The 53,229-nt window shown below is 70.9% G+C and carries 47 protein-coding genes and 9 tRNA genes (1 of these 56 cut by a window edge); 27 read left to right on the top strand and 29 right to left on the bottom strand.

Annotation, left to right across the window (positions count from 1 at the left end):
• Positions 1–74: 74 nt before the first annotated feature.
• On the bottom strand, positions 75–1,745 hold the full coding sequence (locus tag O3W51_RS07105; RefSeq protein WP_198358598.1) for a serine/threonine-protein kinase: 1,671 nt from the start codon (positions 1,743–1,745) through the stop codon (positions 75–77).
• A 260-nt stretch (positions 1,746–2,005) separates the two neighbouring features.
• Between O3W51_RS07105 and O3W51_RS07100 the strand changes: the two genes are divergently transcribed.
• The 3 genes from O3W51_RS07100 (at position 2,006) to O3W51_RS07090 (ending at position 5,027) form a co-directional block, all read left to right on the top strand.
• The gene (locus O3W51_RS07100; RefSeq protein WP_138355840.1) at positions 2,006–3,376 is read left to right on the top strand and encodes an aspartate aminotransferase family protein; all 1,371 of its coding nucleotides are present in this window, start codon (positions 2,006–2,008) and stop codon (positions 3,374–3,376) included.
• 203 nt (positions 3,377–3,579) lie between these two features.
• The gene (locus tag O3W51_RS07095) at positions 3,580–4,257 is read left to right on the top strand and encodes a GntR family transcriptional regulator (RefSeq protein ID WP_138355839.1); all 678 of its coding nucleotides are present in this window, start codon (positions 3,580–3,582) and stop codon (positions 4,255–4,257) included.
• A 119-nt stretch (positions 4,258–4,376) separates the two neighbouring features.
• Positions 4,377–5,027, top strand: a complete 651-nt coding sequence (locus O3W51_RS07090) for a hypothetical protein (RefSeq protein WP_269284685.1) — start codon at positions 4,377–4,379, stop codon at positions 5,025–5,027.
• 63 nt (positions 5,028–5,090) lie between these two features.
• Here O3W51_RS07090 and O3W51_RS07085 read toward each other — a convergent pair whose 3' ends face one another.
• Positions 5,091–5,834 (bottom strand): SLATT domain-containing protein, encoded by a 744-nt coding sequence (locus tag O3W51_RS07085; RefSeq protein ID WP_244809256.1) that lies wholly within the window; start codon positions 5,832–5,834, stop codon positions 5,091–5,093.
• A gap of 208 nt (positions 5,835–6,042) precedes the next feature.
• Here O3W51_RS07085 and purD point away from each other — a divergent pair, with 208 nt between their 5' ends.
• The 4 genes from purD (at position 6,043) to O3W51_RS07065 (ending at position 12,151) form a co-directional block, all read left to right on the top strand.
• Positions 6,043–7,302, top strand: a complete 1,260-nt coding sequence (gene purD / locus O3W51_RS07080) for a phosphoribosylamine--glycine ligase (RefSeq protein ID WP_269284683.1) — start codon at positions 6,043–6,045, stop codon at positions 7,300–7,302.
• Positions 7,303–7,719: 417 nt separating this feature from the next.
• On the top strand, positions 7,720–9,444 hold the full coding sequence (locus tag O3W51_RS07075) for a hypothetical protein (protein ID WP_138355836.1): 1,725 nt from the start codon (positions 7,720–7,722) through the stop codon (positions 9,442–9,444).
• Positions 9,445–9,610: 166 nt separating this feature from the next.
• Positions 9,611–11,149 (top strand): N,N-dimethylformamidase beta subunit family domain-containing protein, encoded by a 1,539-nt coding sequence (locus tag O3W51_RS07070; RefSeq protein ID WP_138355835.1) that lies wholly within the window; start codon positions 9,611–9,613, stop codon positions 11,147–11,149.
• A 102-nt stretch (positions 11,150–11,251) separates the two neighbouring features.
• Positions 11,252–12,151, top strand: a complete 900-nt coding sequence (locus tag O3W51_RS07065) for a phosphoribosylaminoimidazolesuccinocarboxamide synthase (RefSeq protein ID WP_138355834.1) — start codon at positions 11,252–11,254, stop codon at positions 12,149–12,151.
• A gap of 125 nt (positions 12,152–12,276) precedes the next feature.
• Here O3W51_RS07065 and O3W51_RS07060 read toward each other — a convergent pair.
• From O3W51_RS07060 to O3W51_RS07025, 8 genes are all read right to left on the bottom strand, one after another.
• Positions 12,277–12,349, bottom strand: a tRNA-Gly gene (locus O3W51_RS07060).
• Positions 12,350–12,382: 33 nt separating this feature from the next.
• Positions 12,383–13,027 (bottom strand): response regulator transcription factor, encoded by a 645-nt coding sequence (locus O3W51_RS07055; protein WP_138355833.1) that lies wholly within the window; start codon positions 13,025–13,027, stop codon positions 12,383–12,385.
• Complete coding sequence (locus tag O3W51_RS07050; RefSeq protein WP_138355832.1) at positions 13,024–14,304, bottom strand: sensor histidine kinase; 1,281 nt, start codon at positions 14,302–14,304, stop codon at positions 13,024–13,026. The genes O3W51_RS07055 and O3W51_RS07050 overlap by 4 nt, the downstream gene beginning before the upstream one ends.
• A gap of 20 nt (positions 14,305–14,324) precedes the next feature.
• The gene (locus O3W51_RS07045; protein ID WP_269284678.1) at positions 14,325–15,149 is read right to left on the bottom strand and encodes an ABC transporter permease; all 825 of its coding nucleotides are present in this window, start codon (positions 15,147–15,149) and stop codon (positions 14,325–14,327) included.
• Positions 15,146–16,072, bottom strand: coding sequence for an ABC transporter ATP-binding protein (locus O3W51_RS07040; RefSeq protein ID WP_269284676.1), 927 nt, complete (start codon positions 16,070–16,072; stop codon positions 15,146–15,148). Before O3W51_RS07040 ends, O3W51_RS07045 begins: the two co-directional genes overlap by 4 nt.
• Positions 16,073–16,226: 154 nt before the next feature.
• Positions 16,227–16,299, bottom strand: a tRNA-Gly gene (locus O3W51_RS07035).
• Positions 16,300–16,357: 58 nt separating this feature from the next.
• Positions 16,358–16,429 (bottom strand) — tRNA-Gly (locus O3W51_RS07030).
• Between the two features lie 119 nt (positions 16,430–16,548).
• Positions 16,549–16,866, bottom strand: coding sequence for a histone-like nucleoid-structuring protein Lsr2 (locus O3W51_RS07025; RefSeq protein ID WP_138355829.1), 318 nt, complete (start codon positions 16,864–16,866; stop codon positions 16,549–16,551).
• Between the two features lie 355 nt (positions 16,867–17,221).
• Between O3W51_RS07025 and purS the strand changes: the two genes are divergently transcribed.
• The 4 genes from purS to O3W51_RS07005 all read left to right on the top strand — a co-directional run bounded on the left by purS (position 17,222) and on the right by O3W51_RS07005 (position 21,291).
• Positions 17,222–17,467 carry a phosphoribosylformylglycinamidine synthase subunit PurS gene (gene purS / locus O3W51_RS07020; RefSeq protein ID WP_138355828.1) on the top strand — a complete coding sequence of 82 codons (246 nt, stop codon included), beginning with the start codon at positions 17,222–17,224 and terminating at the stop codon, positions 17,465–17,467.
• Positions 17,464–18,144 (top strand): phosphoribosylformylglycinamidine synthase subunit PurQ, encoded by a 681-nt coding sequence (purQ, locus tag O3W51_RS07015; protein ID WP_138355827.1) that lies wholly within the window; start codon positions 17,464–17,466, stop codon positions 18,142–18,144. Before purS ends, purQ begins: the two co-directional genes overlap by 4 nt.
• Positions 18,141–20,390 (top strand): phosphoribosylformylglycinamidine synthase subunit PurL, encoded by a 2,250-nt coding sequence (gene purL / locus O3W51_RS07010; RefSeq protein WP_138355826.1) that lies wholly within the window; start codon positions 18,141–18,143, stop codon positions 20,388–20,390. Before purQ ends, purL begins: the two co-directional genes overlap by 4 nt.
• 100 nt (positions 20,391–20,490) lie before the next feature.
• Positions 20,491–21,291: a PIG-L deacetylase family protein gene (locus O3W51_RS07005; RefSeq protein WP_138355825.1), complete on the top strand. Its 801-nt coding sequence runs from the start codon at positions 20,491–20,493 to the stop codon at positions 21,289–21,291.
• Between the two features lie 100 nt (positions 21,292–21,391).
• Here the strand turns inward: O3W51_RS07005 and O3W51_RS07000 are convergent, their stop codons facing one another.
• Entirely contained in the window at positions 21,392–21,748 is a 357-nt protein-coding gene (locus O3W51_RS07000) for a hypothetical protein (RefSeq protein ID WP_138355824.1), read from the bottom strand.
• 1,047 nt (positions 21,749–22,795) lie between these two features.
• Positions 22,796–23,257 carry an ATP-binding protein gene (locus O3W51_RS06995; RefSeq protein ID WP_269284668.1) on the bottom strand — a complete coding sequence of 154 codons (462 nt, stop codon included), beginning with the start codon at positions 23,255–23,257 and terminating at the stop codon, positions 22,796–22,798.
• A 245-nt stretch (positions 23,258–23,502) separates the two neighbouring features.
• Here O3W51_RS06995 and O3W51_RS06990 point away from each other — a divergent pair, with 245 nt between their 5' ends.
• From O3W51_RS06990 to purM, 6 genes are all read left to right on the top strand, one after another.
• Positions 23,503–24,363: a helix-turn-helix domain-containing protein gene (locus O3W51_RS06990; RefSeq protein ID WP_164607335.1), complete on the top strand. Its 861-nt coding sequence runs from the start codon at positions 23,503–23,505 to the stop codon at positions 24,361–24,363.
• A gap of 5 nt (positions 24,364–24,368) precedes the next feature.
• The gene (locus tag O3W51_RS06985) at positions 24,369–24,572 is read left to right on the top strand and encodes a DUF397 domain-containing protein (RefSeq protein WP_164607337.1); all 204 of its coding nucleotides are present in this window, start codon (positions 24,369–24,371) and stop codon (positions 24,570–24,572) included.
• A gap of 64 nt (positions 24,573–24,636) precedes the next feature.
• The gene (locus O3W51_RS06980) at positions 24,637–24,840 is read left to right on the top strand and encodes a DUF4177 domain-containing protein (protein ID WP_138355820.1); all 204 of its coding nucleotides are present in this window, start codon (positions 24,637–24,639) and stop codon (positions 24,838–24,840) included.
• Positions 24,841–24,909: 69 nt separating this feature from the next.
• Positions 24,910–25,713, top strand: coding sequence for a maleylpyruvate isomerase family mycothiol-dependent enzyme (locus tag O3W51_RS06975; protein WP_269284662.1), 804 nt, complete (start codon positions 24,910–24,912; stop codon positions 25,711–25,713).
• A 242-nt stretch (positions 25,714–25,955) separates the two neighbouring features.
• Positions 25,956–27,473 (top strand): amidophosphoribosyltransferase, encoded by a 1,518-nt coding sequence (purF, locus tag O3W51_RS06970; protein ID WP_138355818.1) that lies wholly within the window; start codon positions 25,956–25,958, stop codon positions 27,471–27,473.
• 125 nt (positions 27,474–27,598) lie between these two features.
• Complete coding sequence (gene purM / locus O3W51_RS06965) at positions 27,599–28,666, top strand: phosphoribosylformylglycinamidine cyclo-ligase (RefSeq protein ID WP_138355817.1); 1,068 nt, start codon at positions 27,599–27,601, stop codon at positions 28,664–28,666.
• A gap of 109 nt (positions 28,667–28,775) precedes the next feature.
• On the opposite strand, the gene O3W51_RS06960 is transcribed toward purM, so the two are convergent.
• Both O3W51_RS06960 and O3W51_RS06955 read right to left on the bottom strand, forming a co-directional pair.
• Positions 28,776–29,033: a DUF3073 domain-containing protein gene (locus O3W51_RS06960; RefSeq protein WP_138355816.1), complete on the bottom strand. Its 258-nt coding sequence runs from the start codon at positions 29,031–29,033 to the stop codon at positions 28,776–28,778.
• A 386-nt stretch (positions 29,034–29,419) separates the two neighbouring features.
• Positions 29,420–30,532 (bottom strand): Leu/Phe/Val dehydrogenase, encoded by a 1,113-nt coding sequence (locus O3W51_RS06955; protein WP_138355815.1) that lies wholly within the window; start codon positions 30,530–30,532, stop codon positions 29,420–29,422.
• A gap of 386 nt (positions 30,533–30,918) precedes the next feature.
• Between O3W51_RS06955 and O3W51_RS06950 the strand changes: the two genes are divergently transcribed.
• Both O3W51_RS06950 and bldC read left to right on the top strand, forming a co-directional pair.
• Positions 30,919–31,764: a hypothetical protein gene (locus O3W51_RS06950; protein WP_269284655.1), complete on the top strand. Its 846-nt coding sequence runs from the start codon at positions 30,919–30,921 to the stop codon at positions 31,762–31,764.
• A gap of 480 nt (positions 31,765–32,244) precedes the next feature.
• Entirely contained in the window at positions 32,245–32,451 is a 207-nt protein-coding gene (bldC, locus tag O3W51_RS06945) for a developmental transcriptional regulator BldC (RefSeq protein WP_003949541.1), read from the top strand.
• A gap of 438 nt (positions 32,452–32,889) precedes the next feature.
• On the opposite strand, the gene O3W51_RS06940 is transcribed toward bldC, so the two are convergent.
• The 6 genes from O3W51_RS06940 to O3W51_RS06915 form a co-directional block, all read right to left on the bottom strand.
• Positions 32,890–33,072 carry a DUF6274 family protein gene (locus O3W51_RS06940; RefSeq protein WP_232485820.1) on the bottom strand — a complete coding sequence of 61 codons (183 nt, stop codon included), beginning with the start codon at positions 33,070–33,072 and terminating at the stop codon, positions 32,890–32,892.
• 140 nt (positions 33,073–33,212) lie between these two features.
• Positions 33,213–33,287, bottom strand: a tRNA-Asp gene (locus O3W51_RS06935).
• 161 nt (positions 33,288–33,448) lie between these two features.
• Complete coding sequence (gene hrpA, locus O3W51_RS06930; protein ID WP_198358594.1) at positions 33,449–37,408, bottom strand: ATP-dependent RNA helicase HrpA; 3,960 nt, start codon at positions 37,406–37,408, stop codon at positions 33,449–33,451.
• Positions 37,409–37,721: 313 nt separating this feature from the next.
• Positions 37,722–37,795, bottom strand: a tRNA-Phe gene (locus O3W51_RS06925).
• A gap of 4 nt (positions 37,796–37,799) precedes the next feature.
• A tRNA-Asp gene (locus tag O3W51_RS06920) sits at positions 37,800–37,874 on the bottom strand.
• A 38-nt stretch (positions 37,875–37,912) separates the two neighbouring features.
• Positions 37,913–37,985 (bottom strand) — tRNA-Glu (locus O3W51_RS06915).
• 231 nt (positions 37,986–38,216) lie between these two features.
• On the opposite strand from O3W51_RS06915, the gene O3W51_RS06910 reads away from it, so the two are divergent.
• The 8 genes from O3W51_RS06910 (at position 38,217) to O3W51_RS06875 (ending at position 44,816) form a co-directional block, all read left to right on the top strand.
• Positions 38,217–38,567, top strand: coding sequence for a metallopeptidase family protein (locus O3W51_RS06910; protein ID WP_187145304.1), 351 nt, complete (start codon positions 38,217–38,219; stop codon positions 38,565–38,567).
• Between the two features lie 130 nt (positions 38,568–38,697).
• Complete coding sequence (locus tag O3W51_RS06905; protein ID WP_138355810.1) at positions 38,698–39,168, top strand: hypothetical protein; 471 nt, start codon at positions 38,698–38,700, stop codon at positions 39,166–39,168.
• A gap of 349 nt (positions 39,169–39,517) precedes the next feature.
• Complete coding sequence (locus O3W51_RS06900; protein WP_443048249.1) at positions 39,518–41,620, top strand: DEAD/DEAH box helicase; 2,103 nt, start codon at positions 39,518–39,520, stop codon at positions 41,618–41,620.
• A gap of 106 nt (positions 41,621–41,726) precedes the next feature.
• Positions 41,727–43,286, top strand: a complete 1,560-nt coding sequence (locus tag O3W51_RS06895) for an amino acid permease (protein ID WP_138355808.1) — start codon at positions 41,727–41,729, stop codon at positions 43,284–43,286.
• Positions 43,287–43,369: 83 nt separating this feature from the next.
• A tRNA-Lys gene (locus tag O3W51_RS06890) sits at positions 43,370–43,442 on the top strand.
• A 190-nt stretch (positions 43,443–43,632) separates the two neighbouring features.
• A tRNA-Lys gene (locus O3W51_RS06885) sits at positions 43,633–43,705 on the top strand.
• Between the two features lie 159 nt (positions 43,706–43,864).
• Positions 43,865–44,155, top strand: coding sequence for a ribosomal protein L7/L12 (locus O3W51_RS06880; RefSeq protein WP_244809254.1), 291 nt, complete (start codon positions 43,865–43,867; stop codon positions 44,153–44,155).
• A 166-nt stretch (positions 44,156–44,321) separates the two neighbouring features.
• The gene (locus tag O3W51_RS06875; RefSeq protein ID WP_187144931.1) at positions 44,322–44,816 is read left to right on the top strand and encodes a GtrA family protein; all 495 of its coding nucleotides are present in this window, start codon (positions 44,322–44,324) and stop codon (positions 44,814–44,816) included.
• A 5-nt stretch (positions 44,817–44,821) separates the two neighbouring features.
• Here O3W51_RS06875 and O3W51_RS06870 read toward each other — a convergent pair whose 3' ends face one another.
• The 9 genes from O3W51_RS06870 to O3W51_RS06830 all read right to left on the bottom strand — a co-directional run.
• Positions 44,822–46,309, bottom strand: coding sequence for an MFS transporter (locus O3W51_RS06870; RefSeq protein ID WP_443048247.1), 1,488 nt, complete (start codon positions 46,307–46,309; stop codon positions 44,822–44,824).
• A gap of 112 nt (positions 46,310–46,421) precedes the next feature.
• A complete protein-coding gene (locus O3W51_RS06865; protein ID WP_138355806.1) occupies positions 46,422–46,937 on the bottom strand; it encodes a MarR family winged helix-turn-helix transcriptional regulator in 516 nt (171 codons plus the stop codon).
• Positions 46,938–47,085: 148 nt separating this feature from the next.
• Positions 47,086–47,985 (bottom strand): endo alpha-1,4 polygalactosaminidase, encoded by a 900-nt coding sequence (locus O3W51_RS06860; RefSeq protein WP_138355805.1) that lies wholly within the window; start codon positions 47,983–47,985, stop codon positions 47,086–47,088.
• Positions 47,982–48,746, bottom strand: a complete 765-nt coding sequence (locus tag O3W51_RS06855) for a spherulation-specific family 4 protein (RefSeq protein WP_138355804.1) — start codon at positions 48,744–48,746, stop codon at positions 47,982–47,984. Before O3W51_RS06855 ends, O3W51_RS06860 begins: the two co-directional genes overlap by 4 nt.
• Entirely contained in the window at positions 48,743–49,741 is a 999-nt protein-coding gene (locus O3W51_RS06850; RefSeq protein ID WP_269284636.1) for an NAD-dependent epimerase/dehydratase family protein, read from the bottom strand. The genes O3W51_RS06855 and O3W51_RS06850 overlap by 4 nt, the downstream gene beginning before the upstream one ends.
• A gap of 9 nt (positions 49,742–49,750) precedes the next feature.
• Positions 49,751–50,464 carry a nucleotidyltransferase family protein gene (locus O3W51_RS06845; protein WP_138355802.1) on the bottom strand — a complete coding sequence of 238 codons (714 nt, stop codon included), beginning with the start codon at positions 50,462–50,464 and terminating at the stop codon, positions 49,751–49,753.
• 104 nt (positions 50,465–50,568) lie between these two features.
• A complete protein-coding gene (locus O3W51_RS06840) occupies positions 50,569–51,561 on the bottom strand; it encodes an SDR family NAD(P)-dependent oxidoreductase (protein ID WP_138355801.1) in 993 nt (330 codons plus the stop codon).
• Between the two features lie 62 nt (positions 51,562–51,623).
• On the bottom strand, positions 51,624–53,045 hold the full coding sequence (locus tag O3W51_RS06835) for a hypothetical protein (RefSeq protein ID WP_269284630.1): 1,422 nt from the start codon (positions 53,043–53,045) through the stop codon (positions 51,624–51,626).
• Positions 53,042–53,229: the 3' portion of a DUF3492 domain-containing protein gene (locus tag O3W51_RS06830; RefSeq protein ID WP_138355799.1), read on the bottom strand. The gene runs 1,336 nt beyond the window's last position; the window shows 188 of its 1,524 coding nt (coding positions 1,337–1,524); the start codon falls outside the window, past its right edge; the stop codon is at positions 53,042–53,044. Before O3W51_RS06830 ends, O3W51_RS06835 begins: the two co-directional genes overlap by 4 nt.

The following is a 53,229-nucleotide window of genomic DNA, read 5'->3' as shown; positions in this document are numbered from 1 at the left end:
TCGTCCAGGACGAGGACCACCGGGGCGCGCCGCGTTCTGCCGTCCGCGGACCAGCTGTCCGTCGTTCCGCGCCGTCAGTCGATCTTCGTGTAGGTGAGCGGGGCCTTGCCCGGCTCACGGGAGTCGCGCAGCAGATGGGAGTCGTCGATCGCCGTGAGCGTCGAGGACAGCCCCGGGTTGCAGGAGGTGGCGGGCACCGCGCTGGTCAGGAGCGAAGGGCTCAGCGCCAGCGGCGGACCGGCCGACGTCATGTGCATCGTCCACTCGCACTGATAGGTGCTTCCGGTGCCGGCCAGCGTGACGGTGCCGTTCCGCCGGATCGTCAGCGTGCGGGTGTTGGTGCCGTTGCTGTCGAACCCCGCCTGCCAGGTGCCGACGAGCCGGTCGGGTACCTCACCGGGCGGGGTGGAGGCGGTCTCCGACGTGGACGGCGAGTTCTGCGGCGTACCGGAGCCGGACGGGGTTCCCGTCCCGGGACCGCCGCCGAGGCCCTGGTTGCCCGTGCTGTCGCCCTTGCCCTTGCCGAGGTCGAGTGCGACGACGGCCGCACCGGCGCCCGCGAGCACCGCGACCGCCACCGCGACGGCGATCAGCACACCCTGCCGCCGCCGGCGCGGCGGCGGATCCGCGTACTCCGGCGGGTGTCCGTATCCGGGGTGCGGGTAGCCGTAGCCGCCGGGCGCGTACGGGGACGGGGCCGGTGGGGCCGGGTCGACCGCGGTCGGCCGGGCGGGCAGCGACGGCGCGGAGGCGGGGGCCGGGGTCGGGAGGGGAGCGGAGCCGGATTCCGGCTCGGGTGCGGGCCGCGCGGCCGGGGGCGTCGGGGTGGCACCTCCGTCGTGCGGGTTCTCGGCCTCCAGCAGCCGCACGGCGTGCCGGCCGAGCTGCGCGACGATCGCGCTGGGCAGCCAGGTCCTGCCGTCCTCCGGCGGGTGGGCGGCGATCCGCTCCAGCACCGCGTCCAGGTCCGGCCGCTGGTCGGCCACCTTGACCAGACACTCCGCGACCAGCTCGCGCAACGCGCCGGGCAGCTCGTCCAGGTCCGGCGGCTCCTGCGCGATCCGGAACATCTGGGCGTGCACCCCGCTGCTCGCGGCGCCGAACGGCTGTTTCCCGGTCGCCGCGTACGCCAGCACCGAGCCCAGGCAGAAGACGTCGCAGGCCGGGGTGACCCGGTCGCCGCGCACCTGCTCCGGCGACATGAAGCCCGGCGAGCCGACCAGTGCGCCGGTGCTCGTCACCCCGCCGGTGACGGTCTCCAGGGCGCGGGCGATGCCGAAGTCGATGACCCGTGGGCCATCGATCGTGATCATGACATTCGAGGGCTTCAGATCGCGGTGGACGAGCCCGGCGGCGTGGATGTCCTTGAGCGCGTGGGCCAGCCCGGCCGCCAACACCCACACCGAGCGCTCCGGCAGCGGGCCGTACTCCTTGGCGATGACGTGCTGCAGCGTCGGCCCGGCGATGTAGCCGGTGGCGACCCAGGGGATCTCGGTCTCGGTGTCGGCGTCGAGGACCGGCGCCGTCCATGCGCCGCCGACCCGGCGGGCCGCCTGGACCTCCTGCCGGAAGCGGGCCCTGAACTCGTCCTGGGCGGCCAGTTCGGCCCGCACCAGCTTCACCGCGACGGTCCGGCCGCGTTCCGAACGGGCCAGGAAGACCCGCCCCATACCGCCGGTGCCGAGCCGGCCCAGCAGCCGGTACGCGCCGATCCACTGCGGATCGCCGGCCCTGAGTTCTTCCATGCCCCCCGTGCCTCCTCCCGGCCTTCCGGCCGACCCGTAGCCGAAGAATAGTCTGACCGTTCGAGCGGGCCCCCGGGGCGGGTGGCCCGGGCCTGAAAGGCGCCCGCACCGGGTCCACGTAAGGTCCCGCGCCGGATTCCCGGGACCCCGTTCCGGGAGCTCCGTGGGACCGGATCCCATGACAGCCTGTCGGGGAACGTGGCGTGTGCCATACAAGGTGACCGTGTCCCTGACCGGCGGGGATCCTTAGCCTGGAGCGCATGACCCCTCCTTTCGCCGTCGCCGATCCCGAGACCGGAGCCGCCGTCAAGGCCGCCGACCGGGCGCACGTCTTCCACTCGTGGTCCGCGCAGGCGGTCATCGATCCGCTGGCCGTGGCCGGGGCCGAGGGCTCGTACTTCTGGGACTACGACGGCAACCGCTATCTGGACTTCTCGTCCCAGCTGGTGAACACCAACATCGGGCACCAGCACCCGAAGGTCGTCGCCGCGATCCAGGAGCAGGCCGCCAAGCTCTGCACCATCGCGCCGGGCTTCGCCGTCGACGTCCGGTCCGAGGCGGCCCGGCTGATCGCCGAGGTCACCCCCGGCGATCTGAACCAGGTCTTCTTCACCAACGGCGGCGCCGAGGCGGTCGAGAACGCCGTCCGCATGGCCCGGCTGCACACCGGCCGGCACAAGGTGTTCAGCGCCTACCGCTCGTACCACGGCGCCACCTCCACCGCGATCAACCTCACCGGCGACCCGCGCCGCTGGCCGTCGGACACCGCCTCGGCGGGCGTCGTGCACTTCTGGGGCCCGTACCTGTACCGCTCGCAGTTCCACGCGACGAGCGAGGAGCAGGAGTGCGAGCGCGCGCTGGAGCACCTGGAGCAGCTCGTCGCGTTCGAGGGCCCGCAGTCCGTCGCCGCGATCATCCTGGAGTCGGTGGTCGGCACCGCGGGCATCCTGGTGCCGCCGGCCGGCTACCTCGCCGGCGTGCGGGAGATCTGCGACCGGTACGGGATCGTCTTCATCCTCGACGAGGTCATGTCCGGCTTCGGCCGCACCGGCGCGTGGTTCGCCGCCGACCACTGGGGCGTCGTCCCGGACCTGCTGACCTTCGCCAAGGGCGTCAACTCCGGCTACGTGCCGCTCGGCGGCGTCGCCATCTCCCCGGAGATCGCCGCGACCTTCGCCACCCGCGCCTACCCGGGCGGTCTCACCTACTCCGGCCACCCGCTGGCCTGCGCCTCCGCCGTCGCGACCATCAACGCGATGCGCGAGGAGCGGATCGTGGAGAACGCCGCCGACATCGGTGAACGGGTCATCGGCCCGGCGCTGCGCGACATCGCCGCCCGGCACGCCTCGGTCGGCGAGGTGCGCGGCCTCGGTGTCTTCTGGGCCCTCGACCTCGTCAAGGACAAGGCGACGCACGAGCCGCTCGTGCCGTACAACGCGGCCGGCGCCGACAACGCGCCGATGGCCGAGTTCGCGGCGGCGTGCAAGAAGGGCGGTCTGTGGCCCTTCGTCAACATGAACCGCACGCATGTCGTCCCGCCGTGCACGGTGACCGAGGCCGAGGCCAAGGAGGGCCTGGCGGCACTGGACGAGGCGCTCGCGGTGACCGACCGGTACGCCGTCAACGGATAGCGCTTGCCCCCGGCGACCGCCCGGCAACGGCCCGCCGACCCCCGGTAGCGGCCTCCGCCGGCCGTCAACACCGCGTGGCTCATCGCGAAATGCACATAACCCCCACACGCTTCCCTCCCCGGACGTGCGGTTGATTTCCGAACCTTCGCCTATCGTGTGCGGAGTAATCGGAGTGAAACGTACGTTCGGGCGAGGAGGCGGCAGTGCTTGCGGACACCACACCGGTGAAGCGCAACAGCCTGCGGCAGCAGATCGCCGACGCACTCCGTGACGAGGTGCTCACCGGCCGGCTCCCGGCCGGGCGGGACTTCACCGTCAAGGAGATCGCGGAGCTGTACGGCGTCTCCGCCACGCCCGTCCGTGAGGCGCTGGTCGACCTGGCCGCGCAGGGCCTGCTCGACGTCGAGCAGCACCGCGGCTTCCAGGTCCGGCGGTTCGGCCCCGACGACTTCGTCTCCATGGTCGAGGCCCGCAACCTGGTGACCGAGGGGATCTTCCGGCGCATCGAGGGCGACCAACTGCGGGAAGTGCCGGCCGATGTCCTCGCGTCGGTGCGCCGCCGTGGCGAGGCCGCGGCGCGGGCCGCGCGGTCCGGCATGCTCGACGTACTCATCGGCTGTGACATCCGCTTCTGGCGCGAAGTCGCGGCATTGTCGGGCAATCCACACATTTGCGAATTCCTCGACCGGATCCGCACCCAGACCTGGATGTACTCGATCCCGTATCTGCGCGCCCATCCGATGCTCGCGGGCGTCTGCTGGTCGGACCACGTCGAACTCGTCGACGCCGTCCGGGACCGCGATCTGGCCGCGGCACGCCGTATCGTCGCCGACTACAACGAGCACGCCCTCGCCCTCATGGCGAAGCTGGCCCCCCGATAACGAGGGCGGGCGACCGCGCGAACGACCCTTCAGGACAGCCGGAAGGGTTCCACCTCCTGACGCCGACCGCGCCTCGCACTACGCTGGCCCGACGATCGCATAGACGACTTGGAGCGCCTGTGGCCTGCGACTTGTGGCTGGTTCCCCTTGTGGACGTGCTCTGCCACAGCCCCGAAAACCCTTTCTCCGAGGAACTGGCCCGCTACGACAAGGCCTTGAACGACGCGGGCCTGCCGCCGGTGCCCGTCCACACCTATATGCCGGGGCTGTCCGGCGACGTCGGCCCGGTCGCCGGCTTCGACTACGACGCCCTGCATTTCCTGCGCCGGGCCTTCCTGTTGAACCTGCAGGGCCTGGAGGTCACCCCCGTCGACGCGCTCGGCGGCGACTACGAGCAACTGCTGGAGATGTTCGAGGCGACCGCCCAGCAGTCGCACCTCGTCTGGCACTACGACCACGCCGGCGCGTACGTGCCGCTGGACTTCCCGCACCCGGTCGTCAACGACGAACTGCTCGAAGGCGGCGGCCCGCTGGGTTCGAGCCACGGACTGCTGCGCGATCTCGCGTCCGTCGCTGCGGCGATCGGCATCGACGCGGCCAACCCGCCGCAGGCCCCGGACCCGCCGGACCGGCCCACCGGACTGGAGGAGCCGGCCGCCCCGCCGTCGTACGATCCCAGCCCGTTCGCCCGCGAACGGCATGTCTGGCTCGGCCTGCACGCGGCGGCGACCCGCTCGCTGGCGCAGGGCTCGATGGTGGTCTTCAGCTGAGGCGGCCTCCGGTCGAGGCGACGTTCGAGGCGGCCCTCAGCTGACGGAGGGGCCGCCGGCCGCTCAGCGGGCCGGCCCCTCCGGGGGCCGCTGGCGCGGCATGTTCGGACGGCCGCCGGGTGCCATCGGGAAGCGGCCGGCGGGGACCCCCTCGGTGCGCGCGGCCCACGGCACGGTGGCCTGCGCGCGCAGCGGCGCGGTCCGCGTCCCGAACTCCGTCATCCAGTCCGCCGTCTCCATCCTGACCAGGTCCGAGACGTCCTCGCAGAACCGGCGCAGCACCGCCAGACAGCGTTCGGCCGCCTCGGCCGCCGTGCCCTCGGTGGGGCCCAGCACCTCGCGGACGCTCTCCGACGCCCAGTCGAAGCGCAGCGCCTCCAGCCGCCGCTGCACCGCCTGCGCGGTGGCGACGTCCCGCATCCAGCCGGACGTCAGCCCGAAGCAGCGGTCGATGCCGACACAGGCCGCGGCGAGGAGCAGTGCCACATAACCCCAGCGCGCGGCGCCGGCCGCGGCCCCGGTCAGCTCGATCAGCGGCAGCCCCACGCCCACGGTGCCGAAGAACGCGGCGGCCAGCCGCAGCCCGCGCGCCCCGTGCCGCTTCCAGACCCGGTCGGCGAGGTACCAGTCGGTGGTGTTGAGCGCCCCGGACTCGGCCCAGCGGTAGAGCTCCTCCAGGCGTTCGGCGGGCTCGCCCCAGTCGCCGAGCGGAAAAGGCAGCGCCCGCAGGTCCTCCTGGCTATGCAGAGCCCGTTGAACGGGCTCCTCCCGGGGAGCCTCCTCGGGATACATGTCCGGCTGGCTCACTGCGCGCTCCCTCGCATTCCGGCGCTCGTCTTCCGACACGACGAAGCTCCCTTCTTACCGCCGAACGGCTGACCATGGGGGAAGGATTTTTGGATTTCATCCCTTAAAGGCCGCGTGGTCAGGTATGGGCCGAACATCCGTCCCACTCGAAAGAGTGAGCCGCCGCGCGCGGCACGGGGCTCCGCACGGGGCCACTACCCTTGGGCACGTGAAGGTCCTTGTCATCGGCGGCGGCGCCCGCGAACACGCCCTGTGCCGCTCACTGTCCCTCGACCCCGATGTCACCTCGCTGCACTGCGCCCCCGGCAACGCCGGGATCGCGGAGGTCGCCGAGCTGCACCCGGTCGTCGCCCTCGACGGCGCCGCCGTCGCCGACCTCGCCGTCTCGATCGGCGCGGACTTCGTGATCGTCGGTCCGGAGGCCCCGCTGGTGGCGGGCGTCGCCGACGCGGTCCGGGCCCGCGGTGTCGACTGCTTCGGCCCGTCCGCGGAAGCCGCGCAGCTGGAAGGCTCCAAGGCGTTCGCCAAGGAGATCATGGCCGGCGCGGGGGTGCCCACCGCCCGCTCCTACGTCTGCACCACCGCCGAGCAGATCGACGTGGCGCTGGACGCCTTCGGCGCCCCGTACGTCGTCAAGGACGACGGACTGGCCGCGGGCAAGGGCGTCGTCGTCACCGATGACCTCGCCACCGCCCGCGCGCACGCGCTGGCCTGCGACCGCGTCGTCATCGAGGAGTTCCTCGACGGCCCCGAGGTCTCGCTGTTCGCCGTCACCGACGGTGTGACGGTCGTCCCGCTGCAGCCCGCCCAGGACTTCAAGCGCGCGCTGGACGCCGACGAGGGCCCCAACACCGGCGGTATGGGCGCGTACTCGCCGCTCCCGTGGGCCGACCCCAAGCTGGTCGACGAGGTCGAGCGGACCGTTCTGCAGCCCACCGTGGACGAGCTGCGCCGCCGCGGCACCCCGTTCGCCGGGCTGCTCTACGCGGGTCTGGCGATGACCTCGCGCGGGGTGCGCGTGATCGAGTTCAACGCGCGCTTCGGCGACCCCGAGACCCAGGTCGTCCTCGCCCGTCTCAAGACCCCGCTGGCCGGTCTGCTGCGGGCCGCCGCGACGGGCCGCCTCTCCGAGGTGGAGCCGCTGCGCTGGAGCGAGGGCGCGGCCGTGACCGTCGTCATCGCCTCGTACAACTATCCGGACACCCCGCGCACCGGCGACCCGATCACCGGTCTGGCGGAGGTCGTGGAGCAGGACGAGCACGCGTACGTGCTGCACGCAGGCACCAGGATCGACGACGAGGGCCGCGTGGTGAGCGCGGGCGGCCGGGTGCTGTCCGTCACCGCCACCGGCGCTGACCTGGCCAAGGCCCGGGAACGGGCGTACCGCGCGGTCGCCCGGGTGCGGCTCGACGGCTCGCACCACCGGACCGACATCGCGGCCAAGGCGGCGGGAACCGGCCAGTCCTGAATCAGCCCTTGGGGTGGCTCACGACCTGCCCCGCGGTACGGAGCGGGCTCGCGGCGCCCTGCGACTCCGCTTGCGGCGTTGTCGTCGGTCGCCGATGGCCCCCAGCTACCGCTGGGAGGTGCCCCACCGCATGGACTCCCTCCTCCGCCTTGCAATCGAAGCCACAGGGCGCCGCTGCCTGATCCACTCCATACCGCGGGGCAGGTCGTTACCCAAAGCCACCCCAAGGAGTGATGGCTTCCCCATCCGGCTGACGTGGCAGCGGTCCCCAACTACTGTGCCCCGGAAGCGCACTGCCGGACGGCGTGGTGCTGTGCGGCAAGTAGCCGTACAGACATTGCGATGTCCGTGGGCGGTGCGACAGTGGGATAAGCCGCCGACGGCGGTCCTGACAGTGAGACGGGGGTGAGCCGCCCGATGGCTGGAGAAACAGGTGAGGGAGTCGCACGCTCCCGTGCGCTGGCGGTGCTGCGGATCCGCAGCACCGCGCTCGCCGTGGCGCTGCTGCCCGCCGCCGCCGCCGTCGTCCTGCTCGTGGGCGGCGCCACCGGGCGGATCGGCGACAGTTGGGACGCGCTGCGGTGGTCGGTGGTCGGCGGAGCGCTGGTGGTGCTGGTGCTCGCGGGCGCCGTCGCCGCCGTCGTCGTCCGGGCCCGCCCCGCGGTCAGCCCGACGGTCCCGGTCGCCGAATCGTCGGCCCCCGACCTGTACCGGATGGTCCATGACCTCGCGGTCCGCCTCCAGGTCCCCACGCCCTCCTCGATAGAGCTCACCCCGGACTGCGACAGCTGGCTGGAGGACCGCCGCCCGGACGGAGCGGGCGCGGGCCGCTGGGGCCGCCGCCGGGAGCCGGCCGCGCCGGTGCTGGTGATCGGCTCGCCCTTCATGTGGTGGATGCGGGTCGCCGAGCTGCGTGCCCTGCTCGCCCCCGTCGTGGCCGGCACCGGACCGTCCGCCGACCCGGACATAGCCGCGGCCCGGCGCTTCATCCGGGGTCTGGACGCCGCAGCCGGCGTCGCCTCGGCGCGTTCACGCGGTCTCGTGTGGCCCGCGTACGCCTTCCTCGGCTGGGTCGCGCGGCTGCTGCTGCGCGGCTGCCGGGCGCATGCCGCCGAGATGGAGCGCGGAGTGGCCGCGTCCGCCTCGGAGCGCGCCCAGGCGGTGGACTACGGGCTGCGGATCGTCGCCCAGGAGCAGGTCGGCCTCGCCTACGCGGGCTGGGACCGGCTGCTGACGAGGGTCGCGCTGCCCGCCTGGCGGATGGGCCGCTGGCCGTCCCGGCTCGACGCCGGAGTGGTGGCCGCGCTCACCGATCTGTCCCGCCGCGACCGGCTGGCCGAGGGCTTCGAGTCACGGCTGGGCGAGCGCCCCGCCTGCGATCTGCTCGAAGAGCCCGGCACCGTCGACGAGGCGGCCTCCCTGCTGGCGGCCCGGCTCTTCCACGGCGGCCCCGAGGGCCACGGCCCGGACTGGTCGCCGGTCGACTGGGACTCGTACCCCGAGGAGGTCGTGGACCGCATATGGCGTTCCGAGGCCGCCCTGCTGATCAGGGTGCTGGACGAGCCGGGCAGCGCCGTACCGCGCCCCGAGCGCGACCGGCCCGCGGTCATCACCGTGCAGACCGCCGAGCACACCGCGGAGAGCCGCGCCGGTGCCGGGCTGCTGATGGGCGCCCAGGCCGCCCGCCAGGCGGCCGTGGCCGGCTCCGTGGACTTTCCCGACGAGCCCGGCCGGGCCACCATCGCCCGGGTGATCGACCGGCTCTCCCGGGGCGGCAGCGAGGAGCTGGCGGCCCGGATCACCGGCCATGTCGCCCGCGAGGAAGCGGCCCGCGACGCCAACCGGACCCCCGCCACCGGCACCTCCCTCGCCCCGGTCTACCAACTGCTCCCGCCCCGCACCGGCCGCGAGCTGCTCACCGAACACGTCACCGCGATGGTCTGCTGCGCCGCCGTCGACACCGCGGGCGCCACGGCCGGTCTCGACTGGCTGGACGGGCCCGCCCTGCTCGTCAACGGCTCCCGTCGGGCGGACCTCGCGTGGCCGGTGCTGCGCCTCGTGGAGAACGGTGACGCGGCTCCGCTGCGCTCCTGGCTCACCGCGGTCGGCGTCCGGCTGGAGAAGCCCGTCCGCCTCGTCTGACACAGGGGCCACGCCGCACCCGCCGGATGACAGTTTCTGCCCCACTCGGAGCGAAACTGTTCCGATTATTCGCCACGAACAGTAACCAGGGGAGTGCGTTATGTGATGTGCTGGGTTCGGACGCGTGGGACTCGACCCGGGGGCGTGGCGAAGAAGGGGGGCACACGTGGGGACGGAGCAGATCCGGCGCTGGCAGTCGGGAGCGCTCGCGCATGGGGTGACCGACCCGTTCGGACAGGGCCCGTTACCGTGGCTGCGCGGCGCCGAGCAGTATCTGGACGACGAGGGGAACGTGGTCCCCTGGTACGTCGACCTCTCCGTGAGCCGTGGCGAGGCACCGGCCCGCCCGCAGGTACCGGGCCCGCGCACCGCCGATGACGTGCGCTGCCAGGTCAAGGGCTTCGCCTCGGCCGGCGCGGTCGCCCCGGGCGCGGCCATCGACTTCCGGGTGACCGTGGACCCGCCCCAGCAGTTCACCGTCGACATCTACCGCATCGGCCACTACGGCGGTGACGGCGCGTGCCACATGACGGCCAGCCCGCGGCTCTCCGGCATCGTCCAGTCGGCCCCGCTCGCCGCCGGCCGCACCGTCTCCTGCCATCACTGGTGGCAGTCCTGGCGGCTGCAGGTGCCGGGGTACTGGAAGACCGGCGCCTATGTGGCGGTGCTCACCACCGCCGACGGGTACCGCAGCCATATCCCGTTCACCGTCCGTGACGCACGCCCGCCGACCCCGCGCCGGTACCCGACCCAGGAGCCGCCGCACGCCCCCGCGCTCGACGCGGACCTGCTGCTGGTGATGCCCGACGTCACCTGGCAGGCGTACAACCTGTACCCGGAGGACGGCAGGACCGGCGCCAGCCTCTATCACGCGTGGGACGCCGAAGGCCGGCTGCTCGGCGAGGAGGAGGCGCCCGCCACGGTCTCCTTCGACCGTCCCTACGCGGGCGCGGGGCTGCCGCTGCACGTCGGCCACGCCTACGACTTCATCCGCTGGGCGGAGCGGTACGGCTACGACCTGGCCTACGCGGACGCCCGCGATCTGCACGCCGGCCGCGTCGACCCCTCCCGGTACCGCGGCCTGGTCTTCCCCGGGCACGACGAGTACTGGTCGGTCCCGATGCGCCGCGCCGCCGAGGCCGCCAGGGACGGCGGCACCTCGCTGGTGTTCCTCTCCGCCAACTCCATGTACTGGCAGGTCGAACTGGGCCCCTCGCCGGCCGGTGAGCCCGACCGGCTGCTGACCTGCCGCAAGCGCCGCGGCGACGCCCGCGGCCGCAGCGCCCTGTGGCGGGACCTGGGCGAGCCGGAACAGCTGCTGCTGGGCGTGCAGTACGCCGGCCGCGTCCCCGAACCCGCCCCGCTCGTCGTCCGCAACGCCGACCACTGGCTGTGGGAGGCCACCGGCGCGGCCGAGGGGGACGAGATCGAGGGCCTGGTCGCGGGTGAGGCGGACCGCTACTTCCCGCGCACCGCGCTGCCCGAGTCCACCGACCGGATCCTGCTCGCGCACTCGCCGTACGAGGACGCCGACGGCCGCCGCCGCCATCAGGAGACGTCGCTGTACCGGGCACCGAGCGGCGCCTATGTCTTCGCCTCCGGCACCTTCGCCTGGTCCCCGGCGCTGGACCGTCCGCACTATGTGGACCCCCGGATCCAGCGCGCCACGGCCAACCTCCTGGACCGGATCTGCAAGCACGATTAGGTTCCGATGGGTTCCGACCTGCCCGCTCGGCCGGACCCTGTCGGGTTGCACCCTCCCTCGTGCGGGAGAATCGGGAGCTGAGCCGCCGAGTGGGGAGGACCCATGTCCGGATTCGTTGAGAAACCCGTACCCGTCCAGGTGCCGGGACTGGTGCACCTGCACACCGGTAAGGTCCGCGACCTGTACCGGAACGCGGCCGGTGAACTGGTGATGGTGGCCAGCGACCGTACGTCCGTGTACGACTGGGTGGTGCCCACCGAGGTCCCCGACAAGGGCCGGATCCTCACCCAGCTGTCGCTGTGGTGGTTCGACCAGCTCGCCGACCTGGTCCCCAACCACGTCATCTCCACCGACGTCCCGGCCGGCGCCCCCGCCGACTGGGCCGGCCGCACCATGGTCTGCAAGTCGCTGCGGATGATCCCGGTCGAGTGCGTGGCCCGCGGCTACCTCACCGGCTCCGGCCTCGTCGAGTACGACGCGCACCGCACCGTCTGCGGCCTCGCGCTCCCCGAGGGCCTCGTCGACGGCTCGGAGCTGCCCGCGCCGATCTTCACGCCCGCCACCAAGGCCGAGGTCGGTGAGCACGACGAGAACGTCTCCTACGAGGAGGCGGCCCGTCAGGTCGGCGCCGAGACCGCGGCCCTGCTGCGCCAGACGACCCTCGCGGTCTACAGCCGGGCCCGCGATGTCGCCCGGGACCGCGGCATCATCCTGGCGGACACCAAGTTCGAGTTCGGCTTCGACGGTGACGAGCTCGTCATCGGCGACGAGGTGCTCACTCCGGACTCCTCGCGCTTCTGGCCGGCCGACCAGTGGAAGCCCGGCCGGACCCAGCCGTCCTTCGACAAGCAGTTCATCCGCAACTGGCTGACGTCCCCCGCCTCCGGCTGGGACAAGAACAGCGAACTGCCCCCGCCGCCGCTGCCGCCCGAGATCATCGAGCAGTCCCGCGCCAAGTACATCGAGGCCTACGAGCGCCTCACCGGCACGACCTGGTCCTAGCGGCCGGCTGCCCCAAGTGCCCGGCCGCGCACCCCGCGGCCGGGCACCCGGGCAGCCGCGTACGACGAAGGCCGCGTACGACGAAGGCCCCGGTGGATAAATCCACCGGGGCCTTCGTTCTGCTGAGCGGACGACCAGGTTCGAACTGGCGACCTCAACCTTGGCAAGGTTGCGCTCTACCAACTGAGCTACGTCCGCATCGCGCGTGCTGTGTGCTTTGCGCGAGAGCCACTAGACCCAACCGCGCTCCCGGGCGATGCGCGCGGCCTCATGACGGTTCTCCGCGGACAGTTTCGTGGCGGCCGAGGAGAGGTAGTTGCGCACCGTTCCCTGGGACAGCGCGGCCCGCCGGGCGATCTCCGCGATCGGCGCGCCGTCGGCCGCCAGATCGAGGACCTCGGCCTCGCGGACGGTCAGCGGGGAGTCCCCGGCGCTGATCGCGTCGGCCGCCAACTCCGGGTCCACGTAACGGCCCCCGGCGTGCACGGTGCGGATGATCTCGGCCAGCCGCTGCGCCGAGACGGTCTTGGGAACGAAGCCCCTGACGCCCGCCGTCAGGGCCCGCTTCAGGTGTCCTGGACGACCGTGACCGGTCACGATCATGGTCCGGCAGCCGGGCAGCTCGGCCCGCAGGGATGTGGCGACCGCCACACCGTCGGCGCCCGGCATCTCCAGATCCAGGACCGCGACATCCGGCCGGTGCGCCCGTGCCATCGCGAGTGCCTCGGGCCCGGAGGCGGCCTCGGCGACGACGAGGATGTCGTCCTCGTAGGACAGCAGCGCGGCGAGCGCGCCGCGGATGAGGTGCTCGTCGTCGGCGAGCAGAACGCGGACGCGCGCCTCGCCGGCCTCACCGGTCCCGATCGGATGCGTCATGCGGCTCCTTCCGTGCTCTGCGAACCTACGGAGGTGGTACCGGGGGCACTGGAAGCGGCTTCCCGGCGTTGCAGCGGCACGCACGCCGTCAGCCGGAACACCCCGCCCGTGTCCGGCTCCGCGGTCAGCGTGCCGCCCAGCGCGCCGACGCGCTCGCGCAGCCCGGTCAGCCCGGTCCCCGGCGTCGTCGGAGCGGCCACGGCGGGGACGGTCACCGCTCCGTCGTTCTCCATGGTCAGTACGGCCGAGCCGGCCGGCTCGACCAGCAGCCGGATGACGCAGCTGCGCGCGTCCCCGTGCCGCAGCACGTTGGTGGTGCCCTCTCGGACCACCCAGGCGATCACGGACTGGACGGCGGGCGACAGCGTCGCCCCGTCGTCGCCCTCGGCCCGGCAGTCGACGCCCGCGGCCCGCAGCACCGACAGCGCGCCCGCCAGCTCCACCTGAAGGTCCACCGACCGGTAGCCGCGGACGACCTCGCGCACGTCGCGCTGCGACTCCCGCGCGATGCGCTGCACCTCCACCATCTGGTCGATGGCCTCGGGCCGCCCCCGCTGGGCGAGTTGGACGGCGAGTTCGCTCTTGAGCGCGATCACCGAGAGATTGCGTCCCATCACATCGTGCAGATCCCGTCCGAACCGCAGCCGCTCCTCCGCGACCGCCAGCCGCGACTGCGCCTCCCGTGCCCGGTCCAGCTCCCACACGACGACCAGGATCCAGGCGGAGCCGCGGTAGGTGAACGCCATGGCGGCGCCCCCCGCCGCCACCGCGACGGCGTAGCCGGTGGTCTCACCCGTCGGCAGTCCCGCCGCCGCCGAGCACACCGCCACCAGTGCGGCCGTACCCATCACGAGCAGCACGATCCGGCGCGGTCGGCGGATGTTCAGCACCGCGGGGCCGATCGCGAAGGCGGTGAAGCCGGAGACGATCTGGACCGCCTCGCCCCCGGGGAGCAGGGTGCCGCGCGCCCGCAGGACCACGACGACCAGCACCGCGAGGGCCGTCGTGGCGCCGGCGGCGGCGAGCAGCCGGGTCGGCCGCTCGCGCCGGCCCAGCGCCCAGTCCAGCACCCGGGACACCAGCACCGCGCACAGCACGGCCTGCCCCAGCAGCGCCCACAGGACGACGCGCGCACCGATCGGACTGTCGGAGCGCTGGACCGCGCCGAGGACCAGGAACACCTCGATCAACGCGAAGGAGTACAGCGACCACCGCGTGTAGAGCTCGAAGCGGGCCGGATCGCTGCGCCGCTCCCACCATCCCGTCAGCTTCGGCACGGTCGTCCCCCTGGGCCTGGTCAGCGACGCGGTTCCCAGCGGAACCACCGGCGTACAGCAAACACCGCGAGCGCGGTCCAGGCCACCGCGAGCCCCAGCGTGCGCAGGATTTCGCCCGCCCCGGCGCCGCCCAGCCAGCCGAACCGTACGAGGTCGGTGACGGGCGTCACGGGCAGCAGCCGGCACAGATCGTGGGCCCAGCCGGGCAGCAGTTCCACCGGTACGAAGAGCCCGGATCCGATGAGCGACACCATGAACAGCGGCAGGGTGGTCAACTGCGCCACCTCCACACTCCGGGTGAAGACGGTCGAGACGGCCGCCAGCGCGGCCAGCAGCAGCACCCCCAGCAACACGCCCGCGACGAGTAGTTCCGGCCGCCGGGGAGCCGACAGGTCCAGCAGCAGCGCACCGGTGGCGATCAGCGCCGTGCACTGCGCGAGCGCCACGGCGGCCGCCGGGAGGGCCGTCCCGGCCAGGATCTCCAGATCCGACGGTTCCCCGGTCCGCAGCCGCTTGAGCACCAGCTCCTCGCGCCGCGCCACATAGGCGGTCACCAGGTTGTAGTAGACGACGAGGAGCAGGATGACGCCGATGCCGCCGCTCATCGTCTGGGCGTTGCGGGTCAGTCCGGCTTCCCTGAGGTCGTGGGTCGGGACCACGGAACGCGTCGCCCAGACCATGCCGACCGGTAGCAGCAGCGCGGTGTACATCGCCGTCCGGTTGCGCCACAGCAAGGTGAGCTCGGCCCGGCCGAGCGCCACCAGCCGCGTACGGCTCCGGGTCCGTGGGCCCGTCGCCGGCACCGTGCCCGTTCCCTTCAGCGTTCCCGTACGCGTCGTGCTCATCGTGCGTCCCCCTTCGCGATGTCCATGAACGCCTCTTCCAGCGACGCGTGCCGCGCGTCGAGTCCGAGGAGCTGTACGTCCCTGTCGCGCGCCCACGTCAGCAGTTCCAGCAGGTCCTCCTGCAGCCGTTCGGTCCGCACCGCGATCCGGCGCCCGTCGGCGGCCGACGGGACGGACAGCGGCAGCCGGTCCGGCGTCACGCCCTCCGGCAGAGTGAAGTGGATCCGGGCCGGCCGGGCCGCCGTCACCTCGGCGGGGGTGCCGGTCGCGACGATCTGTCCGCCGCGCATGATCGCCAGCCGGTCGGCGAGGCCCTCGGCCTCCTCCAGGTAGTGCGTGGTGAGCAGGACGGTCGTGCCCCGGTCCCGCAGCTCGCGCACCAGTTGCTGGGTCTCATGGCGGCCCTCCGCGTCGAGCCCGGTGGTCGGCTCGTCCAGGAAGAGCACTTCGGGACGGCCGAGCAGCGCCATCGACAGGTCCAGGCGCCGCCGTTCACCGCCCGACAGCTGTTTGACGCGCACCTTGTGGCGGGTGCCGAGGCCCACCATCTCCAGCGCCTCGCCGACCGGCCGGGCCCCGGTCGTGCAGCCGGCCCACATACGGGCGGTTTCGGCCACCGTCAGGTCGGAAGGAAACCCGCCCTCCTGGAGCATTACGCCCATCCGCGGCCGCACCAGCGCCCGCTCCCGGTAGGGATCGTGCCCCAGCACCCTGACCTGCCCGCCGCTCGGCCTGGCCAGCCCCTCCAGCACCTCGACGGTGGAGGTCTTGCCCGCCCCGTTGGTCCCCAGCAGCGCGAAGAGCTCGCCGCGCGCCACCGTGAACGTCACTCCGCGTACCGCCTCGAATTGACCGTCATATCGGCGGCGCAATCCGGCGACATCGATCACCTTCTCGTGCGTGTCCCCGCTGTACGTGTCCATATATCCAGCGTTCCGCCGGCCGGGACGTGCGGGCAGTGCGCGGTGTCATCGGCATTGATGACGAATGTCATGAAGCGCCCGTGTCGCCGACGCGAAGAAGGCCGAAACAATGAAGTCCCCGGTCGGAGATCCGACCGGGGACTTCATTGAACTGAGCGGACGACCAGGTTCGAACTGGCGACCTCAACCTTGGCAAGGTTGCGCTCTACCAACTGAGCTACGTCCGCACCGCGCTGTTGCGCAGGACTACTCTACCCGATCCATTGGACCGGTCAGAACAGTCAGAGCGGGTGACAGGGATCGCACACTGCGCCTCCCCCCTGGAAGGGGGGCGCTCTACTACTGAGCTACACCCGCGTGACTATCGACGACCTGGTCTTTCGACCCTGCCCTCGGCGTGCTCCAAACAGTAGCGGAACACAGGGGGTGCCTGTCCAGTCGGTAGGGCGCAAGATCACGGACGGACGCCCTCCGGCTCAACTCGCTTCGTTGAACGCCTCGTAGACCTTCTTCGGGATGCGGCCGCGCGGCGGCACGTCGAAGCCGTTGGACCGGGCCCACGCGCGCACCGCGGCCGGGTCGGGCGCGACGGCCGTGCGCTTGTAGACCTTTCCCGAGCGGGCGTGCTTCCGGCCGGCGCCGACATACGGCGACAGGGCGCTCCGCAGCTTGTCGGCATTGACCGCCGACAGGTCGATCTCGAAGGACTTTCCGTCGATCCCGAAAACGATCGTCTCCGCTGCCTCGCCGCCGTCGAGATCGTCGGAGAGGCTGACCACTACGCGCTGCGCCATGGGTGTCGGTCCTTTCGTGCGGAATCGGCTTCTGCCGGCCTCCTGGCTACCACTGATCAACGACTGATCTGCGGCTGAGCTGGGTCGATGCGATGAAGCCGACAAGTCGGGGACAATAAGTTTTCATTTGTACGATGCCATGCATTACGTCGGGAAGCCGGAGGATTATTCCTCCGCGTGTCCCGTCGCAATCGGGACCCTACGTTTCTTGAAACGCATCCCCTAGAGAATCGCACGGCCGATACTTAAACGTGATGAGCGTCAACCGGCGGAGAACAGGATATCTACCCGCGTAGATTTTTGCGACGGGTACGCTGAAGTCACTTCACGCACCACCACAACACCGGGAGTGCCAGTGGCACGCGTCGTAGTCGACGTCATGCTCAAGCCGGAGATCCTCGACCCCCAGGGCCAGGCGGTGCACCGTGCACTGCCGCGTCTCGGGTTCGAAGGGATCGCGGACGTCCGCCAGGGAAAGCGCTTTGAACTCGAGGTCGAGGGGCCGGTCGACGACGCCGCCCTCGCCCGCATCCGGGAGATGGCCGAAACCTTCCTTGCCAACACCGTCATCGAGGACTTCTCCGTGAAGGTGGAGTCGTGACCGCACGCGTCGGCGTCGTCACCTTCCCCGGAACGCTCGACGACCGCGACACCCAGCGCGCGATCCGCGTCGCCGGTGCCGAGCCGGTGCCGCTGTGGCACCGCGACAAGGACCTCCACCAGGTCGACGCGGTCGTCCTGCCCGGCGGTTTCTCCTACGGCGACTACCTGCGGGCCGGCGCGATCTCGCGCTTCTCCCCCGTCATGGAGTCGGTCATCGCGGGCGCCAGGGACGGTCTTCCGGTCCTCGGCATCTGCAACGGCTTCCAGGTGCTGACCGAATCGCACCTGCTGCCCGGCGCGATGCTCCGCAACAACCACCTGCACTTCATCTGCCGCGACCAGAAGCTGCGGGTGGAGAACGCGGACACCGCCTGGACCGCCGATTACTCGGCCGGCCAGGAGATCTCCATCCCGCTGAAGAACATCGACGGCCGCTATGTGGCCGACGAGCGGACGCTGGACGAACTGGAAGCCGAGGGCCGCGTGGTCTTCCGCTACCTCGACGTCAATCCCAACGGCTCGCTGCGCGACATCGCCGGCATCTCCAACGCCGCGGGAAACGTCGTCGGCCTCATGCCGCACCCCGAGCACGCCGTCGAGCCGCTGATCGGCACCGGTCGCACCGACGGTCTGGGATTCTTCACCTCGATCCTGAAGAAGCTGGTCACCGCATGACCCTCGATACCGTCACGAACGCCGAAAAGACCCCCGAGGCCGACCAGCCCTGGGCCGAACTCGGCCTCAAGCCCGACGAGTACGCGCGCATCCGCGAGATCCTCGGCCGCCGCCCGACCGGCGCCGAACTCGCGATGTACTCCGTCATGTGGTCCGAGCACTGCTCGTACAAGAGCAGCAAGGTCCACCTGAAGCAGTTCGGCGAGAAGGCCCCCGAGAACGACGCCATGCTCGTCGGCATCGGCGAGAACGCCGGCGTCGTCGACGTCGGCCAGGGCTACGCGGTCACCTTCAAGGTCGAGTCGCACAACCACCCCTCGTACATCGAGCCCCACCAGGGCGCGGCCACCGGCATCGGCGGCATCGTCCGCGACATCCTCGCGATGGGTGCCCGGCCGGTCGCGGTCATGGACCCGCTGCGCTTCGGTGCCGCGGACCACCCCGACACCAAGCGCGTACTGCCCGGCGTCGTGTCCGGCATCGGCAGCTACGGCAACTGTCTGGGCCTGCCGAACATCGGTGGCGAGGTCGTCTTCGACGCCTGCTACCAGGGCAACCCGCTCGTCAACGCGCTCTGCGTCGGCGTCATGAAGCACGAGGACATCCACCTCGCCAAGGCGTCCGGCGCCGGCAACAAGGTCATCCTCTACGGCGCCCGCACCGGCGGCGACGGCATCGGCGGCGTCTCGGTCCTCGCCTCGGAGACCTTCGACGACGCCAAGCCCAGCAAGCGCCCCGCCGTCCAGGTCGGCGACCCGTTCCAGGAGAAGCTCCTCATCGAGTGCACCCTGGAGATCTTCAAGGCCGACCTCGTCGACGGCATCCAGGACCTCGGCGGCGCGGGCCTGTCCTGCGCCACCTCCGAGCTGGCCTCGGCCGGCTCCGGCGGCATGCGCGTCGAACTCGACACCGTCCACCTGCGCGACTCCTCCCTCTCGCCCGAGGAAATCCTCATGAGTGAGTCCCAGGAGCGCATGTGCGCGATCGTCGAGCCCGGCAAGGTCGCGCGCTTCCTCGAGATCTGCGAGAAGTGGGACGTCATCGCCACCGTCATCGGTGAGGTCACCGACGGCGAGCGGCTGGAGATCTTCTGGCACGGCGAGCAGATCGTCGACGTCCCGCCGCGCACCGTCGCCCACGAGGGCCCGGTCTACGACCGCCCGTACGCCCGTCCGTCCTGGCAGGACGCCCTCCAGGCCGACGACGCGAACAAGCTCGCCCGCCCGGCGGGCGGTGACGAACTGCGCCGCCAGGTGCTGGCCCTCGTCTCGTCGCCGAACCAGGCGTCGAAGTCCTGGATCACGGACCAGTACGACCGGTTCGTGCAGGGCAACACGGTGCTGTCGCACCCCGAGGACTCGGGCATGGTCCGCATCGACGAGGACACCAACCTCGGCGTCGCCATCGCCACCGACGGCAACGGCCGCTTCACCAAGCTCGACCCGTACACCGGCGCGCAGCTCGCGCTGGCGGAGGCGTACCGCAACGTCGCCGCCACCGGCGCCAAGCCGCTCGCCATCTCGGACTGCCTCAACTTCGGTTCCCCCGAGGACCCGGACGTCATGTGGCAGTTCGCCGAGGCCACCCGCGGTCTGGCCGACGGCTGTCTGATCCTGGGCACCCCGGTCACCGGCGGCAACGTTTCGCTCTACAACCAGACCGGTGACGTCGCCATCCACCCGACCCCCGTGGTCGCGGTGCTCGGCGTCATCGACGACGTCAACCGCCGTACGCCGATGGCGTTCGCGGAAGAGGGCCAGCTCCTCTACCTCCTCGGTGACACCAAGGAAGAACTGGGCGGTTCCGCCTGGTCCGAGGTCGTCCACAGCCACCTCGGCGGCCTGCCGCCCGCGGTGGACCTGGAGCGCGAGCGGCTGCTCGGCGAGATCCTCATCGCCGGCTCCCGCGACGGCATGATCGACGCAGCGCACGACCTCTCGGACGGTGGCCTCATCCAGGCCGTCACCGAGTCGTGCCTGCGCGGCGGCAAGGGCGCCCGGATCGTCGTCCCGGACGACCTCGACCCGTTCGTCTTCCTCTTCAGCGAGTCGGCCGGCCGCGCGGTCGTCGCCGTCCCGCGCAGCGAGGAGCTCCGCTTCAACGACATGTGCGGCGCGCGAGGCCTCCCGGCCGCGCGCATCGGTGTCGTGGACGGCGAGACGATCGAGATCCAGGACCAGTTCACGATCCCGCTGAGTGAGCTGAAGCAGGCGCACGAGGCGACGATCCCGGCTCTGCTGGCCTGAGACCGCCTCTCGGCTCGGCCCCGGCTCCTCTTCCGAGGAGCCGGGGCCGAGCCGTTCGCATGCCTGCCGGCGCCTGCCAGGGCCTGTCAGGATGGCCGGGATGACGACGATTCTCGCGTTCCATGCCCATCCGGACGACGAGGTGCTGCTCACCGGCGGCACGCTGGCGCGGCTGGCCGCGGAGGGTCACCGGGTGGTCGTGGCCGTCGCCTGCGACGGGATCATGGGCGAGGCGACCCGCCCGGACGGCACCCTGCGCCTGGACGAACTGCGGGCGAGCGCCGCGCTGCTGGGCGTCGCCCGCGTGGTGCACCTCGGATACGCCGACAGCGGCCACGGCCCCCTGCTGTTCCCGGACCCACCGGACCGCGTGCGCTTCGCCCGCGCGGACGTGGACGAGGCCGCGTCGAAGCTCGCGGAGCTGTTGAGTGAGGAGCGGGCCGACGTCCTGCTCAGCTACGACGCCCAGGGCGGCTACGGCCACCGCGACCACGTCCGGGTCCACGAAGTGGGCGCGCGGGCGGCCCGGTTGACGGGCACCCGCGTCCTGGAGGCGACGCTGCCGCGCGAGCCCATCGACCGGGTGTTCCGTGCGCTGCGCCTCCTCCGGGTGCCGGTCCGCTACGACCCGGAGGTGATGCGCACGTCCTTCACCCCGCGAGCGGCGATCACCCACAGCATCAACGTCCGCCCCTACGCCCAGCAAAAGCGCGCCGCCCTCGCCGCCCACCGATCCCAAGCGGGAGAGGGCAAAGGCCGCTCGTCGGCACTGTTCCGCCTACTGATCCGCCTCCCGGCACCGATCTTCGGACTGGTGTTGGGGAGAGAGTGGTTCGTCGAGGCGGGGGCGCCGCCGGGGCCGGGGAGGAGCGGGGACCTGTTGGGGGCCGGTAGGGGCTGAGGTCAGAGCGATACCGAGTGCTTTTCCACGGCGGCAACCAGGGCGGGCGGTGCCCCACCGATGACGTGTTCTTCGTTCGGGTCGTACTCCCAGCACCAATTCATCCGGCCACTGCCGCGCGTGCCTCTTCGGTCAAGGCGACGATTTCGTCCATGGCCGCACGCCAGGCTGGATCTTCTCTGGGGAGAGTCTGAGCCGCTCGCTCCGCCTTGCGCCGCCGCTCGGAGAGGTCCGGGCGACGCTCGATTTCGACTTCGCCTGACCAGATCAGCAGCCACATCCGAATAGGGCCGAGCGCGTCGTGCTGGGCAGCCATGGAGAACGCTTCGTTCTTCTGGCGCTCCATCTCCTCCAGCCGGTGCGGTGCGATCCGGGCGAGGGCGACCCGTAGAGCGTCAGGGGTTCGCTCGGGCCTGGGGATCAGCTCTCCGCCAGGGTGCTCGGGCTGCGTACTCATGGTCGTCTCCTCGGGTCGCACGAGCCACGGTACGCCAGCCAGAATCGTCGGAGCGGGAGGAACCGTCGCCTCCGTGAGGAGCCTCGGACTCCAAGGTTGTACCGGTCACGCTCAGCTCGCCGCACGATTTTCGGCGACGTTACCCCGAAGGAAAAGCACTCCAGAGCCTGAACCCGGGCCACGAACGACTGGTTGAGACCCGGACGGCGCGGCTCGGTCTGTGCGTGGGGAGAGAACGAAGGGGTGGGGAAGGGCGTGCCTGCTGGCGACGGCAGTGCGTATTGCTCCGGCGGTTCTTCGTGGCACGGCGGGTGGGTGGCTGAGGTCAGATACGGAGTGCTCCTCTGCGGCGCTGCGCACCTTGACCGGGCGGAGGGGGAAGCCCGGCGCTGCGCGCCTGCCAGCGAGGCGGTCCGCTGCGCTCCCCTTGGCGGGTGGTGGGCCGGTCGCGGCCGGAGGTGCCCTGGGGGTGGGGCGTTTGAGGGGCCTTCGCAGGGGGCCGGGTTCGCTTCGCGCCCCGGGCATGGCGCATGGGGGCGTGGTGGATTCAGGCGCGCCGCAGTTGGCGGGCTCTCGGACGGTGCCGGGCTCGCTTCGCGCCCCGGGCGGGGTGGTGGGCCGTGCGGTGCGCCTCCGGTTGACGTTCTGATCCGCTCTTCTCCCGGCGAAGTGGGGTGGCTGTGACACATGGTGTTCCGTGGGACCTGTGAGGTGGTTTTTGAGTTGATGTGGATCACTAAGGGCGGTCAAAACTCAACATGCCGGGGCTGCGGCCACACAGTTCGTTCCCTTTGAGAGCGGCCGGAGTTCGAGAGGCGGGGTGCGCCCCAACCCGCCGGGCCGTGCTGCCTCGTCGGCCGCAGCTCCCCTCCACCCCGCCCGGAGCGCAGCGGACCGGAATCCCTCCGCCTCGCCGGGCCGCGCAACGGACCGCTTCCCTGGCAGGCGCGCAGCGCCGGGGCCTCCCCTCCGCCCGGTCAAGGTGCGCAGCGCCGCAGAAGAGCACTTCGCACTGCTCTGACCTCAGCCACCGCCCGCCCGTTCCGGTTACGCGGCAGCGGACCCCGCCGCGATGTCCGCCCACACGAGCTTCCCCGCGAGCCCGAAGGGCTCCTCCCCGAGCAGGTGGCACCCCCACGCCGCCGCGAGCCCGGTGACCAGCCACATGCCGCGCCCGTGTTCGGCCTCGTCCGTGACGGACAGGAACTCCGGCTTCGCGGGACTGGTGTCCCACACCCCGAGCCGCAGGTTTCTCTCCCGCCAGTGCAGTCGCAGACTGACCGGCCCGCTGGAGTGCTCCAGCGCGTTCGCGACGAGTTCGGCCGCGACGAGCTGCGCCACTTCGATCATCGGCGCCAGCCCGTACGCGTTGAGCACCGCTCTGAGCGTGCAGCGCGCGATGCCGGCGCCGCGCAGGTCGTGCGGGATCTGGAGCGAGTAGTCCCACTCGTCGTCGGCGCCCGCGCCCTCACCGGGCGGGGTTCGAGGGGGTTCGTCCTTCGCGTTCATGCGGCTCTCCGAACGGTTCTGGGAAACGCCCCCATGCGGTGGCCTGTCGCCCTTCCCGTGCCGGAGGCATGGGTGTAGCGATGCGCTGCCGTCTGATTGCGAGCGTGCGCCGTGTGATGGACGCATCACCGAAGGTAGGGGGCATGTATGCTCCGTGGCAAGTTTGCGGACGGGGGATCAAGTGTTCTGGTGGCAGGCCGACTTGGGCGCACGGGACACTTGGACGAGCAGGAGAGGAAGGTGCCATGCCCGCAAGGGACGTCCCCACCGCACGTCAGGTACGGCTCGGAACCGAGCTCCGAAAGATGCGCGACAGGGCAGGCAAGACCGCCCGGGAGGCCGCCGGGCTGCTCGGCAACGACCAGGCGAAGATCTCGCACATGGAATCCGGCCGGATCGGCATCAGCGAGGAGCGGATCCGCCGCTTGGCGGCGTTCTATTCGTGCGACGACGAGACGCTGATCGACGCGCTCTGTGCCATCGCCAAGGAGCAGCGCGGCCAGGGCTGGTGGGACGAGTACCGGGGCGTCCTGCCGCCCGGTTTCGTCGACATAGCGGAACTGGAACATCACGCCACGTACCTGAGGTCGCTCCAGGCGCTCACTCTGCCGGGGCTCTTCCAGACCGAGGACTACGCCCGCACGATTTTCGCCGGTGGCATTCCGCGCATGCCCGAATCAGAGGTCGCTGTCCGGGTGGAGCACCGTTTGCGACGGAGAGCGATCTTCCAGCGTGCTTCGCCGCCCTCGTACGAAGCGATCATCCACGAGGCCGCGCTGCGCATGAGGTTCGGTGGCGCGCAGATCACATCCGCGCAGCTCGAACACCTTCTGGAGGTCGCCCACTGGCCCACGGTGACGGTGCGAGTCATTCCGTTCACCAACGAGACGTTCATCGAGGCGACGCAGACCGTGCTCTATGCGGGCGGGATCGCCGCCGAGCTCGACACTGTTCAGATCGACAGTCCCTTCGGCGGGTACTTCCTGGACTCGGAGGCCCAACTCGACAAATATCGGGCCTTCTTCAACGCTGGCGAGAAGGCGTCGCTCGACCCGAAGAAGTCGATCTCGTTCATCCGACAGATTGCACGGGAACTGCGAGACTGACCGGCATGACCTCATCGTTGCAGTGGCAGAAGTCCTCCTTCTCGGGAGCCGGCGGCGAGAACTGCGTAGAGCTGGCGGCCGCCGTCAACGGAACCGTCCTCCTCCGGGAAAGCGAAGCGCCCGGCGTTGTCCTCTCCACCACCCCCGCCCGCTTCGCGGCCTTCCTCGACGTCCTCAAGGCCGGCGGATCCGCCCCCGCCGCCCCGTAATCCCGCGGGAGCGTGGTTGGGTGGCGGCGGACGGATTCCGTACGTACGCACGAGGGGCTGGGCCATGTTCGAGTACAAGGTTGTTTCGTTCCGCGAATCGCTGATCGGTGACGCGCTGGACGGCGACAAGTTGGAGAAGACGCTCAACAAGCACGCCGGTGACGGCTGGGCGCTGAAGTCGATCACCGCAGCCGACGTCAAGGGCCGCATCGGCCCCGGCGCCGTCGAGGGTCTGCTGCTGACCTTCGAGCGCCCCCGCCAGGGCTGAGTCCGGGGCCGGGCCCCGGGCGGTGAAAGCCCGGGGACAACCCGGGGGGAGCCCCATAGGCTCGGAGGCATGACGTCAGCCGGTCGCCGTGCCCGTAGTTATGACCCTGCCAGGACGCGGGCCGCGCTCGTCGCACAGGTGGGGGCGGTGCGGGCGGCGGTGCGATCGCTCACGGACGAGCAGCTGACCAGGCCCTCCGGGCTGCCCGGGTGGGATGTGCGGCTGCTGGTGGCGCACATCGTGCGGCAGATCGACGCCGTCGGGTCGCTGCTCGGTGAGCCCGTGCCGGATCCGGTGCCTCCGGTCACCGGGTTGTCGGTGTGGGCGGTGTCCACCGCCGCCATCGCGGACCGGCTGGACGCGTCGACGCGGGAGACCGCCGCCGGCATCACCGACGTCAAGGACGCGCTCGACGCGGCCGCCGAGCGGATCGAGCCCTTCCTGGACGAGGCGGTCCGGGCGGACCGGATCGTTCCGCATGTGTTCGGGGCGATGCGGGCGCTGGACATGACCGTCACCCGGCTCGTGGAGCTGGTGGTGCACGGCGACGATCTGGCGCGCGCCACCGGTGTGGAGGTGGTGCACGACCGGCAGGCCGTCGCGGCCGTCACCCGGCTGCTGGCCGACGCGCTGGCGGTCAAGGCGCCCGGGAACTCCGTCGAGGTCCGCATTCCACCGTATGCGGCCGTTCAGTGCGTGGAGGGGCCCCGGCACACCCGGGGCACGCCGCCGAACGTCGTCGAGACCGATCCCCTGACGTGGATCCGGCTCGCCACCGGCCGGACCGACTGGAAGACCGCGCTCCACGCCGCCGCCGTCTCGGCGAGCGGGGAGCGGGCCGATCTCGGTCCCTATCTCCCGGTCCTCGGCTGAGCCACCCCACCGGTCTCCCGGTCCTCGGCTGAGCCGCCATCGGCGCTCGGCTGAGCGGGTCCGCAGGACCCCCGTCCCCACCACCCCGTAGTGGGGTGCTCACACGGTGTCCGCTCAGGGCCCGTAAAGCACGTGATCCTCGCCTCACCTGCGGTGAGACACCCGTGGTCACACCCGTGATCGCGGGGTTCGCGGTCCGTCGCCCGTTCGGACGCGGGTCGAATCTGCCTTAGACTCGCTGTGTGCCTCGTGGTGATGGACGACTCAACCACGACCTGCTCCCCGGCGAGAAGGGCCCCCAGGACGCTTGCGGCGTCTTTGGTGTCTGGGCCCCCGGCGAAGAGGTCTCCAAGCTCACCTATTTCGGTCTGTACGCCCTGCAGCACCGCGGACAGGAGTCCGCGGGCATCGCTGTGAGCAATGGCTCCCAGATCCTGGTCTTCAAGGACATGGGGCTTGTTTCCCAGGTCTTCGACGAGACCTCCCTCGGCTCTCTGACCGGCCATATCGCCGTCGGTCACGCCCGCTACTCGACCACCGGTGCCTCGGTGTGGGAGAACGCCCAGCCCACCTTCCGTGCCACCGCCAACGGGTCGATCGCGCTCGGTCACAACGGCAACCTGGTCAACACGGCGGAGCTCGCCGAGATGGTCGCCGACCTGCCCCAGGGCAATGGCCGGGCCACGCGGGTGGCCGCCACCAACGACACCGACCTGGTGACAGCGCTGCTGGCCGGACAGGTCGACGAGGACGGCAAGCCGCTCTCCGTCGAACTCGCCGCCGGCAAGGTGCTGCCTCTGGTCAAAGGTGCTTTCAGCCTTGTCTTCATGGACGAGCACACGCTGTACGCGGCGCGTGACCCGCAGGGCATCCGCCCGCTGGTGCTCGGCCGGCTGGAGCGCGGCTGGGTCGTCGCCTCGGAGTCCGCCGCCCTCGACATCTGCGGTGCCAGCTTCGTCCGGGAGATCGAGCCCGGCGAACTGATCGCGATCGACGAGAACGGTCTGCGGACCACCCGGTTCGCGGAGGCCAAGCCCAAGGGCTGCATCTTCGAGTACGTGTACCTGGCGCGCCCTGACACCGACATCGCGGGCCGGAACGTCTATCTGTCCCGGGTGGAGATGGGCCGCAAGCTCGCCGCCGAGGCCCCCGTCGAAGCCGATCTGGTGATACCGACTCCGGAGTCCGGCACGCCGGCCGCCGTCGGCTACGCCGAGGCGAGCGGGATCCCGTACGGCACCGGCCTGGTCAAGAACTCGTACGTCGGCCGGACCTTCATCCAGCCGTCGCAGACCATCCGGCAGCTGGGTATCCGGCTCAAGCTGAACCCGCTCAAGGACGTCATCCGCGGCAAGCGCCTGATCGTCGTGGACGACTCGATCGTCCGCGGCAACACCCAGCGCGCGCTGGTGCGGATGCTCCGTGAGGCGGGGGCCGCCGAGGTCCACATCCGGATCTCGTCGCCGCCGGTCAAGTGGCCGTGCTTCTTCGGCATCGACTTCGCGACCCGCGCCGAACTGATCGCCAACGGCATGTCCGTCGAGGAGATCGGCAAGTCGCTGGGCGCGGACTCGCTCGCGTACATCTCGCTGGACGCGATGGTCGAGGCGACGACGATCGCCAAGCCGAACCTGTGCCGCGCCTGCTTCGACGGTGTCTACCCGATGGATCTGCCCGACCCGGAGCTGCTCGGCAAGCAGCTCCTGGAGAGCGAGCTGGCCGGTGGCACCGACGCCGCCGACGCGCTGCGCCGTCCGTAGTCGGGCAAACTCGGACTACTGCCGTGACGCTCCACCCCGGGAGCCGGCGCCCGTGAAACCGGCTCCCCTGATCGCCGCCCCGGCGATCGCACCGCATCTACTCGACGACGTGAAAGTTCCCAGCCATGCCTGAGAATACCGGCGCCAGCTACGCCTCCGCCGGCGTGGACATCGAAGCGGGCGACCGCGCTGTGGGCCTGATGAAGCAGTGGGTCAAGAAGGCCACCCGGCCCGAGGTCGTGGGCGGCCTCGGCGGGTTCGCCGGACTCTTCGACGCCTCCGCGCTCAAGCGCTACGAGCGGCCGCTGCTCGCCTCCGCCACGGACGGCGTCGGCACGAAGGTCGACATCGCCCGCCGGATGGGCGTCTACGACACGATCGGCCACGACCTGGTCGGCATGGTCGTGGACGACCTGGTCGTGTGCGGCGCCGAGCCGCTCTTCATGACCGACTACATCTGTGTCGGCAAGGTCTACCCGGAGCGGGTCGCGGCGATCGTCAAGGGCATCGCCGAGGGCTGTGTCCTGGCCGGCTGCGCGCTGGTCGGCGGCGAGACCGCCGAGCACCCGGGCCTGCTGGGCCCGGACGACTTCGACGTCGCGGGCGCCGGTACCGGTGTGGTCGAGGCCGACGAGGTGCTGGGCGCGGATCGTATCCGTTCGGGTGACGCGGTGATCGCGATCGAGTCGTCGGGACTTCACTCCAACGGGTACTCGCTGGTGCGCCACGTCTTCTTCGACCGGGCCGGCTGGGAGCTGGACCGGGACGTTCCGGAGTTCGGCCGGACCCTCGGCGAGGAGCTGCTGGAGCCGACCAAGATCTACTCGCTGGACTGCCTGGCGCTCACCCGGCTCGCCCCGGTGCACGCGTTCTCGCACATCACCGGCGGCGGTCTGGCCAACAACCTGGGCCGCGTGATCCCGGACCACCTGCACGCCACCGTCGACCGTTCGACCTGGCGGCCGGACCCGGTCTTCACCACCGTCGGTGAGCTGGGCGGGGTGGAGCGGCTGGAGCTGGAGAAGACGCTGAACATGGGCGTCGGCATGATCGCCGTCGTGCCGCAGGACTCGGTGGATGTGGCGCTCGCCACTCTCGCCGACCGCGGTGTGGAGGCATGGGTGAGTGGCGAGGTCGTCGAACGCGGTGACCACGCCGAGGCCGTGACCCTGACCGGCGACTACGCGAAGTAGCCAGGTCCGGGCGCCTGGGGTCTGTCCAGCGGACAGGCCCTAGGCACCATGGGCCATGACGAAACCCGGTCCGGGGCGGGCCCCGGACCGGGTCTGTAGAAGTGCAGCGTCAAGAGTGACGACGTTGCGGCGAGGGCTCGGAGTCCTCGTCGTCGTCATCATCGTTGTAACGACTCGCGTACTGTGCGTACGGATCGTCGTCGTCGTTCTCGTCGTCATCGTCCACAACAGGCTCCGGCGGAAGTACCGGAAGTGGTGACGATGCGCCCAGCTCGTCGGCCAGACGTGTCAGATCTGTACCGCCGCTGTTGTACTTCAGCTGGCGGGCGACCTTCGTCTGCTTGGCCTTGGCCCGGCCGCGCCCCATGGCTCGACCCCCTCAACGGCGGGGCTCGATGGCCCCGAGTCTTGACACGCGTTCATGAATCGGAGCGGTCTCTCCGGGGAGGGACCGGTCCGTAGGCCCTCAACGGTACCTGCTTCCGGAGCCGCACGGTACGTCGCCCGCACGACGCGCGTCGGAGCGGGAGCCGAAGTGGGCCCTGTACTGGCTGGTCAGCCGTGATTTTACCCGGTTCTAGCGCGAACTTGCTATCGCGTCGTGCGTTCGGTCACCCACCGCGTCAGCGGGTGGACCACCGGGCCGTTCCGGGGGAGATCACCGGGCGGGCGCCTGCCCCCCGCCCCGCGCCCCGGCGCCCCCCCGCCGCACACCAGGTGAGCGGCGGGTGACCGGCGGGTAAGTGGCTGAAATCAGCCTGCCTCGGGACGCAGCCAGTCGGCGGCCGGGGTCCGGTCCGCGATGCGCTGCTCGGCGAGCCGGTCCGCGGCGGCGGCCGGCGGAATGCCGTCGGTCCGCGCGCGGTCGAAAATGGCGGCGGTGGTGTCGAAAATCTTCGTCGCCTTGGCCTTGGCCCGGTCGAAGTCGAAGCCGTGCAGCTCATCCGCGACCTGGATCACGCCACCGGCGTTCACCACGTAGTCGGGCGCGTAGAGGATCCCGCGGTCGGCGAGGTCCTTCTCGACGCCCGGGTGGGCGAGCTGGTTGTTGGCCGCGCCGCACACGATGGTGGCGGTGAGGGCCGGCACGGTCTCGTCGTTCAGCGCGCCGCCGAGCGCGCAGGGCGCGTAGACGTCGAGCGGGGTCCGGATCAGGACATCGGCGTCGGAGACGGCGCTGATCTGCGGGTGGCGGGCGCGGATCCGGTCGACGGCGTCGGCGCGGACGTCGGTGATCACGACCTCGGCACCGTCCTCGATCAGGTGCTCCACCAGGTGGTGGCCGACCTTGCCGACGCCGGCGATGCCGACCCGGCGGCCGCGCAGCGTGGGCTCGCCCCACTGGCTGCGGGCGGCGGCCCGCATGCCCTGGAAGACACCGAAGGCGGTCAGCACGGAGGAGTCGCCGGCGCCGCCGTTCTCGGGGGAGCGGCCGGTCGTCCAGCGGTTCTCGCGGGCGACGACGTCCATGTCGGCCACGTAGGTGCCGACATCGCAGGCGGTGACGTAACGGCCGCCGAGCGAGGCCACGAAACGGCCGTAGGCGAGCAGGAGTTCTTCGCTCTTGATCGCTTCCGGATCACCGATGATCACGGCCTTGCCGCCACCGTGGTCGAGGCCGGCCAGAGCGTTCTTGTACGACATGCCGCGGGAGAGGTTGAGGGCGTCGAGCGCGGCCTCTTCGTCGGTCGCGTAGTCGTAGAAGCGGGTACCGCCGAGGGCCGGGCCCAGAGCGGTGGAGTGGAGCGCGATGACGGCCTTGAGGCCGCTGGCACGGTCCTGGCAGAAGACGACTTGCTCGTGTCCGCCCTGTTCCGACCGGAACAGTTTGGAGACGACGCTGGAAGTCTGAAGAACGTCGGTCACGGTGGTGACTCCTGCAGTCCAGAGGTTGCCCTCCGTGCGGGTGGGGAGGGCCGGTTGGCGCAAGCGTATTGCCCGCAGGCGGCCCGTACGGCCGTAGGGCCCGGCCGGGTGATCGCCAACGGCCTCCGCTGCGCACGGTACGTCCTCCCGAGCACCGCTCCGGGCCGCGCCGTAGCGGGCCGCGGCCGCCGGAAGGCACTCTGAGGGAACGCGGAAAGAGCGCGGAAAAAAGTGGACGAGGGTGTTCCGGAGCTGTGCGGAACGACACTCCGGAGGACCCCTCGGCCGGCGCCGGCCCCCCGGACGGGCACAGTGCTGTGGATCACCCCCACCGCGGGCCGGAGCGTGGGACGATTCGGGTGAGAGCCGGTCACGAGGGAGCGGGTGTGGGCTTGTCGTCGGTGCTGGTCCCGTACGCGGCGTATCTGCGGGTCTACGAGCCGCTGGCGGCGTTCCCCGAGCCCGAACGCACCCACTGGTACCGGTATGCGGCCGCGGGCGACGTGCGGACCGCACAGGACGAGCTGCGGCAGTCGCTGGCCGACCTGCTGCCGGTCCCGCCGGTGGCCGTCCCGGTGCACGAGAGCCGCGACGCCTTCGTGGCCGTCGTCAACGGCGTGACGCACATCTGCCCCTGGCGTACCCGGCTGCGCGGCTGGCTGGCGCTGGACGCCCTCTCCGAGCAGCTTCCGGAGATCGTGCTGGACGCCGTGCTGCCCGCCGTGGTGCGCGCGCAGGCCGAGGCGGACCACGAGGCATGGCGGGAGCGCAACCCGGACGCCCGGCCGTGGATCCGCTCAGCGACCTGGCACGTACCGGTCCGCTGGTTCGCCCTGTTCGGCGATGACGAGCGGGAGTACGAGCCGGCCGGGCTCGGCGAGTCCAAGGAGCCGCTGATGCGGTACCGGACGCCGATGGTGCAGGCCCGCCGCCGGGTGGCGCGCGGGCTGCGGGTGCTCAAGGACGCGCTGGAGGAAGGCCCGCTGATCGACGGCCTGATCGACGTGGGCCGCTGGCTCGAGGAGTTCCACCCGCGTTCCATGGTCGAGCTGGACTACGGCGGCCTGGTGCACGCGATCCCCGAGGCGGATCTCGCGGAGGACCGGTCGGCCGCCGATGTGGCCGAGGGTCTGGCCGCGCTCAAGGACGGGTCGGGAGCGGCCGCCTCCGAGGCGTACGAGCGGCTCACCGAGCGCTGGCGGACCATCCGCGAACTGCAGTTCGCGAGCTGACGCCGGCGGCTGCCGACGCGCCGCCGGAGGGCCGGGGACGTTGGTCCCGATCCGGGCCATTGGCTCAAGCGTGACGGAGAGCACGTAACTGGACTCTTGCGGACATCCCTACCGGTCGTGCCAATATGGGACAACGAGTCCTGGAAGAGCTTATTCCGTCCAGCAATGGGCGGGTTGTCCGGTATTGCATATCTTGAGGGTGGGGATGGGGCTGGTGATCCAGCTGTGACTGATCGTCACTCTGGAGTGACTGTCCGTTATGGCATGGTCCATCGGCTTCCGTAGAGCTTGAACCCCTGAGAGGGCAATTCCATCGGTTTGGCCGACGAGGCTGGACGGATGGTGTAGTTGTAGTGCCGAGGACAAGCCGTTCGTCCTATTACCGACTCGGCCCGCGTCCGCCATTTCGGGCAACACGGGTCAAGGTGCAGAATTTAGAGGAAGAACCGCGCTGGTTCGGTTCTCTCGAGGAGGCCGCTCATGACCGCTCGCACCCCTGATGCCGAGCCGCTGCTGACCCCCGCTGAGGTCGCCACGATGTTCCGCGTGGACCCGAAGACGGTCACACGGTGGGCCAAGGCTGGGAAGCTCACGTCCATCCGCACGCTCGGCGGGCACCGCCGCTACCGCGAGGCGGAGGTCCGCGCACTTCTGGCGGGCATTCCGCAGCAGCGCAGCGAGGCCTGACTAGCCCTTACATGCCCTTTAGGGCCGTCTTATGGGGCCCCCACCCCATAAGTCACCTGCTCCACCAGCTCCACGGGCTCCCTGCCCCCATCGGGGACGCCACAAGGACACAGAAGGTCGCATCGGACTCCGCCGGGTCCGATGCGATCTTTTTTGTGCTCCCAGGGGCCCTTGGGGGGCGCCACGAGGCCACTGAGGGGGCGTTGCGGGACGTTGCGGGGCTTTCGCGGGCAGTTGCGCCGGGCGGCGCGGCCGGCCGTACGCGCGCCTCTGTGGGGTCTGCTGTGGAGTCTTGTGGGCATCTTGCGCGGACCTGTCGGTGCCGACCGATGCGCATCGCGGGCAGATCGGGCACAGGTGCAATTGCACATATTAAATTGACACCCCCCAGAAGGGGGTCGAGTTCCCCACGTCTTGGAAATCTTTGGGTGACGCCCGTCACATGCACGGGTCTTGTGGCTGCTCAGATCCTTGCGGTAATGGGGAATCGGGCTTCAGAAGCGCAAGCCGCAGCAGGCGGTGGCAGGTGACGCAGTGTCGGGTGAGGTGCCTGGTCCCTGAAGCGGCCGCCAGGTGGGCGCGCAGGAGCGCCCTCGTCTCGTGCCTGGGAGTCGGCGTCATACCGAAGGCGTACCGGCGGCCGCCAGGACCCGTCAAGACGGCGCACAGCCCCGGCCGCCGGGCGGGGCACGGGGAGCGGCACGGGCCGCCGGCAACGCGAAAGGCCCGGATCCACAAGGGATCCGGGCCTTTCGATGATGCGGTCCTGACGGGATTTGAACCCGCGGCCTCCACCTTGACAGGGTGGCGAGCACTCCAAACTGCTCCACAGGACCAGGCTTTGCCGCGCTGAACCTTCCTGCGCTGCGAGAGAGACTGTACAGCAGGTCAGGGGGTGGGGTCGAACCCGTTCGGCGGCACGGCCGCGGACCGGCCAACGGCCCCTCGCGGACCGTCCCCCGGGACCGGCCCGCGCCGGCCCCCGCACCCGGAGCCGTCAGCCCCAGGCCTCGTCCAGCACCTTGAAGATCCGCTTGTCGGAGACCGGCTGCGAGGTGCCCAGCGCGTGCGCGAAGTAGCTCACCCGTAGCTCCTCGATCAGCCAGCGAATGTCCCGAACCTTGTCCGGAACCGGGCGCCCGGCCGGCCGGGACGCCAGCAGCTCCGCGTACTCGCGCTGGATCTCCAGCACCTTCTCCATGCGCATGGTGTCCCGCTGGACGTTCGTGGGCATCTGCTGGAGCCGGCGGTCGACCGCCACCAGGTACCGCATGAGGTCCGGGAGCCGCCGCAGCCCGGTGGCCGTGACGAAGCCGGCCGGCACGAGGGCCGCCAGCTGCTCCCTGACGTCCGTGAGGTTGGCGACCAGTACCAGGCTCGTGGTGCCCTTCAGACGGCGCTCACAGGCCTGCCAGGCGGCCAGCACCTGCTGGACCCGGGCCACCGTCTTCACGGTCACGTCGACCAGGTCGGTGCGCACCTTGTCGAAGAGCTTGCGGAACGATTCCTCGTCCCAGGCCGGCCCGCCGTGGTCGGCGATCAGCTTGTCGGCGGCGGCGGTCACACAGTCGTCGAAGAGCGCCTGGATGCTGCCGTGCGGATTGCGCGAGAGCGCCAGCTTGGCCTCGTTGTTCAGCTGGCCCTGCGCGAACTTCGACGGGTTCGAGGGGATGTTGAGCAGGATCAGCCGGCGGGTGCCGCGCCACATCGCCGCGCTCTGCTCGGCCTCGGTGTCGAAGAGCCGCACGGCGACGCTCGCGCCCTCGTCGACCAGCGCGGGGAACGCCTTCACGGGCTGACCGCCGCGCCGGGTCTCGAAGGTGCGCGGCAGGCTCCCGATGGTCCACTGCGTCAGGCCGGTGCGCTGCTCGATGCCGATGGCGTCGGCGGCCTTGGAGATCACCTCACGCGTCTTCGGCTTCAGCCGCAGCGTGAGCGCCTCCAGGTCCTTGTCCTCGGCGAGCTTGCGGCCGCGCTCGTCGGTCACCCGGAAGGTGATCTTGAGGTGGTCGGGGACCTTGCCGAGGTCGAAGTCCTCGACGTCCATCCGGACGCCGACCATCCGCTGCAGCTCGCGGGCGAGGGTGTCGGGCAGCGGCTCCTGGACGGGCACCACCCGGTCCAGGAACGCCTTCGCGTAGTTCGGCGCGGGGACGTAGTGCCGGCGGATCGGCTTGGGGAGCGACCGGATCAGTTCGGTGACGACCTCTTCGCGCAGGCCCGGGATCTGCCAGTCGAAGCCGTCGGGGACGACCTGGTTGAGCACCTGGAGCGGGATGTGGACGGTCACGCCGTCCGCGTCCGCGCCCGGCTCGAACTGGTACGTCACCTTGAACTTGAGCCGGCCCTGGCGCCAGGAGTCCGGGTAGTCGTCCTTGGTGACGGTCTGGGCCGCCTCGTTGATCAGCATCGACTGCTCGAAGTTGAGCAGTTCGGGTTCGTCCCGGCGCTTCTGCTTCCACCAGGAGTCGAAGTGGGCGCCGGATACGACGTCTTGTGGCAGCTTCTGATCGTAGAAGTCGAAGAGCGTCTCGTCGTCGACCATGATGTCCCGGCGGCGGGCCCGGTGTTCGAGCTCCTCGACCTCACCGAGCAGCTTGCGGTTGTCGTGGAAGAACTGGTGATGGGTGCGCCAGTCGCCCTCGACCAGCGCGTTACGGATGAACAGATCCCGCGAGACCTCTGCGTCGATCCGTCCGTAATTCACCTTGCGCTGCGCGACGATCGGCACGCCGTACAGCGTCACCCGCTCGAACGCCATCACCGCGGCTTGATCTTTTTCCCAGTGGGGCTCGCTGTAGGTGCGCTTCACCAGGTGCTGCGCGAGCGGCTCGACCCACTCCGGCTCGATCTTCGCGTTGACCCGCGCCCACAGCCGCGAGGTCTCCACCAGCTCGGCCGACATGATCCAGCGCGGCGGCTTCTTGAACAGCGCCGAACCGGGGAAGATCGCGAACTTGGCGCTGCGGGCGCCCAGATACTCGTTCTTGTCGGTGTCCTTCAGCCCGAGGTGCGACAGCAGCCCGGCGAGGAGCGAGGTGTGCAGCCGCTGCGAGTCGGGAGCGGCGTCGCTCTCCTTCTCCTCCAGATGGATGCCCATGGTCTTGGCGACCGAGCGCAGCTGGCTGTAGATGTCCTGCCACTCGCGGATCCGCAGATAGTTCAGGAACTCCGACCGGCACATCCGGCGGAAGGCCGAGGACGACAGCTCCTTCTGCTGCTCGCGCACATAGCGCCACAGGTTCAGATACGCCAGGAAGTCGCTGGTCTCGTCGGCGAACCGGCGGTGCTTCTCGTCCGACTGCTGCTTCTTCTCCGCGGGCCGCTCACGCGGGTCCTGGATCGACAGCGCTGCCGCGATCACCATGACCTCACGGACACAGCCGTTGCGGTCGGCCTCCAGCACCATCCTGGCGAGCCGCGGGTCGACCGGCAGCTGGGCCAGCTTGCGGCCCAGCGGCGTCAGCCGCTTCTGGTGGTCCTTCTCCTTCGGGTCGAGCGCGCCGAGCTCCTCCAGGAGCTGGACGCCGTCCTTGATGTGACGGCTGTCCGGCGGGTCGATGAAGGGGAACTTGGCGATGTCGCCCAGCCCGGCCGCCGTCATCTGGAGGATGACGGACGCAAGGTTGGTGCGCAGGATCTCCGCGTCGGTGAACTCCGGGCGGGACTCGAAGTCCTCCTCGGAGTACAGCCGTACGCAGATGCCGTCCGAGGTACGCCCGCAACGGCCCTTGCGCTGGTTGGCGCTGGCCTGCGAGATCGCCTCGATCGGCAGCCGCTGGACCTTGGTGCGGTGGCTGTAGCGGGAGATACGGGCATTGCCCGGGTCGATCACGTACCGGATGCCGGGCACGGTCAGGGACGTCTCGGCGACGTTCGTGGCCAGCACGATGCGGCGGCCGGCGTGCTTCTGGAACACCCGGTGCTGCTCGGCCGAGGAGAGCCGCGCGTACAGCGGCAGCACCTCGGTGGAGCGCAGGTTCAGCTTGTTGAGGGCGTCCGCGGTGTCGCGGATCTCCCGTTCGCCGGAGAGGAAGACCAGGATGTCGCCCGGGCCCTCGCGCTGGAGCTCCTCCGCCGCGTCGCAGATCGCGGTGACCTGGTCGCGGTCGTCGTCATCGCCCTCTTCGGCGAGCAGCGGCCGGTAGCGGACCTCCACCGGGAACGTCCGCCCGCTCACCTCGACGACCGGGGCGTCCCCGAAGTGCCGGGAGAAGCGCGCCGGGTCGATGGTGGCCGAGGTGATGATCACCTTGAGGTCGGGGCGGCGGGGGAGCAGTTGGGCGAGGTAGCCCAGGATGAAGTCGATGTTGAGGCTGCGCTCGTGCGCCTCGTCGATGATGATCGTGTCGTACTGCAGCAGCTCGCGGTCGGTCTGGATCTCCGCGAGCATGATGCCGTCGGTCATCAGCTTGACCAGGGTGCGGTCGCCGACCTGGTCGGTGAAGCGGACCTTCCAGCCGACGGCCTCGCCGAGCGGGGTGTCCAGCTCCTCCGCGATCCGGTCCGCGACGGTACGGGCGGCGATCCGGCGGGGCTGCGTATGGCCGATCAGGCCCCGCACCCCGCGCCCCAGTTCCAGACAGATCTTGGGGATCTGGGTGGTCTTGCCCGAGCCGGTCTCACCCGCGACGATCACGACCTGGTGATCGCGGACGGCCGCCAGGATCTCGTCCTTCTTCTGGCTGACCGGCAGCTGCTCGGGGTAGCTGATCTTCGGCACGGCGGCGCGCCGGCGTTCCACACGCGCCTCGCCCTGCTCGATCTGGCCGGCGATCTCCGCCAGCACCGCCGCGCGGGCTTCGGTCTTGCGGATCCGGCGGGCGCCTTCAAGACGGCGGCCGAGCCGCACTTCGTCGCGGAGCGACAGTGCGGAGAGACGGGATCCCAGGTCGGCGAGGGTGGCGGGGCCGGGCTGGCCGGCGGCACTGGAGGCGGAAGCAGGCTGCGTAGACATACGGCCCCCAGGATCTCACCCGGCCGGAAGAGTCCGCGAATCATTTCGCCGCGGTGCCAGCGGGGCTCGACCCGTACCGGACCGGGAGCGGCGCGCGGCCGGGGCGGGAGATCCGCCAAAAGTCGTTGAATCCGGGCCTGAATGGCGGGGGATCGACGGGGGTGCGGGGCGGGGCTCCGGTGCGGGGGAGTGTGACGCATCGGACACCGGCGAAGAGCTGGGCGGGGGAGTTCCGAGCGGAGGAGTTCTGCTGGGGAAGTTCTGCTGGGGAACGACGAAGGCCCCGTCCGGAGACGGGGCCTTCGTCGTGCGGTGGCTGGGGCCGGGGTCGAACCGGCGACCTACCGCTTTTCAGGCGGTCGCTCGTACCAACTGAGCTACCCAGCCGCAGCGGTCCTGACGGGATTTGAACCCGCGGCCTCCACCTTGACAGGGTGGCGAGCACTCCAAACTGCTCCACAGGACCTAGCTATGTGTAAGACGAGTCTCACACACGGTAAAGCGTACCCCCAACGGGATTCGAACCCGTGCTACCGCCTTGAAAGGGCGGCGTCCTGGGCCACTAGACGATGAGGGCTAATTGGCCCGCCTTGGGCGCTTGTCGGCGCCGTCGGGGACGAGAGAAGCATATGGGATGCCGCCGGGTATCGCCAAAACGGTTTACCGGCCGGTCGCGGGGGCGGTCGGGGCCGGGTGCGGGGTGGGGTGAGGGGTGGGGTGAAGGGCCAGGTGAAGGGTGGGCCGAGGGGGCGCCCGGAAGTGAGCCGTACGCCGGGGGAAAGTGCCGCCCATGACCGACAATGGGCGGGTGCTGGAGATGACGCGTGAGGAGTTCGAGGAACTGGTCGGCGAAGCGCTCGACCGGATTCCGGCCGAGCTGACACGGCTGATGGACAACGTCGCCGTATTCGTCGAGGACGAGCCCGACCCCAAGGACCCCGATCTGCTCGGCCTCTATGAGGGGACACCCCTGACCGAGCGCGGTGAGTGGTACGCCGGGGTCCTGCCGGACCGGATCACGATCTACCGGGGGCCGACGCTGCGGATGTGCGACAACCGCGCGGACGTGGTCGCGGAGACCGAGGTGACGGTCGTTCACGAGATCGCCCACCACTTCGGCATCGACGACGAGCGGCTGCACGCGCTCGGCTACGGGTGAGGTGACGGGCGGGCCGCACGCGCTCGGCCATGGGGTGACGTGACGGGCCGGGCGTGTCCTGGGGGGTGGCACGGGCGTTGGGCACCAGAGACCCTGCCCGCCGCGTCCTGACTCCCCGAGGTGCATGCACGTGCCCCCTTCCTCCTCCCGCGCCGCCGCGCGGACCGCCGGAGCCCTACTCGCCGCCACCGCCGTCCTGCTGACGGCCGGCTGTATGAGCACCGGGGACTCGCGGGACGATCCGCGGCCGCAGGGGGTCTCACCGTCGGCGCGGGTCGGCGCGGGGCCCGATGGAACGCTGCCGGACGGCACCAGGGTGGTGCCGGGCGGGCACAAGGCCAAGCCGAACGGGTCGCCGTCCGCGTCCGCCTCCGCCGGCGGGGTGCCGCCGGTGGGCGGTGCCCCCGCCGCCGTGAAGCCGGCACCGTCCCCGGGAGCGGGCAAGCCGTCCGCCGGGCCGGGCGGTGCCACCCCCACCACGCCGGCGTCCAGCCCCACGCCTTCCGCCACGGTTTCGGCGACCACCGAGCCTCCGGCTCCGCCCGCGTCGACGCCCGCCTCGCCGTCGGAGTCACCCGTCGAATCGGCCCCAGCGGCGTAACCGGCCCATCCAGCGCATCCAGCGCATCCAGCGCATCCAGTGCATCCGGTGTAACCGGCATCACTCGCCGGCCCCGGTGAATCCGCCGTATCCGGTGTAAAGTAGGTGGCCTAGCAGCGTGCTCCCGGCCCGATTGGTCAATCGGGCCGGAGATGCGTATGCTGGTAGATCGTTTGATCCTAATGCCCGGCGCCGAATCCGAAGAGCGCCGCGTGGCGCGTTCCTTTTCTCCAGGCTGCTGACCGCATTGAGGCGGTTGTATGCGAACCCCGGAGCTGGCGCGTGCCGAGTCTCCGAGAGGTTCAGCTTTAGCATGCCCATTAACACCGCCGACCGTACCGCCATGCCCATGGACGACTCCGTGGCTGACGACACCACGATCGACACCACGGCCGAGATCACCGCCGTCGAGTCCACCGAGACCGACGCCGTCGAGGCCGACACCACCACCGACTTCACCGTCACCGAGGACGACGCGGCCGCCGAGGCCGTAGTCGCCGGTGACGACGCTTCCGCCGAAGAGGTTTCCGCCGAGGCCGAAGAGGCCGAGGAAGAGGAATACACCGGCGTCACCTTCGGAGAGCTGGGTCTCGCCGAGGGCATCGTCCGCAAGCTCGCGCAGAACGGCGTCACCAAGCCGTTCCCGATCCAGGCCGCGACCATCCCGGACGCCCTGGCCGGCAAGGACATCCTCGGCCGTGGCCGTACCGGCTCCGGCAAGACGCTCTCCTTCGGCCTGCCGCTGCTGTCGCTGCTCGCCGGCGGCCACACCGAGAAGAAGCGCCCGCGCGGCATCATCCTGACGCCGACCCGTGAGCTCGCCATGCAGGTCGCCGACGCGCTGCAGCCGTACGGCGACGTTCTCGGCCTCAAGATGAAGGTCGTCTGCGGCGGTACCTCGATGTCCAACCAGATCTACGCGCTGGAGCGCGGTGTCGACATCCTCGTCGCCACCCCGGGCCGGCTGCGCGACCTGATGAACCGTGGCGCCGCTTCGCTCGACAAGATCCAGATCGCGGTCCTCGACGAGGCCGACCAGATGGCCGACATGGGCTTCCTGCCCGAGGTCACCGAGATCCTCGACCAGGTTCCGGTCGGCGGCCAGCGTCTGCTGTTCTCCGCCACCCTGGAGAACGAGATCGACTCGCTGGTCAAGCGCTACCTGAAGGACCCGGTCACGCACGAGGTCGACGCGGCGCAGGGCGCGGTCACCACCATGACCCACCACGTGCTCGTCGTGAAGCCGAAGGACAAGGCGCCGGTCACGGCCGCCATCGCAGCCCGCAAGGGCCGCACGATCATCTTCGTCCGTACCCAGATGGGTGCCGACCGCGTCGCCGAGCAGCTCCTCGAGTCGGGCGTCAAGGCCGACGCGCTGCACGGCGGTATGACGCAGGGCGCGCGTACCCGCGTGCTGGAGGACTTCAAGGGCGGTCTCGTCAACGTCCTCGTCGCGACCGACGTGGCCGCGCGCGGTATCCACGTGGACGGCGTCGGCCTGGTGCTGAACGTCGACCCGGCCGCCGACCACAAGGACTACCTGCACCGCTCGGGCCGTACCGCCCGTGCCGGTGAGTCCGGCACGGTCGTGTCGCTGGCGCTTCCGCACCAGCGCAAGACCATCTTCCGTCTGATGGAGGACGCGGGCGTCGACGCCTCGCGCCACATCATCGGCGGCTCGGGCGTCTTCGACGAGGAGGTCGCCACGATCACCGGCGCCCGCTCGATGACCGACGTCCAGGCCGACTCCGTACAGAACGCCGCGGCGCAGGCCGAGCGTGAGGTCGCCGAGATGACCCGCGAGCTGGAGAAGCTGCAGCGCCGGGCCACCGAGCTGCGCGAGGAGGCCGACCGCCTCACCATGCGCTCGGCCCGCGAGCGTGGCGAGGACCCGGAAGAGGCCGTCGCCGCCAAGGCCCTGGAGATCGCCGAGGCCGCGGCTGCCGAGGCAGTCCGGATCGCGGCCATTCCGGTCCAGCCCGAGCCGCAGCGCCGTGACGACCGGGGCAACTACGGCCGTCGTGACGACCGTCAGGGCTCCGGTGGCTACCAGGGCCGCGACCGCCGTGACGAGCGCCCCTCCGGTGGCCGTTCGTTCGAGCGTCGTGACGACCGTCCGTCCGGTGGTTTCCGCTCCGGCGGCGACCGCCCGACCGGCGACCGTCCCACCGGCGACCGTCCCACCGGCGGCCGTTCCTTCGAGCGCCGCGACGACCGTCCGTCCACCGGTGGCGGCTTCCGCTCCGGCGGCGCCGACCGTCCGGCCTTCAACCGTGACCGCCGCGAAGAGCGTCCGGCCACCGGCGGCGGCTTCCGCACCGGCGACCGCCCCGTGAACCGCGACCGCCGCGACGAGCGTCCGGCCGGCCGCACCTTCGAGCGCCGTGACAGCCGCCCGGGTCAGACCGGCACCGGCTCGATCGACCGCAAGCCGCGCTGGAAGGCCAACTGACCAGGCCTGAACCTGCCTGACCGAACGGGCCCGCCCGATGCCATTGGCATCGGGCGGGCCCGTTTTTCGCGCATGGTGTGCCCCCAGCAAGGGAATTGCTGGGGGCATGACAACTGTGCAGAAGGATCAGCAGGACCAGCCGGATCCCCCCGAGGGATCCGATGAGGAGCGCCTCGCCCAGCTCGGCTACACGCAGGTGCTGGCGCGGCGGATGTCGGCGTTCTCGAACTTCGCGGTGTCGTTCACGATCATCTCGGTGCTGTCCGGGTGTCTGACGCTGTACATGTTCGGCATGAACACCGGTGGCCCCGCGGTCATCATGTGGGGCTGGGTGGGCGTCGGGCTGATGACGCTCGTGGTCGGGCTGGCCATGGCGGAGGTCTGTTCGGCGTATCCGACCTCGGCCGGGCTGTACTACTGGGCACGGGCGTTGGCGCCCGAGCGCAGTGCCGCCGCCTGGGCGTGGTTCACCGGTTGGTTCAATGTGCTGGGGCAGGTCGCGGTGACCGCGGGCATCGACTTCGGGGCGGCGAGCTTCCTCAACGCCTATCTGACGCTGCAGTTCGACTGGCCGGCCACCCCCGGGCACACGATGCTCCTGTTCGCCGGGATCCTCGTCCTGCACGGCGTCCTCAACACCTTCGGGGTGCGGATAGTCGCCCTGCTGAACGACATCAGCGTGTGGTGGCACGTGATCGGCGTGGTCGTCATCGTCGGGGCGCTCGCGATCGTCCCCGACAGCCACCAGTCGGCGTCCTTCGTCTTCACCGAGTTCGTCAACAACACGGGCTGGAACAGCAGCCTCTACGTGGTGCTGATCGGCCTGCTGATGGCGCAGTACACCTTCACCGGCTACGACGCCTCCGCCCATATGACCGAGGAGACCCATGACGCGTCCGTCGCCGGACCGCGCGGCATCGTCCGGTCCATCTGGACGTCCTGGGTCGCCGGCTTCGTACTGCTGCTCGGCTTCACCTTCTCCATCCACAGCTACAGCGGCGCCCTGGACAGCGACACGGGCGTCCCGCCCGCGCAGATCCTCATCGACGGGCTCGGCGCGGCCGGCGGCAAGGCCCTGCTGCTCGTCGTGATCGTCGCGCAGCTCTTCTGCGGTATGGCGTCCGTCACGGCCAACAGCCGCATGATCTACGCGTTCTCGCGTGACGGCGCCCTGCCGTACTCCCGGGTCTGGCACCGCATCAACGAGCGCACCCGTACGCCCACCAACGCCGTCTGGCTCGCCGCCTTCGGCGCGATGCTGCTCGGCCTGCCGTATCTGATCAACCCCACCGCCTACGCGGCCGTGACGTCGATCGCCGTGATCGGTCTCTACATCGCCTACGTCATCCCGACGTTCCTGCGGTTGCGCAAGGGCGACGCCTTCGAGCGCGGGCCGTGGCACCTGGGGCGCTGGAGCCGGCCGATCGGGATCTTCGCGCTGGGGTGGGTCGCGCTGATCACCGTGCTGTTCATGCTGCCGCAGGTGAGTCCCGTCACGGCGAAGAGCTTCAACTACGCACCGGTGGCGGTCCTCGTCGTCCTCGGTTTCGCCGCCGCCTGGTGGCTGGTCTCCGCCCGTCACTGGTTCCTCAAACCGGCCACCACGGGGGACACGGCCGGGCCCGGCACGGGTGGCGGTCCCGGGGCCGACACGCCGACCGGCTGATCCGGGGCGCGGTCCGGGCGCAGATCATCCGCAGCCGATAAGACTCGGACCTGCGCCCCTCGCCGGGCTATGCTGCGGGTTGCGGGCCATTAGCTCAATTGGCAGAGCAGTGGACTTTTAATCCATTGGTTGTCGGTTCGAGTCCGACATGGCCCACTGTGAGAGCCGCAGGTCGTCCCCGGATGACCTGCGGTTTCTCTGTGTCGGGGTGGCTGGATCCGGTCCTGCGGGCGCCGGCGGCCCGGCCGTGCGGGGCCGCACCTCCGCCGCCGGCCCTTCCTGCGGCTGACCGGCAGCGATGCGGCGCGGACCCCGGTCCGCGCCCGGCTATGCTGGGAGGAACAACGGGCCGTTAGCTCAATGGTTAGAGCAGTGGACTTTTAATCCATTGGTTGTGGGTTCGAGTCCCACATGGCCTACCCGCAGGCGTACCGGTCTCGCCACCGGCGTCCTGCGAGAGCGCCCCGGTCGGGTTTCCCGACCGGGGCGCGCCTCTGTCCCCGTCCGGTAGGGGCTCCGACGGGGGTCCGGTGGGGCCTCGGGTGGGGCCTTTGCCCACTTCGGTAGGGTCTTGTGGCGTGACCTACATAGTGGTGTTGTTCGCGCTCGTCGGCGCCGGCATGTTGTTTTCCGCGATCGAGCGGAAGGTCGACCGGGTCGAGCGGAGGATCCGGCTCATGGAGCGCCGTCAGGAGTTGATCCTGCGTCACCTCGGTATCGAGGAGGTGGACGCCCCCGACCTGCGGGAGATCAACGAGCTGGTGCGGCAGGGGAAGAAGATCCAGGCGATCAAGGCCTACCGCGAGCTCACGGGCGCCGGGCTGAAGGAAGCCAAGGAAGCGGTCGAGCGGCTGCCCGGGAACGTCTGACCTGCGGGGGAGCGCCCCCGCTGCGTCCTGCGGTGGAGATTGTCAGGGATGCCGCTAGGGGGCGGGGTAGGGATAACCCCCAGGTGCAATGGGGCATGAGCCGGATGGGTCGGGGTCCCCCGGTGCGGCAAAGTCAGTGACACCCGCCACTGACAAGGAGTTCGACATGGCCGCCACCTCGGTACCAGCCCCGGTCACCACCGGACCGTTGGCGGCCTTCGTGCGCTTCGTCGTCTGCGGCGGGGGAGTTGGGCTGCTGTCCAGCGGGGCGCTGCTGCTGGTCTCCGGTCATGCGCCGATCGCGCTGGCGAACGCGGTGGTGACCGTCGTGTCCACCCTGCTCGCCACCGAGCTGCACGGCCGCTTCACCTTCCGGGCGGGACACGCGCGGCCGGCCGACCACCTGAAGTCCGGCCTCACCGCCACCATTTGCTACCTGTTCACCACCGGCGCCCTGCTCGCCCTGCACGCGGTCCACCCGAACCCCGGGCCGCTGCTGGAGCAGAGCGTCTATCTGTCGGCGTCCGGCCTGGCGGGCATCGGCCGCTTCGTGGTCCTGAAGGTCATGGTCTTCGCGACCGGCTCCAAGGCCGCGGCCGGCACCCGCCCGGTCGGCAGGAAGGTCCTGCTGACCCGCCGGGCGGTCACCGTCGCCGCGTAGTCGCCTCAGGCCCGGCGGCGCCGGGCCGGGAGGGTCGTCACGGCGAGGACCAGGGCCACCGCGATCAGCCCGGCGCCGACCGTGACGGCGAGGTGGTAGCCACCGGTCAGCGCCGCGGGGGCGGACCGTCCGGCGCTCAGCAGGTGGGCGGTCCGGGAGGTGGCGAGGGTGTTGAGGAGCGCGAGGCCGAGCGCACCGCCGATCTGCTGGGTGGTGTTGAACAGGCCGGAGGCGACACCGGCGTCCCGTTCGGTGGCACCGGACATGCCGAGCCCGGTCAGGGCCGGGATGGCCAGCCCGAAGCCGGCGAGCGACAGCATCACGGGCAGCAGGTCGACGAGGTAACTTCCGTGCACGGGGACCCGGCTGAGCAGCAGGAGACCCGCGAGCAGCAGCGCCAGACCGGACACGACCATCGTGCGTTCGCCGAACCGGCCGGTCAGCCGGGCCGAGAAGCCGAGCGAGACGATCCCGATCACGACGGCGGACGGGAGCATGGCCAGCCCGCTCTTCGCGGCACCGTAGCCGAGCACGTGCTGCATGTAGAGGACGACGAGCACCTGGAAGCCGAACAGCGCGGCGATCATCAGGACCTGGATCGCGTTGGCCCCGGACACCTGGCGGGAGCGGAACACCCGCAGCGGCAGCAGCGGGGCGGCGGCCTTCGCCTGGCGGAGGACGAACCCGGCGAGCAGCGCGGCGGCCAGGGCGCCGAGACCGAGGGTGCGGGCCGAGGCCCAGCCGTTCTCACCGGCCTGGACGATCGTGTAGACACCGAGCATCAGACCGGCGGTGACGAGGGCGGCGCCCGTCGCGTCGGCCCCGGAGCGCAGGCCGAGGCCGCGGTCGGGGACGAGGGTGCGGGCGGCCAGCACACCGGCGGCGACGCCGATCGGCAGATTGATGAAGAAGATCCAGTGCCAGCTCGCGGACTGGGTGAGAACGCCGCCCAGCACCAGGCCGATCGAGGCCCCGGCGGCACCGACGAAGCTGAACGCGCCGATCGCCTTGGCCCGTTCGCGCGGCTCGGGGAAGAGCGTCACGATCATCCCGAGGCTCACCGCGGACGCCATCGCGCCGCCGACACCCTGGACGAACCGGCCGGCGATCAGCAGCTCGGGCGAGCCGGCCACCCCGCACAGCAGCGAGGCGGCGGTGAAGAGGGTGATGCCCGCCAGGAACATCCGCTTGCGCCCGATCAGGTCGCCGAACCGTCCGGCCAGGAGCAGCAGACCGCCGAACGCGATCAGGTAGGCGTTGACGACCCAGGCGAGGTCCGGCTGCGAGAAGCCGAGGTCGCTCTGGATGGCGGGCAGCGCCACGGTCACGATGCTGCCGTCCAGGATGACCATCAGCATCCCCGCGCAGAGGATCGCGAGGGCCAGCCAGCGGGACCGGTCGTGGGGCGGGGTCCGCGGATCCGGATGCTGCTGGGTCGGGCGCTGGGTCCGGGTCCCGGTCCGGGTCTGCGGTGTGGATCTCGTCAGCGGCATGAGGGCGTCTCCCTGCTCGGGTTGGTCGAGGCATGCGCGGCGTTCGCGGGCGTTCGAAGCCGACAAGAGAGACGCTAGCAGATAGTTTTGTAATAGACGATATCTTTCGGAACTAGATCCGGGCCTCCCGGGCCCGCCGGACCGGACGTGGTGATTCCACGGGGGTGGCCAGCCGGCCCTCGGTCAGCCGCTGCAGGGCGGCGGCGAACACCTGCCGCTCGCCCTCCGGAAGCGTGCCGAGCACCTCGCTGTGGATGCGATCGATGATCGCCAGGCCGTCGGTGATGTGCTGGACGCCGGCTTCGGTGACCGAGATGATCCGCGCCCGGCGGTCCGTGCTCGAAGGGCGGCGCTCCGCGAGCCCGGCCTTCTCCAGCTCGTCCATCGTCACGACCATCGTGGTCTTGTCGAGGTCCGCGAGCTCCGCCACCTGCGCCTGGGTCAGCTCACCCGGCAGCGCGTGGGCCAGTACGCAGTGCAGCCGCGGCGAGCTGTCGATCTCGGCGAGCGCCGCCGTCAGTTCGGTGGTGAGCACATGCGCGATGTGCTTCAGCTGGAACGTGAGGTCCGGGACGCTGCGGACCGGCGGGGTGGGCCGGTGCGCGTCCGGAGTCGCTGTGGGTGCCATGACGCGAGGGTAACAAAACTCGTCCTGTACGGGATCGTCCCGTAGGGGACGACGTGGCGCCGGTGGGGTTTCGAGGGCCCCGGGCCAACAGGGCCCCGGGCCAACAGGGCCCCGAGCCAACAGGGCCCCGAGCCAACAGGGCCCCGGGCTAGCAGGGCTGCCGCCACGCGTCGAGGTTCAGGTGCTTGAGCATCGAGCTGAGGCGGAGCCGCCGGGCGGTCGGACAGAACTCCGTCGTCGCCAGGGAGTACTCGGTGTGGAACACCGCCTTGCCCGCCGTGATGAACGGGGTCAGCTCGTCGCACTCGTCGTTCTGCGCGCACTCCTCGTTGACGGCGAAGTCGAAGTCGCCGACCAGCTCCGGGATCTGCTCCAGGTCGTTCTTGAGGCCGACCGACATACCGCGCTCATGGGCGAGCCCGGCGAGCATGCGGTTGTACGCGAGCTGGTCGGCGGCGGTCAGCGGGAAGCCGGTCCGGTTGGTGTAGGCGTCCATGAGATCGGGCTCGACCCCGTCGAAGCCCTTGGTGCGGCACATGTCGAAACGTTGCGCCATCAAGGGGCGCAGCAGGTCGAGGCGGCGGATGTCCAGCCACCGCTCGCCGCTCCAGCCGTTGCCGAGGCCGAGGAGGGCGGTGGGGAACGCCACCCGGTCGGGGCGGAAGTTCTCCCAGGCGCCCGCGTTGACGTAGCAGATCACCTTGCGGCCGGCGGCGTGCAGCCGGGCGACGGTGGCGGCGTCGTTCTCGAAACCGTCGATGTCGTAGACGGGTACGTCGACGCTGGTGTCGACCTTGCCGCTGAGCTGCCACTGCCAGGCGGTGCCGGGAGGCGGCCGCCAGCGGTCGGACGGCGGGGCGGGGATGGGTGAGGGGATGGAGGAGGGGATGGGGGAGGGGCGGTGGTGGTCCGGGCCGGGATCCGGGCCCGGATCGGGATCGGAACCGCAGGCGGCGAGCAGCAGAACGAGGAGCGGGAGAAGAAGCGAAGGGAGGAACGAGGGGAGGAACGCCGACGGCCGGGAGCCGGTGCCAGACCTGCGGATCAACGGTTTTCCTCCTGCTGGTGCCGATGCCGCCCCCGGAGCCCGGCGACATCGGTGAGGTCCGGGGGCGTGAGGTCCGAGGACATGACGTCCGGGGACGTGAGGTCCGGAGACACACCCTGCCAGGGGTTGGCGCCGCTTCCCGGGACCGCGCAGTGCACGGCCGCGCCGCGCAGCCGGGCGGTACGGGAGGCGAGGCCGCAGAGCCTGGCCGGGACGTCGTACACGAGATGGCAGAAGCGGTCCGCCGGATAGGTACTCGTCCAGGCCGGTACGGCCGCCGCCGCGCGGTACGTCGCCCAGCTGCCCTCGAACGTCACCAGCAGATCGGCGAACTCGGCGTACCCGGGCGCGGGGTGCACGCCCGGGTTGAGGACGACCGTCCGGGAACCGCCGGCCCGCGCGGTCCGCGCGGTCCGCGCGAGCCAGCGGTAGTAACTCAACAGCCCGGCGTCGGGCGCGGCCTGGTCGAAGAAGACGCCGTCCGTGCCGTACCACTTGCGGTGGTGGCGCAGGTCGGCGACGACCGCGTGGGTGGGGCGGCGGCCGTACGCGGTGTCCACGTATCCGAGGACGCGCACGCCCGCCGCCCGCAACTCCTCGGCCACCGCCACGAAGGCGGGGTCCCGGACCGTGCCCGGCCCGTCGGCGACGTTGAGCACGACGCCGTAGAGCAGGTCGGCGGCCCCCACCAGCGTCCGCCAGGCGCCGGGGTCGACGGCCGGGTGGACGTAGAGCGGGACGAGGAGCTTTCCGTCGCTCATGGCGCGGCCGTGACGCCGGCCGTGACACCGGACGGTGCCCTGGGCGGAACGGCTACCGGTGCGCCCTCGTTCCACAGGTCCGCGAGCGACTGCGCGAGGCTGAACTGGGGCCGCCAGCCCAGGGCCGCGGCCGCCGCGGAGATGTCCGCGCGCTGCCAGGACACCGCAGCCGAACGGTGCGACCCGGCCCCGCTCTCCTCGACCCGGCCCCGGAAACCGGACGCGGCGACCAGCCCGTCCGCGATGGCGCGCACCGGGGTGGCGCCGCCGCCCGCGATGTTCAGGATCCGCGGCAGCGGCCCCGGGGCCATGGCCGCGAGGACGGCGGCCCGCGCCACGTCCCGTACGTCGACGTAGTCGCGGTACGCGGAGAGATCACCGACGCGGATCACGCCCTCCGCACCCTCCGGGAGCACCCGGCGCAGTTCGGCGACGAACCGGCCCGGCAGGCTCGCCCCCGGCGATCCCGGGCCGATCGGGTTGAAGACCCGCAACACCGTGGCGTCCAGGGCGGATTGGGCGACGATGAGCGTGCCGGCCAGTTTCGTGGCCCCGTACGCCCCCGGCGGCCGGGTCGGTGCGGACTCGTCGATGGACCGGCCGGGGGCCGTGGCCCCGTACTCCCCGGCAGAACCGAGGTGGACGAGACGGGCGGTGGGCGCGGCCCGCCGCAGCGCCTCGCAGAGGACGGCGGGTCCACGGGTGTTCACCTCCGCGAGCCGCAGCGGGCTGTTGCCCACCGAGCCCACGCAGTTGACGACGGCGTGTGGACCCAGCGCCCGCAGCGCCTCGGTGAGCGCGTCGACGGAGATGGTGGTGAGGTCGATCGGCAGGCCGTCCACCCGGGCAGGTGGGGAATCGGACGGGAGGGCGGGCGGGGAGACCGGGGTGGACCGGCCGGCGCCGAGCACCCGCACACCCGGGAGGGCGCGCAGCTGCCCGGCGACGTGGGCGCCGAGGAATCCGGTGGAACCCAGACAGAGAATGCGTCGCATGGCGTCGGGTCACGCCCCCTTGAGCAGCAGTCCGCGGTGGGTGGTGAACTCGGCGTTGGCCCGGTCGTAGTCGTCGGGACGTCCGATGTCGAGCCAGTAGCCGTCGAACTCGTAGGCGCTCGGCGGGGTCTTCGCGTTGAGCAGGTCGAGCACCACCTCGTCGAAGCCGAGCGGCAGCCCGGGTGTGTAGTCCAGGAGCGTGGAACGGGACAGGCCGTACACGCCCATCGAGACCCGGTAGTCGATGCTCGGCTTCTCGGTGAAGGCCACGACGTTGCCCGAGTCCGTGGTCAGCACCCCGAAGTCGATCTTCACCTTCCGGGCGTAGGTGGCGATGGTGAGCGGGCTGTCGGCGGTCTCGTGGTGCCGCAGCACGTCCCCGAAGTCCAGGTCGGTGAGGATGTCGCCGTTCATCACGAGGAACTTCTCGGGCAGCCGGTCGAGCATGGTGAGCAGCGGCCCCATCGTGCCGAGCGGGCTGTCCTCGGTGGAGTAGCCGACGCGCATCCCCCACTGCGAACCGTTGCCGACGTAGGCGCGGATGATGTGGCCCAGGTGGCCGATGGCGATGGTGCAGGTGGTGAAGCCGGCGTTCGCCAGCTGCCGCATCACGATCTCCAGGATCGCGTGCTGGTCGCCGATCGGGACGAGCGGTTTCGGCAGGGCGGTCGTGTAGGGCAGCAGCCGGACGCCCTTGCCTCCGGCCAGAATGACTGCGTGCATGTGGTTGGTCCCCCCTCTGGCCTGGCGGCCAGACGTCGCGTCCGGTTCCGGGGTTCGATCCGGGACCGGGAGATCCGGAAGAGTCGGTTCCGGGAAATCCGGAGTCAGATGTTGTAGAGCTCGGTCTTGTAGCGGGCGAGGTTCGCCGGGTCGCGGAAGAACGCGATGGTGTCTTCCAGCCCCTGCTCCAGGCTGTGATCGGCCGCCCAGCCGGTCGCGTCACGCAGCCGCGCGGCGTCGCAGACCAGCCGCATCACCTCGGAGCCGGCGGGCCGGATCCGCTGCTCGTCCTCGATGACGTCCAGATCGGTCTCCATGAGCTTGCCGATCAGCTGCACCAGGTCACCGACGGAGATCTCGCCTCCCGTCCCCGCGTTGAACGTCCGCCCGACCACGCTCCCGGCGGGCGCGGTCCCCACCGCGAGGAACGCCCGCGCGGTGTCCCGTACGTAGGTGAAGTCGCGCGTCGGCCGCAGGTCTCCGAGCGTGATGGTCCGCTCCCCAGCGGCCACCTGCCCGATCACCGTCGGGATCACCGCACGCATGGACTGCCGCGGCCCGAAGGTGTTGAACGGCCGCAGCGTCACCACCGGTGTACCGAAGCTCGCGAAGTAGCTGTCCGCGAGCCGGTCGCCGCCCGCCTTCGAAGCGGCGTACGGGGACTGGGTGTTGATCGGGTGGTCCTCGGAGATCGGTACGGTCTGCGCGGTGCCGTACGTCTCGCTGGTGGAGGTGTGCACCAGCCGCGGGATCTCCAGCTGGCGGACGGCCTCCAGCACGTTCAGCGTGCCGGTGACGTTGGTGTCCACGTAGGAGTGCGGTGCCTGGTACGAGTACGGGATCGCGATCAGCGCGGCCAGGTGGTAGACGGCCTCGGCGCCGTCCATCAGCCCCCGGACGGAGCCGGGGTCGCGGACGTCGCCCAGGACCACGTCCACCTGGCTCATCGTCTCGGCGTCCAGCGTCTCCAGCCAGCCGAAGGACGAGAACGAGTTGTACTGGGCCATCGCGCGCACCCGGTGGCCCGAGGCGACGAGCGCCTCCACCAGGTGTGAGCCGATGAAGCCTTCGGCGCCGGTGACGGCTACCAATGTCATGTCGAATGCTCCGGTTTCTCGAAAGGGGTTGGGGACGTGGGACAGGTTCGGTTCGGGGCACCTCATCGGTGCGATGTGGCGCGGCCCAGCAGGGAGCAGGCGACGGCGATCAGTACGGCCGCCGCGCTCGCGCAGGCGACCAGCTGCACGACCGGATGGTCACCGAACTCCCAGCACAGGAAGGCGATTTCGACCACGGCGGCCGCCATGCAGACCAGCGCGGCCGGCCACGCGGCGCCGAACGCCTGGAGCAGCAGCGAGAGCCACAGCACCGCGCCGAGCGTCAGCAGCGCGCACAGCCGCAGCGCGCCGGGTGCCGGTGCCCCCGGCCACAGCGCGGTGAGGGCCGCCGCGAGCGCCGCGAGGACGATCAGGTACCCCGCCAGGCACCCGAGCAGGACGGAGGCCGACCGGGTCCTGAAGCCTCCGGCGTCGACGCTGCGCCGCAGCGCGGCGACCCCGCGGCCGCGGAAGCGGTACAGCAGCCATTCGGCCGCGCCCATGCTCAGCGTCAGCGCGACCGTCGAGACACCGGCGCCCAGGGCCAGCACCAGGACCAGCACCGCGCTGGCCAGCCCGTACAGCCCGTACGGCAAGGACGCGACGAGCGGCGGGGGCGCGGGCGCGCCCAGCTCGGGCGGGGTGCGCAGCCCGCGTACGACCTGCCGGCCGGCGACCAGCAGCGCCGCCACGGGGGTCGCGATGACCAGACAGGCCCGCACCGTGGGGGGCAGGTCCCACGCCAGGAGCAGCGCGGCACCCACCGTTGTCGGGGCGAGGGCGAGCAGCAGATCCCGTTCCCGGCCCAGCACCAGCAGTGCCGTCGCCGCCGCCAGATAGCTGGACTGCCCCACCGCGAAGGCGGCTTCACTGCCCCGCGACGCGAACGCGACCGCGAACGCCGACGCGAGCAGCGCCCCCGCCGGCGCGCCGCGCAGCAGACAGCGGGCGGTCGCCCGCCGCCCGTCCGAGCCGAGCCGCAGATAGGCGCGGTGCGCCAGGGCCTGGTTCCAGGCCCAGCCGGCGAGCGCGGCGGCGGACAGCGCCACCGTCCCGGCCGGCAGCCCGAACGCGTCCGGCGGACCGGAGAGCAGCGTCCCGCCCAGGACGTACGCCAGCCCCGGCAGGCCGAAGACGATGCCCCGCAGCAGACACCGCCAGGGGTTGATCCCCCAGGGATCGGGGCCCGGCTCCGGTGCCGGGTAGCGGCGCTTGCCCGCGCCCCGGGCGTGCAACTCCTCGGCCAGCTCGAAGAGATCGGACCGCCCGTACCGGTGCACGATGAGCTCGTGCGTCAGCCCGTCGGACTCCAGGACGGCGGCGATCTCGTCCGCGTGCACCGCGGCCGCGCAGACCTCGTCGAGACGCTCGGCGAGTTCCTCCAGCGGGTCCTCGGCCCAGGAGGGCCGGCGGCGCTGCCGCTGCCGCGGCACCGTCGGCAGCGCACCCCCGTCGTGCGGCACGAGCCGCAGCGGGCCGCTCACTGGGCGACCTCTGTGACGGTGGTGTCGTCGACGACGGCCGGGCCGTGGTGGCCGTACTGGTCGCGGGACTGCCACTCCACCCCGACGGGGGTGAGGACGAGCCACGGCTTCCGGGCGGACAGTTCGCTGTAGATGCCGCGGAAGGTCTCGATCGTCCGACGCAGCGTGAACTGGTCGATCACCC

This window comes from Streptomyces sp. H39-C1, from assembly GCF_027158125.1.
Classification (GTDB): domain Bacteria; phylum Actinomycetota; class Actinomycetes; order Streptomycetales; family Streptomycetaceae; genus Actinacidiphila; species Actinacidiphila fildesensis.
The sequence above is the reverse complement of the archived record's forward strand: the minus strand, read 5'-3'. Positions and strand labels throughout refer to the sequence as shown.

Bases quoted from the DNA above. Each gene is read 5' to 3' on its own strand.
- O3W51_RS06900 (WP_443048249.1), top strand. From the start codon at position 39,518: ATGGACGACTCCGTGGCTGACGACACCACGATCGACACCACGGCCGAG.
- O3W51_RS06840 (WP_138355801.1), bottom strand. From the start codon at position 51,561: ATGACATTGGTAGCCGTCACCGGCGCCGAAGGCTTCATCGGCTCACAC.
- O3W51_RS06875 (WP_187144931.1), top strand. From the start codon at position 44,322: ATGGCCGCCACCTCGGTACCAGCCCCGGTCACCACCGGACCGTTGGCG.
- O3W51_RS06895 (WP_138355808.1), top strand. From the start codon at position 41,727: ATGACAACTGTGCAGAAGGATCAGCAGGACCAGCCGGATCCCCCCGAG.
- O3W51_RS06870 (WP_443048247.1), bottom strand. From the start codon at position 46,309: ATGCCGCTGACGAGATCCACACCGCAGACCCGGACCGGGACCCGGACC.
- O3W51_RS06850 (WP_269284636.1), bottom strand. From the start codon at position 49,741: ATGCGACGCATTCTCTGTCTGGGTTCCACCGGATTCCTCGGCGCCCAC.
- hrpA (WP_198358594.1), bottom strand. From the start codon at position 37,408: ATGTCTACGCAGCCTGCTTCCGCCTCCAGTGCCGCCGGCCAGCCCGGC.
- O3W51_RS07045 (WP_269284678.1), bottom strand. From the start codon at position 15,149: ATGAGCACGACGCGTACGGGAACGCTGAAGGGAACGGGCACGGTGCCG.
- O3W51_RS07005 (WP_138355825.1), top strand. From the start codon at position 20,491: ATGACGACGATTCTCGCGTTCCATGCCCATCCGGACGACGAGGTGCTG.
- O3W51_RS07055 (WP_138355833.1), bottom strand. From the start codon at position 13,027: ATGACGCATCCGATCGGGACCGGTGAGGCCGGCGAGGCGCGCGTCCGC.
- purM (WP_138355817.1), top strand. From the start codon at position 27,599: ATGCCTGAGAATACCGGCGCCAGCTACGCCTCCGCCGGCGTGGACATC.
- O3W51_RS07100 (WP_138355840.1), top strand. From the start codon at position 2,006: ATGACCCCTCCTTTCGCCGTCGCCGATCCCGAGACCGGAGCCGCCGTC.
- purL (WP_138355826.1), top strand. From the start codon at position 18,141: ATGACCCTCGATACCGTCACGAACGCCGAAAAGACCCCCGAGGCCGAC.
- O3W51_RS07075 (WP_138355836.1), top strand. From the start codon at position 7,720: ATGGCTGGAGAAACAGGTGAGGGAGTCGCACGCTCCCGTGCGCTGGCG.
- O3W51_RS06975 (WP_269284662.1), top strand. From the start codon at position 24,910: ATGACGTCAGCCGGTCGCCGTGCCCGTAGTTATGACCCTGCCAGGACG.
- O3W51_RS07000 (WP_138355824.1), bottom strand. From the start codon at position 21,748: ATGAGTACGCAGCCCGAGCACCCTGGCGGAGAGCTGATCCCCAGGCCC.
- O3W51_RS07040 (WP_269284676.1), bottom strand. From the start codon at position 16,072: ATGGACACGTACAGCGGGGACACGCACGAGAAGGTGATCGATGTCGCC.
- O3W51_RS06855 (WP_138355804.1), bottom strand. From the start codon at position 48,746: ATGAGCGACGGAAAGCTCCTCGTCCCGCTCTACGTCCACCCGGCCGTC.
- O3W51_RS06980 (WP_138355820.1), top strand. From the start codon at position 24,637: ATGTTCGAGTACAAGGTTGTTTCGTTCCGCGAATCGCTGATCGGTGAC.
- O3W51_RS06985 (WP_164607337.1), top strand. From the start codon at position 24,369: ATGACCTCATCGTTGCAGTGGCAGAAGTCCTCCTTCTCGGGAGCCGGC.
- O3W51_RS07065 (WP_138355834.1), top strand. From the start codon at position 11,252: ATGTCCGGATTCGTTGAGAAACCCGTACCCGTCCAGGTGCCGGGACTG.
- O3W51_RS06845 (WP_138355802.1), bottom strand. From the start codon at position 50,464: ATGCACGCAGTCATTCTGGCCGGAGGCAAGGGCGTCCGGCTGCTGCCC.
- O3W51_RS06960 (WP_138355816.1), bottom strand. From the start codon at position 29,033: ATGGGGCGCGGCCGGGCCAAGGCCAAGCAGACGAAGGTCGCCCGCCAG.
- O3W51_RS06990 (WP_164607335.1), top strand. From the start codon at position 23,503: ATGCCCGCAAGGGACGTCCCCACCGCACGTCAGGTACGGCTCGGAACC.
- bldC (WP_003949541.1), top strand. From the start codon at position 32,245: ATGACCGCTCGCACCCCTGATGCCGAGCCGCTGCTGACCCCCGCTGAG.
- O3W51_RS07025 (WP_138355829.1), bottom strand. From the start codon at position 16,866: ATGGCGCAGCGCGTAGTGGTCAGCCTCTCCGACGATCTCGACGGCGGC.
- O3W51_RS06940 (WP_232485820.1), bottom strand. From the start codon at position 33,072: ATGACGCCGACTCCCAGGCACGAGACGAGGGCGCTCCTGCGCGCCCAC.
- O3W51_RS06995 (WP_269284668.1), bottom strand. From the start codon at position 23,257: ATGAACGCGAAGGACGAACCCCCTCGAACCCCGCCCGGTGAGGGCGCG.
- O3W51_RS06865 (WP_138355806.1), bottom strand. From the start codon at position 46,937: ATGGCACCCACAGCGACTCCGGACGCGCACCGGCCCACCCCGCCGGTC.
- O3W51_RS07105 (WP_198358598.1), bottom strand. From the start codon at position 1,745: ATGGAAGAACTCAGGGCCGGCGATCCGCAGTGGATCGGCGCGTACCGG.